The sequence below is a fragment of the Tardiphaga sp. 42S5 genome, from assembly GCF_034044155.1.
GTDB lineage: Bacteria > Pseudomonadota > Alphaproteobacteria > Rhizobiales > Xanthobacteraceae > Tardiphaga > Tardiphaga robiniae.
The window spans coordinates 4,848,580-4,906,250 of the sequence record NZ_CP139027.1 but is presented as its reverse complement, the minus strand read 5'-3'; the positions used below and the strand labels follow the sequence as shown (position 1 = coordinate 4,906,250).

At 61.2% G+C, this 57,671-nt stretch carries 43 protein-coding genes, 1 tRNA gene and 2 pseudogenes (2 of these 46 only partly in view); 30 read left to right on the top strand and 16 right to left on the bottom strand.

Features of this window, described 5'->3' with window-relative positions:
- On the top strand, positions 1-37 hold the 3' portion of the coding sequence (locus tag SFY93_RS22805) for a phosphodiesterase (protein ID WP_320444705.1). It extends 809 nt beyond the left edge of the window; the window shows 37 of its 846 coding nt (coding positions 810-846); the start codon falls outside the window, past its left edge; the stop codon is at positions 35-37.
- 1 nt (position 38) lies between these two features.
- Here the strand turns inward: SFY93_RS22805 and SFY93_RS22800 are convergent, their stop codons facing one another.
- Positions 39-1,517 carry a GH1 family beta-glucosidase gene (locus SFY93_RS22800; RefSeq protein WP_320444704.1) on the bottom strand — a complete coding sequence of 493 codons (1,479 nt, stop codon included), beginning with the start codon at positions 1,515-1,517 and terminating at the stop codon, positions 39-41.
- A gap of 30 nt (positions 1,518-1,547) precedes the next feature.
- Positions 1,548-2,384, bottom strand: coding sequence for a siderophore-interacting protein (locus SFY93_RS22795; protein WP_320444703.1), 837 nt, complete (start codon positions 2,382-2,384; stop codon positions 1,548-1,550).
- A 314-nt stretch (positions 2,385-2,698) separates the two neighbouring features.
- Between SFY93_RS22795 and SFY93_RS22790 the strand changes: the two genes are divergently transcribed.
- The gene (locus SFY93_RS22790; RefSeq protein WP_320444702.1) at positions 2,699-3,520 is read left to right on the top strand and encodes an aspartate dehydrogenase; all 822 of its coding nucleotides are present in this window, start codon (positions 2,699-2,701) and stop codon (positions 3,518-3,520) included.
- 3 nt (positions 3,521-3,523) lie between these two features.
- Here SFY93_RS22790 and SFY93_RS22785 read toward each other — a convergent pair whose 3' ends face one another.
- The 3 genes from SFY93_RS22785 to SFY93_RS22775 form a co-directional block, all read right to left on the bottom strand.
- Positions 3,524-4,198, bottom strand: coding sequence for a peptidoglycan recognition protein family protein (locus SFY93_RS22785; RefSeq protein WP_320444701.1), 675 nt, complete (start codon positions 4,196-4,198; stop codon positions 3,524-3,526).
- A 122-nt stretch (positions 4,199-4,320) separates the two neighbouring features.
- The gene (locus tag SFY93_RS22780) at positions 4,321-5,136 is read right to left on the bottom strand and encodes a MetQ/NlpA family ABC transporter substrate-binding protein (RefSeq protein WP_320444700.1); all 816 of its coding nucleotides are present in this window, start codon (positions 5,134-5,136) and stop codon (positions 4,321-4,323) included.
- Between the two features lie 33 nt (positions 5,137-5,169).
- The gene (locus tag SFY93_RS22775) at positions 5,170-6,078 is read right to left on the bottom strand and encodes an aliphatic sulfonate ABC transporter substrate-binding protein (protein WP_320447827.1); all 909 of its coding nucleotides are present in this window, start codon (positions 6,076-6,078) and stop codon (positions 5,170-5,172) included.
- Between the two features lie 423 nt (positions 6,079-6,501).
- Between SFY93_RS22775 and SFY93_RS22770 the strand changes: the two genes are divergently transcribed.
- From SFY93_RS22770 to SFY93_RS22750, 5 genes are all read left to right on the top strand, one after another.
- On the top strand, positions 6,502-7,464 hold the full coding sequence (locus SFY93_RS22770) for an aliphatic sulfonate ABC transporter substrate-binding protein (protein ID WP_320444699.1): 963 nt from the start codon (positions 6,502-6,504) through the stop codon (positions 7,462-7,464).
- 207 nt (positions 7,465-7,671) lie between these two features.
- Positions 7,672-8,793 carry a methionine ABC transporter ATP-binding protein gene (locus SFY93_RS22765; protein WP_320444698.1) on the top strand — a complete coding sequence of 374 codons (1,122 nt, stop codon included), beginning with the start codon at positions 7,672-7,674 and terminating at the stop codon, positions 8,791-8,793.
- Positions 8,783-9,448: a methionine ABC transporter permease gene (locus SFY93_RS22760; protein ID WP_320444697.1), complete on the top strand. Its 666-nt coding sequence runs from the start codon at positions 8,783-8,785 to the stop codon at positions 9,446-9,448. Before SFY93_RS22765 ends, SFY93_RS22760 begins: the two co-directional genes overlap by 11 nt.
- 47 nt (positions 9,449-9,495) lie before the next feature.
- Positions 9,496-10,290, top strand: a complete 795-nt coding sequence (locus SFY93_RS22755) for a MetQ/NlpA family ABC transporter substrate-binding protein (RefSeq protein ID WP_414716951.1) — start codon at positions 9,496-9,498, stop codon at positions 10,288-10,290.
- A gap of 1,152 nt (positions 10,291-11,442) precedes the next feature.
- Positions 11,443-11,516 (top strand) — tRNA-Gly (locus SFY93_RS22750).
- A gap of 72 nt (positions 11,517-11,588) precedes the next feature.
- On the opposite strand, the gene SFY93_RS22745 is transcribed toward SFY93_RS22750, so the two are convergent.
- Together SFY93_RS22745 and SFY93_RS22740 are read right to left on the bottom strand one after the other, a co-directional pair.
- Complete coding sequence (locus SFY93_RS22745) at positions 11,589-12,833, bottom strand: site-specific integrase (RefSeq protein WP_320444695.1); 1,245 nt, start codon at positions 12,831-12,833, stop codon at positions 11,589-11,591.
- A gap of 917 nt (positions 12,834-13,750) precedes the next feature.
- Positions 13,751-14,380: an IS110 family transposase gene (locus SFY93_RS22740; protein ID WP_320444694.1), complete on the bottom strand. Its 630-nt coding sequence runs from the start codon at positions 14,378-14,380 to the stop codon at positions 13,751-13,753.
- A 212-nt stretch (positions 14,381-14,592) separates the two neighbouring features.
- On the opposite strand from SFY93_RS22740, the gene SFY93_RS22735 reads away from it, so the two are divergent.
- The 14 genes and pseudogenes from SFY93_RS22735 (at position 14,593) to SFY93_RS29700 (ending at position 39,020) form a co-directional block, all read left to right on the top strand.
- Positions 14,593-15,288, top strand: a complete 696-nt coding sequence (locus SFY93_RS22735) for a lytic transglycosylase domain-containing protein (RefSeq protein ID WP_320447826.1) — start codon at positions 14,593-14,595, stop codon at positions 15,286-15,288.
- A gap of 202 nt (positions 15,289-15,490) precedes the next feature.
- Complete coding sequence (locus tag SFY93_RS22730) at positions 15,491-16,555, top strand: IS110 family RNA-guided transposase (RefSeq protein ID WP_320444693.1); 1,065 nt, start codon at positions 15,491-15,493, stop codon at positions 16,553-16,555.
- Positions 16,556-17,181: 626 nt separating this feature from the next.
- Positions 17,182-17,607 (top strand): annotated as a pseudogene (locus SFY93_RS22725) (DUF3363 domain-containing protein); the annotation flags it as partial.
- Between the two features lie 295 nt (positions 17,608-17,902).
- A complete protein-coding gene (locus SFY93_RS22720) occupies positions 17,903-18,484 on the top strand; it encodes an STN domain-containing protein (protein ID WP_320444692.1) in 582 nt (193 codons plus the stop codon).
- On the top strand, positions 18,481-19,032 hold the full coding sequence (locus tag SFY93_RS22715; protein WP_089268293.1) for an RNA polymerase sigma factor: 552 nt from the start codon (positions 18,481-18,483) through the stop codon (positions 19,030-19,032). The genes SFY93_RS22720 and SFY93_RS22715 overlap by 4 nt, the downstream gene beginning before the upstream one ends.
- A 27-nt stretch (positions 19,033-19,059) precedes the next feature.
- A complete protein-coding gene (locus SFY93_RS22710; RefSeq protein WP_320444691.1) occupies positions 19,060-20,040 on the top strand; it encodes a FecR family protein in 981 nt (326 codons plus the stop codon).
- 119 nt (positions 20,041-20,159) lie between these two features.
- On the top strand, positions 20,160-31,223 hold the full coding sequence (locus SFY93_RS22705) for a filamentous hemagglutinin family protein (protein ID WP_320444690.1): 11,064 nt from the start codon (positions 20,160-20,162) through the stop codon (positions 31,221-31,223).
- 154 nt (positions 31,224-31,377) lie between these two features.
- Positions 31,378-31,677 carry a hypothetical protein gene (locus SFY93_RS22700; RefSeq protein ID WP_320444689.1) on the top strand — a complete coding sequence of 100 codons (300 nt, stop codon included), beginning with the start codon at positions 31,378-31,380 and terminating at the stop codon, positions 31,675-31,677.
- Between the two features lie 631 nt (positions 31,678-32,308).
- Positions 32,309-32,947: pseudogene (locus SFY93_RS22695) on the top strand (DUF1403 family protein); the annotation flags it as partial.
- Positions 32,948-33,048: 101 nt separating this feature from the next.
- Positions 33,049-33,249 carry a DUF1403 family protein gene (locus SFY93_RS29625; protein WP_349255059.1) on the top strand — a complete coding sequence of 67 codons (201 nt, stop codon included), beginning with the start codon at positions 33,049-33,051 and terminating at the stop codon, positions 33,247-33,249.
- A 1-nt stretch (position 33,250) separates the two neighbouring features.
- Positions 33,251-33,916: an SMC-Scp complex subunit ScpB gene (gene scpB / locus SFY93_RS22690; RefSeq protein ID WP_320444688.1), complete on the top strand. Its 666-nt coding sequence runs from the start codon at positions 33,251-33,253 to the stop codon at positions 33,914-33,916.
- A 969-nt stretch (positions 33,917-34,885) separates the two neighbouring features.
- The gene (locus SFY93_RS22685) at positions 34,886-36,832 is read left to right on the top strand and encodes a TonB-dependent receptor (protein ID WP_320444687.1); all 1,947 of its coding nucleotides are present in this window, start codon (positions 34,886-34,888) and stop codon (positions 36,830-36,832) included.
- 297 nt (positions 36,833-37,129) lie between these two features.
- Positions 37,130-38,662 carry a PepSY-associated TM helix domain-containing protein gene (locus SFY93_RS22680; RefSeq protein ID WP_320444686.1) on the top strand — a complete coding sequence of 511 codons (1,533 nt, stop codon included), beginning with the start codon at positions 37,130-37,132 and terminating at the stop codon, positions 38,660-38,662.
- A 4-nt stretch (positions 38,663-38,666) separates the two neighbouring features.
- On the top strand, positions 38,667-39,020 hold the full coding sequence (locus SFY93_RS29700; RefSeq protein ID WP_414716949.1) for a DUF3325 domain-containing protein: 354 nt from the start codon (positions 38,667-38,669) through the stop codon (positions 39,018-39,020).
- Positions 39,021-39,391: 371 nt separating this feature from the next.
- On the opposite strand, the gene SFY93_RS22675 is transcribed toward SFY93_RS29700, so the two are convergent.
- Complete coding sequence (locus tag SFY93_RS22675; protein ID WP_320444685.1) at positions 39,392-40,390, bottom strand: LysR family transcriptional regulator; 999 nt, start codon at positions 40,388-40,390, stop codon at positions 39,392-39,394.
- Between the two features lie 212 nt (positions 40,391-40,602).
- On the opposite strand from SFY93_RS22675, the gene SFY93_RS22670 reads away from it, so the two are divergent.
- The 5 genes from SFY93_RS22670 to SFY93_RS22650 all read left to right on the top strand — a co-directional run bounded on the left by SFY93_RS22670 (position 40,603) and on the right by SFY93_RS22650 (position 45,899).
- Positions 40,603-41,637, top strand: a complete 1,035-nt coding sequence (locus SFY93_RS22670) for an NAD(P)H-quinone oxidoreductase (RefSeq protein WP_320444684.1) — start codon at positions 40,603-40,605, stop codon at positions 41,635-41,637.
- The gene (locus SFY93_RS22665; protein WP_320444683.1) at positions 41,634-42,176 is read left to right on the top strand and encodes a hypothetical protein; all 543 of its coding nucleotides are present in this window, start codon (positions 41,634-41,636) and stop codon (positions 42,174-42,176) included. Before SFY93_RS22670 ends, SFY93_RS22665 begins: the two co-directional genes overlap by 4 nt.
- An 839-nt stretch (positions 42,177-43,015) precedes the next feature.
- Positions 43,016-43,390 carry a GrlR family regulatory protein gene (locus tag SFY93_RS22660; protein WP_320444682.1) on the top strand — a complete coding sequence of 125 codons (375 nt, stop codon included), beginning with the start codon at positions 43,016-43,018 and terminating at the stop codon, positions 43,388-43,390.
- Between the two features lie 43 nt (positions 43,391-43,433).
- A protein-coding gene (locus tag SFY93_RS22655; RefSeq protein ID WP_320444660.1) for an IS3 family transposase occupies positions 43,434-44,626 on the top strand; the annotation gives its coding sequence in 2 pieces (ribosomal slippage) (positions 43,434-43,695 and positions 43,695-44,626; 1,194 coding nt in all).
- Between the two features lie 748 nt (positions 44,627-45,374).
- Positions 45,375-45,899 (top strand): carboxymuconolactone decarboxylase family protein, encoded by a 525-nt coding sequence (locus SFY93_RS22650; RefSeq protein WP_320444681.1) that lies wholly within the window; start codon positions 45,375-45,377, stop codon positions 45,897-45,899.
- An 89-nt stretch (positions 45,900-45,988) separates the two neighbouring features.
- Here SFY93_RS22650 and SFY93_RS22645 read toward each other — a convergent pair whose 3' ends face one another.
- Genes SFY93_RS22645 through SFY93_RS22620 form a run of 6 tightly spaced genes read right to left on the bottom strand, consistent with a single transcriptional unit; the run spans position 45,989 to position 51,182 of the window.
- Complete coding sequence (locus tag SFY93_RS22645; RefSeq protein WP_320444680.1) at positions 45,989-47,212, bottom strand: ABC transporter substrate-binding protein; 1,224 nt, start codon at positions 47,210-47,212, stop codon at positions 45,989-45,991.
- Positions 47,213-47,223: 11 nt separating this feature from the next.
- Positions 47,224-48,147, bottom strand: coding sequence for a branched-chain amino acid ABC transporter permease (locus SFY93_RS22640; RefSeq protein WP_320444679.1), 924 nt, complete (start codon positions 48,145-48,147; stop codon positions 47,224-47,226).
- A gap of 5 nt (positions 48,148-48,152) precedes the next feature.
- Positions 48,153-49,013 (bottom strand): branched-chain amino acid ABC transporter permease, encoded by an 861-nt coding sequence (locus tag SFY93_RS22635; protein ID WP_320444678.1) that lies wholly within the window; start codon positions 49,011-49,013, stop codon positions 48,153-48,155.
- A complete protein-coding gene (locus SFY93_RS22630) occupies positions 49,010-49,720 on the bottom strand; it encodes an ABC transporter ATP-binding protein (RefSeq protein WP_320444677.1) in 711 nt (236 codons plus the stop codon). Before SFY93_RS22630 ends, SFY93_RS22635 begins: the two co-directional genes overlap by 4 nt.
- Positions 49,717-50,484 (bottom strand): ABC transporter ATP-binding protein, encoded by a 768-nt coding sequence (locus tag SFY93_RS22625; RefSeq protein ID WP_320444676.1) that lies wholly within the window; start codon positions 50,482-50,484, stop codon positions 49,717-49,719. The genes SFY93_RS22630 and SFY93_RS22625 overlap by 4 nt, the downstream gene beginning before the upstream one ends.
- Complete coding sequence (locus tag SFY93_RS22620; RefSeq protein WP_320444675.1) at positions 50,481-51,182, bottom strand: TetR family transcriptional regulator; 702 nt, start codon at positions 51,180-51,182, stop codon at positions 50,481-50,483. Before SFY93_RS22620 ends, SFY93_RS22625 begins: the two co-directional genes overlap by 4 nt.
- Before the next feature lie 390 nt (positions 51,183-51,572).
- Here SFY93_RS22620 and hutI point away from each other — a divergent pair, with 390 nt between their 5' ends.
- Both hutI and SFY93_RS22610 read left to right on the top strand, forming a co-directional pair.
- Positions 51,573-52,886: an imidazolonepropionase gene (gene hutI / locus SFY93_RS22615; RefSeq protein WP_320444674.1), complete on the top strand. Its 1,314-nt coding sequence runs from the start codon at positions 51,573-51,575 to the stop codon at positions 52,884-52,886.
- A gap of 14 nt (positions 52,887-52,900) precedes the next feature.
- Positions 52,901-53,779: an MBL fold metallo-hydrolase gene (locus tag SFY93_RS22610; protein ID WP_320444673.1), complete on the top strand. Its 879-nt coding sequence runs from the start codon at positions 52,901-52,903 to the stop codon at positions 53,777-53,779.
- A 4-nt stretch (positions 53,780-53,783) separates the two neighbouring features.
- Here SFY93_RS22610 and SFY93_RS22605 read toward each other — a convergent pair whose 3' ends face one another.
- The gene (locus tag SFY93_RS22605; RefSeq protein WP_320444672.1) at positions 53,784-54,677 is read right to left on the bottom strand and encodes a LysR family transcriptional regulator; all 894 of its coding nucleotides are present in this window, start codon (positions 54,675-54,677) and stop codon (positions 53,784-53,786) included.
- An 84-nt stretch (positions 54,678-54,761) separates the two neighbouring features.
- On the opposite strand from SFY93_RS22605, the gene SFY93_RS22600 reads away from it, so the two are divergent.
- Together SFY93_RS22600 and SFY93_RS22595 are read left to right on the top strand one after the other, a co-directional pair.
- On the top strand, positions 54,762-55,931 hold the full coding sequence (locus SFY93_RS22600) for an aminotransferase-like domain-containing protein (RefSeq protein WP_320444671.1): 1,170 nt from the start codon (positions 54,762-54,764) through the stop codon (positions 55,929-55,931).
- Positions 55,928-56,851, top strand: a complete 924-nt coding sequence (locus SFY93_RS22595; RefSeq protein WP_320444670.1) for an AEC family transporter — start codon at positions 55,928-55,930, stop codon at positions 56,849-56,851. Before SFY93_RS22600 ends, SFY93_RS22595 begins: the two co-directional genes overlap by 4 nt.
- A gap of 293 nt (positions 56,852-57,144) precedes the next feature.
- Here SFY93_RS22595 and SFY93_RS22590 read toward each other — a convergent pair whose 3' ends face one another.
- On the bottom strand, positions 57,145-57,671 hold the 3' portion of the coding sequence (locus tag SFY93_RS22590; RefSeq protein WP_320444669.1) for a LysR family transcriptional regulator. The gene runs 421 nt beyond the window's last position; 527 of the gene's 948 nt are visible here — the last part of the coding sequence; its start codon lies off the right edge, out of view; its stop codon occupies positions 57,145-57,147.

The following is a 57,671-nucleotide window of genomic DNA, read 5'->3' as shown; positions in this document are numbered from 1 at the left end:
GCATCCGTTCTTCGGCGCTGATGGGAAGTTGCTCTGAGCTAGACCAGCGCGTTCGCCGCGATCAGGCTGCGATAGAACTCCGCGCTGAGCTTCGGCGTTCGTTTCTGCGTTTCGAAATCGACGTGATACAGCCCGAAGCGCTTTTCATAACCATCCGACCATTCGAAGTTATCCATCAGGCTCCAGTGGAAGTACCCTTTTACGGGGATGCCTTCCGACGTCGCGCGCTGCAGATGCGTGAGATAATTCCTGAGATACATGACGCGGTCGAGATCGTGAATCTTGCCGTCGCCGGCCGGCCGGTCGGCGGCCGATGTGCCGTTCTCGCTGATATAGATCTGCTTGACGTTCCAGACCTTGGCGACATTGCGCGGCGCCCAATACAGCGCTTCCGGCCCGATCCGCAGCCAGTCTGAATCCATGCGCGGGAACGAGGTCGGGAACGGCACCAGTGCGAAGCCGTTTTGATCCCCACTCGCCACCACATAATATTGCGGCATGTAGACGTTGAGACCGACGAAATCGACGGGGGAAGAAATGATCTTCAGTTCTTCGGCGGTGAAGCTCGGCGCATTCCTGCCGGCATAGGCGAGAAACGCATCGGTATATCTGCCTTCGAGAATGACGGTCATGTAGCCGCCATTCATCTCGCGCGTTGCGATTTCGGCTGCGCGGATATTGGCAGGCGTCTCAATGGCCGGAACGCAGGATGCGACATTCTCGGCAACGCCGACCTTGGTGTCGGCGCGTCCATTGGCGCGGATCGCCTGCACAGCCATGCCGTGGCCCAGTGCGACGTGATGGCGAACCTGGTTGAGCTGCGGCTGTGGCAGCTTCAGGCCGGGCGCGAGCTCGACCGGGCCGTGGCCATAGCCGAAATCCACGAAGGTCCCGCATTCATTGATGGTGAAGATGTTCTTGACGCGGTCGGTGATGCGCTGCGCGACATGGCCGGCATAGTCGCCGAATGCCTTCGACGTATCTGATGACGCCCAGCCGCCGACGCGATCCTGCAGCGCCTGCGGCAGATCCCAGTGATACAGCGTGGCGAATGGCTCGATGCCATTGGCCAGCAACTCGTCGATGAGACGATTGTAGAAATCCAGCCCTTGCGGATTGGGCGTGCCCACGCCGGTCGGAAACACGCGCGACCATGAGATGGAGAAGCGATAGGCCTTCGCGCCCAGCGCCTTCATCAGTTGGACATCTTCCTTGTAGCGCTGGAAATGATCCACCGCGCGGTCGCCGTTGCCGCCGCCACGGATCTTGTTCGGCGTGTTCGAATAGCTGTCCCAGATTGAGGGGCCGCGGCCTTCGGCCGCGACGGCACCTTCGATCTGATAGGCCGACGTGGCGGTGCCCCAGACGAAATCCGCAGGAAAACGCCGGTCGTTGGCAAGCATTGCCGGTGTGGCCGAGACTGTTTGAGCTTCGGCCTTCCCAGGCGGGACGGCGAGGCCGGCGGCGAGCGCGCCGGCCGCTCCGGCAAAATCGCGGCGCGTGAAACGATGGGACACCATATCTCCTGCTAGTCCGGGACGCGACGGTCAGTCGTCATGCGGCTCATGATAGTTCTCTGCGCCACCTTTCCAATAGCCTGATGCCTTGACCCATGCCTTGGGATGCTGGCGCTCGTCGACGAGAATCCTGCGGAGGCGCTTGGCGACTTCGGATTCCGCGGCGATGAAGGCGTAGCCGTCGCCAACGGGAAGTTTGAGGCTGCGCAGGGCATCTTCCATCAGGGTGGTCGAACCGGCGCTCTGCTGGCCACGATGCAACCAGTTGATGGTGACGGAGGCCTTGGATGCGAAGATCTGCTCCTCGGCAGCATCGGCGACTTCCGCGATCACGATGGCCCGTGTGGCAGGACGTAGTTCTTCAAGTCGGCGGCCGATGGCGGGCAGGGCAGTTTCGTCGCCGATCAGCAGGTACCAGTCGAAGTCGTCCGGCACCACGAACGAGCCGCGCGGGCCGCCGATACCGACTTTATCGCCTGGCTTGGCTTGGGTGGCCCAGGTCGTGGCAGGCCCCGCATCATGAATGGCGAAATCGATGTCGAGCTCTTTCGCGGCTTCGTCATAGCGCCGCGGCGTGTAGTCCCGCGCGATTGGCCGCGCGCTCTCATCGACCAGCACGCGGCCTTCGCTGAAGGCGGGCATCAGGGGCTCGGCTTCTCCGGGGCGCGGGAAGAACACCTTGACGTGGTTGTCATAGGACGCGCTGACGAAGCCATCGAGGTCGTCGCCCGTGAGGGTGATGCGCTTCATATGCGGCGTCACCGACGTCACGCGCTTGACGGTGAGCAGACGGCGCTTCAGCTCGTGACGAACGCGCGTGATGCGATGAAGGTCGTTGGAAATGGTGTCTGAAGATGTGTCGGTCATGTGGATTCCCGGGGAATCCAGATCGGCCTGTTTGACACGATGTCGCGCAGGTCGAGCCTGGATCAGGTTCGATCGGCGCGTTGGTTCACGTTAACGCTTACGTGCGGCCTCGCCGAGACAGCAATCACCGCAGACGTATCGAAACGTCCTTTTACGTGCAAGCCTGGGATTGTCGCACGTGCCGCACGATGGCGTGAGGCCGGAAGCCTTCTAAACTGGCTGACGTCACCGCATGGACATTGCGGCCTTTCCGGGGGAGAACGGTTGCCGGATGTGGCGGCATGCCCCCGAAATCATTGGACGAGATCGACGTAATGAGCACTGAAGCAAAGTCTGCCACGCGCGTGGCCATTGTTGGCCTTGGCCCGATCGGCCGCAAGGTGGCGGAAGCCCTGGACCGCGGTATCGACGGTCTGGTTCTGGCGGCGGTCGCCGTGCAGAATCCGGAGAAGCATCAGGCGTTCCTGTCCGGTCTCGGCAAGGCGCCGCCGGTGCTGCCCATCGCAGGCCTCGTGGATGTCGCCGATATCGTGATCGAATGTGCGCCGGCCAAGCTGCTGCCCGAAATCGTCAAGCCGTTCGTCAGCAAGGGCAAGACTGCGATCGTGCTGAGCGCTGGAGCGCTGTTGTTCAATGAGGATCTCATCGCGCTGGCCAAGCAGAATGGCGGTCAGATCGTAGTGCCGACTGGCGCCCTGATCGGGCTCGATGCGGTGACCGCAGCGGCCGAAGGCAAGATCAATTTGGTGAGGATGGTGACGCGCAAGCCGGTGAAGGGTCTCGCCGGCGCGCCCTATATCGTCGAGAACAAGATCGACATCGAGAGCATCACCGAGCCGATGAAGATTTTCGAGGGCACGGCGCGCGAAGCCGCCAAGGGCTTTCCCGCCAATCTCAATGTCGCCGTCGCGCTGTCGCTTGCGGGCGCGGGGCCTGATGCCACGACGCTGGAAATCTGGGCCGATCCGGCGCTGACCCGCAACGTCCATCGTGTCGAGGTGGATTCGGATTCCGCACGGTTCTCGATGCAGATTGAAAACATCCCGTCGGAGAACCCGAAGACCGGCCGCATCACCGCGCTGTCGGTGATCGCCTATCTGCGCAAGCAGCGCGCGGCGCTGCGCGTCGGAACGTAAGGCCTACTTGCTGCTCTCGGCTTGATGCGCAGGGGCTATCTGCTGCGCAGTCTCGATTCCCTGGGTCCGGGCGATCCTGGCGAGTTCGCAGCCTTCGCAGTAGCGGCGATCCTTATAGTCGATCCAGTTATGGGCGAAGACGCGCTCATTCGGGATGTCGTAGCGGGCCTGCAACACGCGGACCAGCACGCGCCACGCCGCGATCTGGGCGTCGGTGGGCGGCTTGCGGACATTGGGGTAGTTGCCGACGAACTCGACCCCGATCGATGAGTCATTGTCGATCTGCTGATAGGTCCCGCTGTTGTCGATATACTTGTTGTCGTTGCGGTTGCCGCGGTTGAGATGGTTCGGCACCGCCCATTCGGGCGTCGACCAGTAAACCGTGCCGTCGGTCTCGATCCAGATGGCGACGCCGCGACGATCGGGTTTCTGCATCTGCGCGACCGCGTTACGCCAGGCGGAGCCGACCGCGCCTTCCGACTGATGCACGACGATGTTGCGCCATTCACGGGCGTGGCGGAGATCGGTCCATGGCCTTAGCCAGACCATGTTGAGGCCGGGAATGTCGGGGGTGCCGCGGGAGCGGGCGGCGATCTCGAAGTTTGACAGCGTCTGGGCGGTCGCCGGTGTGGCGATCGCGCACAAAGCCAGCAATACCCCGACGGTCCGATCTCTCATGTCCCTCGTTTCCGAAGGCGCCTCATAACGCCTCCGGAAAGCGTAACCGAGCCGCGCTGGGAGTCAAATCCGCGGCTCGGTATGATCGTCGCGCTAGGGCAGCCTGCGCGCGTAGGTTGCGCTCAGTTGAAGTATTCGGGCAGGGTGAAGCCGGCGTAGAACTTGTCGTTGCGGATCGCGGTCTTGAACGTGTCCGATTGATAGGCCGCAACGATGTCCTTCGCCCACGGCGCCTCGGCATTACCCCGGCGGACGGCCACGACATTGGTGTAGGGCTTAGTCATCTTTTCCAGCGCGAAGGCCTCGGTCAGCTTCAGCCCGCTATAGATCGCGAAATTGCCCTGCACGGCGGCGAAGTCGGCATCACCGAGGGCGCGGGGAGCCTGGGCGTTTTCCAGGGGGACGATCTTGATGCCCTTTGGATTCTTGATCACGTCGAGCTCGGTGACATCGACGGGGTTATTGTCCTTGATCTCGATCCAGCCGAGATCGCGCAGGATCCACAGCGCGCGCTGCAGGTTTACGGGATCATTGGGCACCACCACGGTAGCGCCGGCCTTCACGGCATCGGATGTCTTGTGCTTGGTCGAATAGAGACCCATCGGCGGCGTCGGCACCGTGATAATGCCGGTCAGGTCGGTCTTCTGGCGCTGGTTATAGCTGTCGAGGAACACCGTGTGCTGCATCACATTGGCGTCGATGTCGTTCTTGAACACCGCGGTGTTGGCTTCCAGGCCCGTCGAGAACTCATAATATTTGACGGTGTAGCCCTTCTTTTTCAGCTCGGGCTCGACGCCCTTCTTGAAGCCGTCGATATAGGGGCCGGGCACGAAACCGACCTTCAGTTCAGGCTTGGTGGCGGACTGCGCATTGGCATGCTCGCCAAAGGAGACGAGTGCGAGCATCGCGGCGGCGATGACGGAGAGGGCGGTCTTCATTGTCGTTGTCTTTCAGGGAATGTCAGAATGGGATTATTTCGGCGCCCAGATCTTCACGTCGCTGGCGTCGACCTTCACGGGGATCAGTTTTTCGTTGAAGAAGGCGTCGGCGATGATCTGCTGCTCGGACAGGCCGGCTTTGGTGACGGCGCCGACCTTGTAGGAGCGGTGGCTGTTGGCTTCCTCGACAGTGGCGGCGTCGATGCCCCACAGGCTTGAGAGGAGCTTGGCGGCTTCCTTCGGCTCGGCCTTGGCCCATTTGCCGGTCTCATCGAGCTTCTTGAAAATGACGTTCAGCACGTCGCCGCGCTTGTCCGCATAGGCGGCCGAGGACAGATAGTAGCGCTTGTAGCTCGCGAGGCCATTGCTGCCGTCGGCGAGGACACGGGCATTGGACTGGCGCTGCGCGCTGGTGAGGAACGGGTCCCATGCCACCCAGGCATCGACATTGCCGCCGACAAAGGCAATACGGCCGTCGGCCGGCGGCAGATAGGCCGGCTGGATGTCCTTGAAGGTGAGGCCGGCCTTGCTCAGCGCGGCGAGCAGCAGGAAGTGGCTGCCGGCACCCTTGGTCACCGCGACCTTCTTGCCCTTGAGATCGGCGACCGTCTTGAGCGGCGATTCCGCCGGCACCACAATCGCCTGTGCGGCTGGCGAGGCGGCTTCCTCGGCGATGTAAGCGAGCTTGGCGCCGGCCGCCTGCGCGAATAGCGGCACGGTGTCGGCGACATCGGCGCCGAAGTCGACATTGTTGGTATTGATAGCCTCGAGCAGCGGCAGGCCGCTGGTGAATTCATGCCAGCTGATCTTCACGCCAAGCGGCGCGAGCGCCTTCTCCAATTCGCCATTGGTCTTCAGCACGGCGGTCAGCGTCGACGACTTCTGATAGCCGATGCGCACCGTGTCCGGCGTCTGTGCGCAGGCGAAGGAGACCGACAGCATGGAGGCCACGGCGGCCAGTTGCAGCGCCCGGGTGCGCCGGAACACTAAGCGTTCGATGAAGCGGGCGATGTGGATCGGAAGCATGTTGGGACTGCTTTGCTGATGATGTTTCGTGAGCAGCAAAGGTGCGAGAGCGGCGCGTTTCCGTCAATGAAATGGCCAACTGTAGTTCCGGGCGCGGCGATGCAGGCATGCTGCACAGGCCTTGTTGTGCAGCGGAAACGTTCTCTGTATGCCTTCCGGGTGGCTCAGGAAGAGCAGGTTATTTCCCTGCGGCGGAGATGAAGCTGCTCCCGGAGCGGACCTGAGGATTGCAAAACTTGCAGACTGCCCACGACCTTTGAAAGCACAATCTTCGCAATTGCGCGTAGCGTTTGACCATCACGCCCTTGCATCGCCCGGGCGCAAATGGAGCAACAGCGCATGTCCTATTCCCGACGATCTGTGGTCGCAGGTCTCTCCGCAGCACTGTTGCTGTCCGCCGGGCTGATCGCATCGCCAGCCGCCGCGCAGGAGCTGAAGGAAATCCGCATCGGCTTCCAGAAGGCCGGCATCTTCCCGGCGGTGAAGCAGCGCGCGACGCTGGAGAAGGTGTTCAAGGAAAAGGGCGTCAGCGTCCGATGGGTCGAATTCCAGTTCGGGCCGCCGATCCTCGAAGCGATCAACACCGGCAATGTCGACTTCGGCTATGCCGGCGACGCGCCGCCGATCTTCGCGCAGGCTGCGCGTGCCAATCTCGTCTATATCGCCGCCATTCCGTCGCGGGGCTATAATCAGGGCATCGTCGTTCCCGAGAATTCGCTGATCAAGACGCTCGCCGATCTCAAGGGCAAGAAGGTCGGTTTCGGCAAGGGATCGAGCGCGCATAACACGATTATCGCCGCGCTGGAGAAGGCGGGGCTGACCTATGCGGATATCACGCCGGTCTATCTCGGCCCTGCAGACGCCGTTGCTGCCTTTGCCGGTGGCAATATCGACGCGTGGTCGATCTGGGATCCGTATCTGGCGCTCGCCGAGGGCAAACAGGCGCGGGTGATTGCCTTCTCCAAGGACGTGCAGGATTCCATTTCGTTCTTCCTCGCCAACAAGGATTTCACCACCAGGCATCCGGACATCGTCGCGCTGTTCAACAAGACCTTTGCCGATGAAGGAAAGTGGGCCGAAGCCAATCGTGCCGAAGTCGCGACGCGCCTGCAGGAGGCGACCGGTGTCGACAAGACCGCCACCACGCGCGCCGTCGAACGGTCGAACTACACGGTGGTGCCGATCAATGACCGGATCATTGCCACCCAGCAGGAAACGGCGGATCGTTTCCACAAGCTTGGCCTGATCCCCAAGGCGATCAATGTGAAGGACATCGTCTGGACCTGGACTCCGGGCTCCTGATCTCCCGAAAACTCGCCGGGAGACGATTAGCGCTGTCACCAGCCGTCTCTCGGCACTCTTTTACTCCCGCAGGCCTTTGAAACCGTTGGATTTTCCTCATTTGTGCAGTGCGGTTGAAATGTTGCCCGAAATCAGTAGGTTGCAGCCACGGCGCCCGCGACACGCAGGCCGGCCCCGTGCTTCACAACTGCGCAGAAACGTCATTCAATGAACGCTCCCCTGTCCAAGCCGACCGGAGCGCCCGTGCCAGTTCTCGATCCGCAAGATCCTGGCCAACAAGGGCGTGCCATCATCTCCTTCGATGGTGTCAGCAAGATCTTCCCGTCGCGGAAGGATTCCGCCGAGGTGAAGGCGGTCGACAATATCGACCTCGTAGTACCGGAAGGCGCCATTGTCGGCGTGATCGGCAAGAGCGGCGCCGGCAAGTCGACGCTCATCCGCCTGATCAATGGGCTCGAGCAGCCGACCCATGGCAAAGTCACCGTCGACGGCCTCGACATCGGATCGCTGGACGAGAAGGCGCTGCGTCAGGCGCGCCGCTCGATCGGCATGATCTTCCAGCACTTCAACCTGCTGTCGTCGCGCACCGCCTTTGACAATATCGCACTGCCGCTGGAGATCGCCGGCACGCCGCGCAAAGACATCAAGGGAATCGTCGAGCCGCTGCTCGACATGGTCGGCCTTGCCGACAAGCGCGACCGTTATCCCGCTGAACTCTCCGGGGGCCAGAAGCAGCGCGTCGGCATCGCGCGTGCGCTCGCTACCAAACCCAAGGTGCTGCTGTCGGACGAGGCGACCTCGGCGCTCGATCCCGAGACCACGGCGCAGATCATTGCGCTGCTCAAGCAGATCAATGCCGATCTCAACCTGACCATTCTCTTCATCACTCACGAAATGTCCGTGGTGAAGAAGCTGGCGCAGCGCGTCGCTGTCATGGAAGGCGGCCAGATCATCGAGCAGGGCACGACCTACGAGATCTTCTCGAAGCCGACCCACGCCACGACCAAGCGTTTCGTCGGCGAAGTCACCGGCGGCAATGTGCCGGAATGGCTGCAGGCCAAGCTGCTTGCGGACTATGCGCCCGGCCGTCAGGCCGTCATCCGCATCGCCTTCACCGGCGCCGATGCCGATGAGCCCGTACTCTCGCGGCTAACGCGTGCCTATGGCGTGGACTTCAACATCATGCATGGCCAGATCGAATATGTTGCCGATCATCCGTTCGGTACGCTGATCGCCTCCGTCGCGGCCGAGCCCGAGCTGCAGGCGAAGCTGATCGCCGATCTCACCGCGACCCGCAACACCGTGGAGCATCTCGGCTATGTCGCCTGAACTGATCAACATGATCCTGTGGTCGACGCTGGACACGCTCACCATGGTGGCGCTGGCCGGCATTTTCGGCACGTTGGCCGGATTGCCGCTCGGCATCTTCCTGGCGACCAGCCGCGCCGGTGAACTGTTCCCGGCGCCGAACGTCAACCGCATCGTCGGTCTTGTGGTGAATGCGACGCGCTCGACGCCCTTCATCATTCTCGTCGTCGCCATCGTGCCGCTGACGCGGCTGATCGCCGGCACCTCCATCGGCACCAGCGCCGCCGTGGTGCCGCTGACCATCGCGGCGACGCCGTTCATCGCGCGCGTGATCGAAGGCGCGATCCGCGAAGTCGATCAGGGCCTCGTCGAAGCTGCGCGTGCCTTTGGCGCAAGCCCGTTGCAGATCGTCTGGAAGGTCTTGTTGCCTGAAGCGATGCCGGCGGTGACGCACGCGCTCACGCTCGCGACTGTCAGCCTCATTGGTTATTCGGCCATGGTCGGTGCCGTCGGCGGCGGCGGTCTCGGCGATCTCGGCATCCGCTACGGCTATCAGCGCTTCATGCCGGAAGTCATGGCGACGGTGGTCGCCGTGCTGATCTGTCTCGTGCAGGGCGTGCAGAGCCTTGGCGACTTCATCTCGCGCCGCCTCGACAAGCGCACGCGACACTCTTGAGCGATCTCGCTCGCGTCAGCGGGCCCGCTCACACTCGTTTACTCACAATGGAAAACACAATGTCTCTTCGTCGCTATCTTCTCTCCATCCTCGCTTTCGCCGCGCTCACCGGCGCTGCGTCAGCCGAGACCATCAAGGTCGGCGTGACCCCCGGTCCGCATGCGCAGGTGCTGGAAGCTGCCAAGGCCGTCGCCGCCAAGAAGGGCCTCGACATCCAGATCATCGAATTCTCCGATTACGTGGTGCCGAATGCGGCGCTGGAAGCCGGCGACCTGCAGGCCAATTCGTTCCAGCATCAGCCCTATCTCGACAACCAGGTGGCCGATCGCAAATACAAGATCGTTGCGGTGGGTAACACCATCAACTTCCCGATGGGCATCTATTCGAAGAAGGTGAAGACCTGGGACGAGGTCAAGTCAGGCGCTACGCTGGCGATCCCGAACGATCCGACCAATGGCGGCCGCGTGCTGATCCTGCTGCGCGACAAGGGCATCATCAAGCTGAAGGACGGCGTCGGCTTCAAGCCGACACTGCTCGACATCACCGAGAATCCCAAGAAGCTGAAGATCACCGAGGTCGACGCCGCGCAGCTGCCGCGCACGCTGCCTGACGTCGACGTCGCCGGGATCAACACCAACTACGCGACCCAGGCCGGTCTCGATCCGGTGAAGGACGCGATCCTGCGCGAGGACCCGAAGGGTCCTTACGCCAACATCATCGCCGTGCGTGCGGTGGACAAGGACAAGCCCTGGGTGAAGACGCTGGTGGAAAGCTATCAGTCGCCCGAGGTGAAGGCGTTCATCGACGAGAAGTTCAAGGGCTCGGTGCTCGCGACCTGGTAAAGGCAGCGAGCGCTTCGCCGAGCAGGCGAGGCACGTCCAGCGGGAAGCGGCGGTCACGCTCTTTCCCACGTCATGGCCGGGCTTGACCCGGCCATCCACGCCTTCCTTCGTAAGCAAGACGTGGATACCCGGCATTCGCCGGGCATGACGATTGTGTGTGGGGCGACCTCACCGCGCCATCGCAAATCCAGAATTTCAAACAGCCCCACCGTCCTGAAAACACACGTTCGCATTCTCGCGGCGCCAATGGCGTCCGAGCTATGAGCATTCCTTCGACCCTCTCCGAAAAGAGGGCGTGCGGAACGCCGGGTGCCCGTTGCACCCTTGGGCCTGATGCGAATGCGGTCTTCCGCATGGGGTAATGCATCAGGACTTTCGGAAGCACGAGCGATTGCCCAGCGTTCCGCCTGCGGTGTTTTTTCGGTTGCTTGCACTTTGCCTCGACGAACGCTCCGATCGCGAATTAAAGTCCCAAGGCGATGGGAAGGGAGCCTCAAGCGAGTAGGCCGAACGCGTTTTGACTTTGGTCGTCCGTCACACTGTCCAGGAGTCTTTCCATCCGAAGGTCGGCCGTCTCCTTGCCAGTGGCAGTGCTGGCGCAGATCCGTCCTGCCCGAAGACAGACGTCACCTCCAAACCGCGTAACGCCGCATCTCCGGCGTCCACCGCATCCAGCCCCGCGAACGTGACGATCGCGCTCGCCCCTCTCATCGGGGCCGGACGAAGGGGAATATAATCAAGATAGGGATGATGTCAACAGGAGCTAGGAAAAAATGTTTAGCTGCTGTCTTGCCGCCCCCACCGTCATTCCTCGCCAAACCAATTGGTTTGCCTGAGGGCGGGACCGGCGCCGCAGGCGACGGGACCGAGCCTCAGCCACTCCAATTGGAGCGGCGGGGAATCCCGACATGGGAATCTCGGCAGAGCCAAACATTCCGGGATCCCGGGTTCGCCTGCGTGCGACTTTGTCACTTCGGCGCCCCGGAATGACGAGATGGGCGCTTCGGTATCCGCGGACGAACTACGCCCCGAGCGCCGTGCTCTCTCGCCATCCCCTTGAAATCCATGCACAACTCGCGATGCCACGAGGCAGGGGATGCGACGGCGGATGAGGTTGAGACGCGCCGCATGACGTGTTACCTGATGCCGCGCGCGGGTATAGCTCAATGGTAGAGCAGCAGCCTTCCAAGCTGAATACGAGGGTTCGATTCCCTCTACCCGCTCCAATCTTTTCAATGACTTAGCGCATCAGGAACTTTCCATTCCGACAAGCTCAGCGAGTTCATTCCGACAAACGTTCACTTTTTGGCCGCCTGCTTGCGCCGTTTAATGCGCTTGATCTGAGCTTGCTGCTTGCCTTCGTCGTCGTCGTGCAGGTAGTTCGCCATTGCCGCCACCGACGACCACTGACCCTTGTCCATCAACTGCAACGTGGTCAGTCCCGACGATTTCGATTCGGTGGCCCCGCCGTGCCGACCAAACGATGTGAAGGTTAGCTCAGGTCGCAAGCCCGCAGCGATGATGATCGTTTTCGAGATGCGCTCTACTTGCGTCAGCATCTCGCCCTTGCCGCTCCACGGCAGGCTGCTGCCGTCCCGCCGCAGCATCAGGCCGCCTGTTGGCCGCAGCGCCTTCATGGCATCCAGCTCAGCCATCAGCAGGGGATAGAGCGGCTTGCCCTTCTTATCGAACAGCGGTTCCCATGAGCCGGTGCTAGTTTTGTAGTTGATGACGTAGACGTGGTTCGGGTGGCTGTTCGGGCGATAGTGCTCGGCCATAAACCGGATGAAGATATGCGCTTTGCGCTGGAGCCATTCCCAGCCGATCAGAACGCCGGTTGCCAGCGACGCGAATTCCATTTCGAATGCCTTCGCGCGGAAAGCCATCAGTTCATCGAAGTTCGCGTGCGGGGTCTCGCGCGATGTCGATCGCAGACCCATCTTTTCGAATGGGTTTTTCGGCGGAAACATGTGAGGGTGCGCCCGCGAGATCGTGTTCCATGCACCACGCGCGGTTTTCATGGCGTGATTGACGGTAGTGCGGCGTTCGATCTTCTCGCCATCAACTTTTTTGTAGAGCAGCTTCTCGAACAGATCGTCGGCAAACGCCGTGTCGATGCTCGACACCCGCCGCGTGCCTAGACGCCTGCCATCCTGCAACAGATATTCGCAGATCATCTTGATGCCGGTTTCATGGACGCGGCATTGTCCGGGGCTCAACGGCTGCAAACGCTTCGCAGTTTTCTGCTTCCACGTCCGGCGGTACTCGTGAAACATCCAGTCCAGCGTTCCGATCACCACGCCGATGCCGACCGGATTTGCATCTTCGCCGCCGCTCAGCCAACTATCGAACGCGGGTAGGAGTATTTTTTCGACGCGTTGCACCGCCAGGTCGTAATCGTTACCCAGCGGTTCATTTTTGACCGGGCAACCTCTCTTGCGTGCCCAAGTCGGCGCGTCAAAAAAGTATCCGAGCCCACCCTTCTTGAGGCGTTTGCGCCTCGTGTAGCGCGGCAAGGGCAGGGCAGATCGGCCGATTTTCATAGAAGCCTCCGCGACACCTCCGGATCATCTTCCGGGTCTATCGAACGGTGTTTGTTCTCTTTGACTGTAACCGAAATGCGCCCGTCAGGCCAAATATCAACGCTCGCGACCCTGCCACCGCCATCGATGATGCCTTTCACGGCGCGCCTAATATCGGCTTCTGTGAATTTGGCTTTCGACATTATTGTAGCGCAAAAGATGAAATCTCTACGACCGGTGACTCAGTTTTTGGCTGGCCGTCTGCCGCGTCTTTGCGGATCGCGCCAACCGAAATTCTGAGGTTGAGGCTCGTGCGTTCAAAGAATGCCTCCCGTGTCAAGGAGGTGCTGCACCATCAAATCCGTTGAGTCTGTGTATGGAAAGAGCCCTTATTTCCGTATGCGGCAATTTGCGGTGATCGGGTGTAGATATGTCGATCTGGCGCAAGCAATCGAGCCGATAATCCGTCTACAGCGCTGCGGCTCGATGGCGCGCACCATGTCTTTGGTGACGACCCTGTTGGGAAGCGACCATCTGCGGGCCGCCTTTAAGCACCGTTTTATAAGCCTTCCAAAGATTCTTTGACGTTGCCCAGGCCAACCGAAAAGTAGGCCCGAGTGAGCCGTGGGCAGATGCGAGGAGCGATCTGGACTGTAGTGTAGGTCTTCCAGACGAGGTGCTTTTGGGAGGTTTGCGGTGGAAAGACCCTGACCGGATCGGCGCTCTACTATCCAAACATCGACGTGAGCGATCAGACCTGGCTACGTTCGGCGCTCCTGTACTGGGACAATATCTACACCATCGTGCCGAAGGCCATTCGGAAACCTTACGAGACCCCGGATACGCAAATTTGTGTCACTGAGGGCCACCTTCGGCCGCTTTACTGCGACGACTACCCGACGTCATTAAAAGCTTGGGAAATCGTACGCTGGAGCTCCTTAAGCCTCAAAGGCCCCGCTGCCGTTTTGCTTGGATGTCTGCTCTTGCAAAGAGGTAAGTGCGATCAGCATCGGCTCGATGATCGTAAGCAGAATTGGGTGATCCTGGATGGCCGTCCGGACCAATTGAACGTACCGGAGTTGACTGCCGATCTTGAGCACCACTCCAAAGGTCTTGAGCAACCCGCGGACAGTATTTTTGATCTTCAAAGCCGTGCTGACGAACTGCGCTCGTGCGGTGGTCATGGCACGGACGGCGTGCGTCTGCATACTCTTTACCGGCACTTGCCGATACCAACCGACGCGCACGATTTGAGCAATGCTGTGCGCATCGTTCGCGTCTGTTTTGTTGATCTGCAGCGATACCGCCGCTTTAGCGGGACGCGCATCAATACAAACCACCGGCAGTCCGCAGCTCTTGAGTTCATGGAACAACCAGACCGAACGCATCCCCGTCTCGAGGCCAATGCGAGCGGCGTTCGGCGCATGCTTACTGACAAGCTTCTCAATGTCGTCCGGTGTAGAGGCGCACTTACCGCGCCAGATCGGACGGCCGGATTCGTCGACTACGCAAGCTTTGGTTTCCTCAAGAGAGACATCGAGACCAACATATTGGGCAATCGGTTGCATTTTGCTGCTCCTGTCATTGGGGATCAGAGCGCAAAGACTAGCAATGACGGCGCTCCGCGATAACCCATTTCCCGACCAACAATCGCAAAGCCGCCGCGCGCAGTGGCGGTCCAGGGCGGCCGCAAGGCCGGCGCGAAGAAGCTTCACCCTGGACGGACGCGAGTACGGTGGCATGTTTGCGTCGTTTAGGGACGGTCGCTTGTACCGTCGTAATGGTGTTGTCGTTTGCGATCGTGCCGGTGAATGCAGCACAAGCCGATAACGCATCAACCGGACATCCGGCGAGCGCACGACCTGCCGGACCGTTTGCGAATTTAATCGAAGAGGCCTCACGCCGCTTCGCTATACCGGCGCACTGGATACGCGCCGTGATGACCGTCGAAAGTGCTGGTGACGCGTGGGCCAGATCGCCAAAAGGTGCCATGGGGTTGATGCAGATCATGCCCGAGACCTGGGCAGATCTGCGCACGCGTCATCGCTTCGGTGACAATCCCTACGATCCGCGTGACAACATCCTGGCCGGTGCTGCGTACCTCCACGAACTGCACGACCGCTATGGCTCGCCCGGCTTCCTAGCTGCGTACAATGCGGGACCAGGCCGCTACGAACAATATCTCGGAGGCCGACCGCTGCCGGCCAAGACCCGCGCTTATGTGGCAACCCTTGCTCCTTTCTTCGGTAACGGTGAACTTGCCAATTCGATCTCCGTTGCAGCTGTTCATTCGAAGTCATGGACCGAGGCGCCGCTGTTCATCGGACGACCCGAACGCGCAACCGCTACCGATCGTGTGTCGGCTGAGCAGCGATCGGACCGCGCTCAGGCGGGCGATCCGATGCGCAATATCTCTGCAGTCCTGCCGCAAGCGCGAGGCCTGTTTGTTGCTCGATCCAGTGCGGGAGGCCTGTAATGACGGGATTTGCAGCTTGTCGTGCCATGGCGTGCTCCAGGATAGAACGGCCGGGAAGAGGAGAGCAGCAGGGAGGCACGACAGCGGGACGGCTCTTCAAATCGGGCTCCGAGAAACCGGTGCACGGGGATAAGCGAACCGTGGCGGAATCCGGAGCCTGGTGCAACGACTTAGGCTGTCGTTGGCACAAAGGAGAGCTCCGATGAAACTCTACGTTGGATTGGACGTCGGTCTTGAAGAAACCAGCCTTTGCATCGTCGATAGCGAGGGTCTCACGGTCCGCGAAGTTAAGATCAGCACGGAGCCCGCGGTGATCCGCGCCGCTCTTGAGGGCTGCGCGGATCGCCTCGATCGCGTGGGTGTTGAAGCGTCATCGCTTGGCATATGGCTGTATCGGGAACTGCAGCCCGTTGGGCTGCCGGTCATTGTCGTGGAAGCGCACCACATGCGGGTGTCGTTGTCGACCATGCGCAATAAGACCGATCGGAACGACGCGCGTGGCATCGCACGGATGATGCGGCTGGGCTGGTATCGTGCCGTCCACGTCAAGAATATCGAGATGCAGAAGATGCGCTCGTTATTGGCCAACAAGAAGCTCCTCACGCGCAAACTGATCGACATCGAGAACCATATTCGTGGCACGCTGAGGGCTTATGGCTTGCTGATTGGCGCAGTCGGCCGGGGAGGATACGAGGCTCGGGTCCGGGAGCTGATCGAGCACGGCGACCCGGTATTTTCTCTGATGATTGAGGCCATGCTGGACGTAAGGCGGGCGATCTTCGAGGGGTATGAACGACTTCACCGAGTGGTGCTGCAAGTGGTTCAGCACGATCCGGTCTGCCGCCGCTTGATGACGGTTCCAGGCGTCGGTCCGGTCGCCGCGCTCTCGTTCAAGGTTGGTGTGGATGATCCCTTGCGCTTCACTCGATCGCGAACAGTCGGTGCCCATTTTGGGTTGACGCCCAGGCGACATCAATCCGGCACCTCGATCGACTTTGAGGGGCGCATCACTAAACAAGGCGACGTCAACGTCCGCGAAGCGCTGTGCGAGGCGGCCGCGAGCCTGCTGCTGCGAATTAGAAGGTGGTCTGCGCTACGGGCGTGGGGCCTTCGCATCGCTAAGCGATCAAGCATGTTGTGCGCGATCGTCGCGGTGGCGCGCAAGCTTGCCGGAATCCTGCATCGCATGTGGATCAGCGAGACCGATTTCCACGTCGGCTTCGGCGGCAAGGTTACGCAGCGGCTGCGATTGAAACCTGCGCAGTAACTGCTGCACGGATCGCAAGGAATTAGCGCTGGTGTTGCATCCAGCATGTTGAAGAGGAGCAAAGATTAGAGATCCGCGCGCGCGGTGAGCGTCCCCTGGCGGGGCCGCGAAACGGGGAATGTCCGCTATCTCTTGCCTGCTTCCGTCCATGTGACGAGAGCGTCGGACTGCTTGGACAGCCCTGTTACGAACCTGATGAAGAGCATGCGACAGCCAAGTGCTGAACGCGAAGGAACGCATGGACCCCGCCTGGAGAATGCAGATCGTGCACGTGGTCATAGCGGACTCTGCTCGCCATCAGCGCAGAGAGAAAGGAAATGGTGATATGCGGAAAATCGCGAAAAAGCGTAGTGAAGTGTTGACTTTGCACGCCCGATTAGGAAGGCGAGATAAAAGAGGCTCGCTGGTCGAACCACAAGCCATTGCGATGGCTTGGGTTCTGCCGTGCCGGTCGGTCGGGGCGCGTGCCGCCCCTGATGCTTTCGCCAATGAATTCAAGAACATTTTCGGCACTGCTCCACATTCCGCGTTCGTGGAGCCTTTGCCATGAGCGCAGGCGACAGCGAGTTACGCATCCGGCCTGGCCGCATCCGCGGCACACGAGCGCCAAAGCCGAAGAGCTTTATCAGACCGGCGCCGACCTCGTGATCTCCAGAGATTACATCAGCCGGGGCCTGAGCTCGCGCGCCGAGGAGTTCGCGTCTATCGAGCTTGGTCCAAAGCCCGAGCACGAGAGCCGCAACGCTCTGGAAAAGGAGATTGCGGCCGAACGCTGGACGCGGCTCGACGTTGAGATCCGCATGGCCGCCGATGAGACGGGCGCCATCGACCTGCGCCCCGAAAATCCTGGTGCGGCCGACCCCGAAATCCGCCGCCTGATCGGACGGCTCCAGCACCTGGAGAAGATGGGCCTTGCCGCGCCTGCCGGCCCCGGCGAATGGATGGTCGGGCTGGAGGCCGAGCGCAATCTCCGCGACCTTGGCGTGCGCGGCGACGTCATCAAGACCATGCACCGCGTCTTCACCGACCGCGGGGAGGCCCGTGGCGTCGCAATTCCTGTTCATTGGATTGTCATACTATACCGGTATCACGCCGCCGATTGCCTTTGGCTCGCGGGGGTGACGTGTTGCCGGGCAATCCTGCGCGCAGAAAGGGTGGGGCATGCTTGGCCAAGGCGCTGGCGGCGCGATCGTCGCGCTAAGGGCATGTGTTCTGCTCGCGTCGTCCCTTCTCGTGACATTCCTCGAGCCGGTGCGTGCCGAAACAACGCGGGATTCGTCGTTATCAGGACCGGTAAGTTTCGACATCCCCGCGCAACCGTTGGGAGCCGCACTGGACGCCTATAGTATGACGACGGGGCTGGATGTCTTCTACAACGCTGCCATCGCCGAACGACGTCATTCCAATGCAGCGCACGGAACATTCACGCCGCTTCGCGCTATTCAGATCATACTTGGTGGTTCAGGCCATGTCGCGCATGTTACGGCACCCTGGTCCTTGACGATCGTCCCCGAAAACACTGGAGCGCGCGCAGCGTCCGGGCCCGGCAGGGCGGATGTGCGCTTCGAGCCGTATTTCTCGCTTGTTCAGCAGCAGGTTGAGCAAATTCTCTGCGATCTCCCGGATGAGGCCACCGGCCGTACCGAAGTCTTGCTTCGGATGTGGCTCAAACCATCAGGCGAGGTTGTACGTGCGGATGTGCTCGCCGATGCAAACGGTGCAAGCCGGCCGCTCGCCAGTATCATTAGTCAGGTGAGGTTTGTCGCACCTCCTGCGGACATGCCGCAACCCGTCACATTAGTGATTTTCCCGCCGGTGTCGAAAGCGGACCGGCAATGCTTGGTCGCGCCCCGCAAAGATTCTTCAAACGACGACGTCGGCAAAAAGTCGCCGCGGTCTGCACAACAGCTTGAAGCGGTGCAGCAATGACGCATTCAAACGGGCAAAGTCTTCGCCGGCTGCTGCTCGTCGATTATCCCGAGCTCAAGAAGCAACTTACCCGGCGGATCGGTTCTGCGGAGCGGGCGGAGGATGCCCTGCAGGATGCCTGGATGCGACTCGAAGGCGTGACGCCCGCCGAGCCGGTTCGCCGGCCGTTTTCCTATCTGCTGCGCATTGCGTATTTTCTCGCTCTCAAACGTCTTCATAAGGAGCGCGTTAGCGCGACTATCGATGATGCCCGTTCGGCACTGGACCTGATCGACGAGACGCCGGATCCCGAACGGGTTGCGGTGGCGCGATCCGAGCTGGCTGCGGTGCGTGAAGCGCTTGCGGAGCTGACGCCGCGCCGTCGGCAGATTCTGCTCGCGGCCCGTATTGAGGGATTGCCGATGCGTGCGATTGCCGAGCAACATGGCATTTCGCTACGGATGACCGAACTCGAGCTGAAAGCTGCGATCCGGCATTGCGGCGAGCGGATCGAACGAAAGATCATCCAGCGTTTCGGTCCCAGGGCGGCCGATGCATCCGATACATGAGATACCTAACGCGACGATCGACGAAATATGGACGCGATGGCCAAGGCTGAAGACACATCGAGGCAGACAGACCTTCCGGACCGCGACGCCTATGACTGGGTGGCGCGATTTGCATCGGGCGATGCAAGCCAGAAGGACATCGACGATCTGAAGCGCTGGGCGGCGCGCGATCCCGCGCATGCGGAAGCCTTCGATCGCGCCAGCCGGGCGTGGCAGACGATCGGCACCGCAGCATCGGAGACACCGCATCCGGCTGGTGCGATGCGCGTTGTGCGACCCAGCCGTCGGCTCTTTATTGGCGGTGCGTTGGCGGCGTCGGCTGCGGCAGCGACTGTCGTTGCTGTCCGCCCGCCGCTCGATCTGTGGCCGTCATGGTCGGAACTCGCGGCCGACTACCGGACCGATATCGGCGAGCGCCGGCAGATCAAGCTGTTCGACAATATCGCCGTCGACATGAACACGCGGACAAGCATCGCCATGCTATCCTCGAAGTCTGGCGACGATCGTATCGAATTATTGACTGGCGAGGCTGTGGTTGCGACGCCACTACAAAGCTCGTCAGCACTGACGGTCGTTGCGGGAGGTGGCCACATCGTCGCACGCCGTGCGCGCTTTAATGTGCGGCGCGACCCGGCATCGGTCTGCGTGACATGTATCGATGGTGAGACGACGATCGAGCGCAACTCAGCCAGACAAATCCTGACGGCCGGACAACAGATCGTCTATTCGGATCAAGGAGTCGGCGTCACATCGGCGGCCGATACGGGCACGGTGACCGCATGGCAGGGCGGCCTCATGATCTTCAAGGCAATGCCGGTTGCCGATGTTGTCGTTGAGGTCAATCGCTATCGACGCGGCCGGATCATCCTGACCAATGCGACGCTTGGACGTGAACGTTTCAGTGCCCGGTTCAGGATCGAGAACGTGGACCAAGTCGTGCATCAGATAGAGCACATTTTCAACGCACGTGTGACAGCGCTGCCGGGTGGCATCATTCTGCTCGGTTGAGCGTTCTCAAATAAATTTCATTCGGTCGTTTCGGTTTGCGCCTGCAATCGGGATCAGCATGACGAGAGCATCGCAAACATTCTGTGATGCTTCGCTTTGCCAGATCTGAAAGTGCAGTCATGTCCGAATTCCATGCCAGTGCCCGTCGCTCCTCCCGCATCGTCCGCCGGGCGGTGTTTCTCGCAGGTGCCAGCGCACTGGCTTTGATTGGATCGATGGGCGCCGCCGGTGCCCGCAATCTGAACGGCAGCGCCTCCACGCCGGTGACCACGCAGGCCGCGGTGGCGGCACAGGCTGGCGCCCAGCAGGCCGCCCAAGCGGCGTCGCTGGCGATGCGTCGCGCATCGGCCGCGATGGAGAATATGCGTGGCGTGCAGGCGGCAGCGCGGGCAGCGGCTGCTGCCGCTGCGGCATCGGCGGTGCCGAATGGGCTGGCGCCGGGCGGCCTCGTCGTGGCGCCAGGTGCAGTCCCGGGCACGACTGATGGCGGCGCTGGTCTGTGGCAGGGCGCCAATCTACCCACGCAGACGGCCACGGGCGGACGGACGCAGGTCGAGATCAAGCAGACCGAGGCCAAGGCGATCCTGACCTGGGACAAGTTCAACATTGGTCGCGAGACGGATCTGTATTTCAACCAGACGGCCGGCGGTGCTGACAAGGCCAACTGGATTGCGCTCAACCGCGTCACAGATCCCTCGCTGGCACCGAGCCGGATTCTCGGTACCATCAAGGCGGATGGGCAAGTCTATGTCATCAATCGCAACGGCATCGTGTTCGGCGGAGCGAGCCAGGTCAACGTCCACACGTTCGTGGCGTCCTCGCTCAGCCTGAGCAACGAGCAGTTTCGAGCGGGTATCAACAACACGCTCTCCATCTTTGGGAGCGACGGCTTCGATCACGGTATTCCGACCTTCGGGGACAGTTCGACCGACACGGAGCCGACGAACATCGTTCATTACGGCCGGACGCCAGGAAATGTCGTTGTCGAGGCGGGCGCAATCATCGAAAGCCATAGCGGTGGCAAGGCGATGTTGTTCGCACCACGTGTCGCCAACGCCGGAACGATCCGGACGCCGAACGGCCAGGTGCTTTTCGGAGCGGGCGAAAATGTCTGGCTGGCGGATCCGAAGTTGAATGACGCGAGCACTACCATACGCGGCCTTGACTTTGCCGTGTCGTCGCCGTTGGCGGCTCTGCCGAATTATTTGCTATTGAGCAGGGCGGTCGGCAACCCCAACATAAGCCCGGCTTATGTGGCGGTGATGGCTGAAATGGACGCGCGTGCCGCCAGCGTCGGATATCTCGTGTCGAATACCGGAGCCATCGAAGCTCCCCGCGGCAATATTACGATCAAGGGCCGGGAGATTCAGCAGAGCGGTACGGCGGTCGCATCGACCGCGCTCAACAATCAGGACGGCTCCATCAATATCAGTGCCTGGAGTCAGGGCATCGTGGGAGTTCACACCGACTTCCCGTCCGGTCGTGGCCTCTATTCGTGGGGCAGCGGAAAGCTGAGCCTCGGTTCGGGCAGCCTCACGATGGTCATGCCGGACCTGACCGATACAAGCGTCATCGAGCAGAGCAATGTCGGAACGCGTTATCGCGCGGGTACGATCGATCTGCGCGGCACGTTGATTGACATTCAATCCGGAGCCAGCGTCGTTGCACCTTCTGGCACGATCACGGTAATCGCCAGCAAGCTTCCGCCAACGATTCCCGGCGCCGTGCCTGGCGCGTTGGACAAGACTGACGATGGCAGCCGCATATATATGGATTCCGATGCGTTGATCAGCGTTGGTGGTCTGCGTGACGTGGTGCTCGCGATGGAAACCAATAATGTGACGGCGGAGCTGCGCATCAACGAGTTGCGTGACAGCGTTCTCTATATCGACTCGTGGTTGCGTGGCGCGACGATTCATATCGACAAGCGCATGAATGGGACGTTTGCCGATGGCCCAATGGCGGGCGTGCAGTGGTTCAAGGACAAGAGCGGCGCTTACCAGACCGGACGCTGGGAAGGGACGCCGATCGGCGATGCGAGTGGATGGATCGGAACCGGCAACACGACCCTCGCCGAACTATCGACCGCCGGTGGCAAGATCTCTCTGAGGGCGGGCGGCGAGACGATCATTCGTGCCGGTGCGATGCTCGACGTGTCCGGCGGTTCGGTGCGCTACACCGATGGCTGGATCACCACGACCAAACTGCTGGGCGCCGATGGTCGTATCTACGATATCGGCAACGCAATGCCCGACCAGCAATATGTCGGATTTCCCGGCAGCTTCATGCGTCATCATGAACGCATCAACCTGACGGAGACGTGGCGAACTATATTCGATCGCAACACCGTAAGACGTTTCGAACTGGGCTATATCGAAGGCCGCAATGCCGGCAGCATCCTGATCTATGACGGTGCCGGTCTGGCCATGGAGGGTGAACTCGACGGCCACGTCATCACGGGCCGACGCCAGCTGGCAAATGGCAAGCCCGCCACCGCCGGTATATTGCAATTTGGGGGCGGCAGCGTTCCGGAGGGACCGTGGCTGGGTTCAACATTCGTGATCACGCATGCTGCGCCGACGCTTGGCAGTGGCTTTACCGTCGCCAGCAAATTGCCGAGTACCTTCTACGATCCGCGATTGAACGACGCCGATATGACGCGCGAGCAGCCTGCGCGCGCGAAGACAGTCTACATCGAGGATGGCATCCTCAACCGATCGGGCATGGCCAGGATCGACATCACTTACAACAAGATGTTCAGGCTTGAGGAGGGCGCGCAACTCGATCTGACGCCGGGCGCAACGCTGAACGTCCTCCAGCATGGCGCCCCGAGCGATGCATTACCAGCCACCGCAGAAATCAACGGCAGTATCCGCATCGCTGGCGGCACTATCAGTATTGGGGTCGGAAACAAGATAAGTGTGGGTGCCAAAGCGGTTCTCGACGTCAGTGGAAGCTGGCTCAACGACGCTGCCGATGGCGGGCCGGCGCCGTTTTCGCAGATCAATGGCGGCACGATTGTGTTGGCGGTGGATGCCAATGCGCTGGCGTCAGGGGTCAAAGGCGAGGTCGCCATTGCATCCGGAGCCACCATCGATGTCTCCGGTGGAGCCAGACTGAGTGCGAATGGCGCCAAGACGAAACTAAAATTGGGCGACGCCGGCTCGATCACGCTCACCAACCTCTCCAACAAGAGTCTCGACGGTATCAATCTGCGTGGCTATGCGGCTGGATCCGGCGGCACGCTCAACATCGGCGTGCTGGCTGATGTACAGGTCGGCGGAACAGCGCCGGCAGATGCTGCAACATTCCATCTGCATGACACTTTGTTTGCAGATCGCGGCTTCCGCGCCGTCTCCATCTCCACGATGGGCAACGCCATGGTTCCCGTCGGCACAACGGTCAGTCAGTTGCCGCAGAATGTCGATCTGGCTGGCGTCGACCCATCGTCCTTTGCCACGGGCACGAAGCTGACCGATATCGGCACCGTCCGGGTGCTTGATTTGCAAGAACGTCTGGCGCGTAAGCCGGCGAGCCTGGGCATCACGGCGTTCAATACGGTCACGGTGGGTGCCGGCGCTACTCTGATGACGGATGTTCGGGGAAGCATTGCCCTCTCGCAGCATACTGCGAGCACAATAAAGACGGGGGGCGTCGTTGTTGCCGGCACGATCGTTGCCCCTGCCGGAGCGGTGTCGATCGATGCGAAGACCGTGACGCTGGCTGCCACGGCTCAGATCCTGGCCAGAGGCGAGGCAACGATCTACACGGATCCGCGCACCGGTCTGCGCAGCGGCAATGTTCTCGATGGCGGATCTGTCAGCCTGAAAGGCGGGCTCACGCTCGATCCATCGGCTCTGGTCGATGTGTCCGGTACCAGCGGCGTGATCGACGATCCCCAGCGCGCACGGGACAGCGATGCGACATTACTGCTGACCAGCGACGGCGGCGAGATCACGTTGACGAGCGGAGGCATCGGCGGATCGAAGATCGACGCCAGGCTGATCGCCCGTGCGGGAGGGGCCGGCGGGTCCGGTGGCAGGTTGAACATCGTCGACCCGGGAGTGCCGTCCGGCTCCGTTCAGAACAGCATGGCCGGCACATATATGGGATACTTCCGGCTGGTCGGAACTGGCGGCCAGTATTCCTTCGATGCGGCGACTGGCACATACTATGCGAACGCCGCGTCGGGCACGTACAATTTCATCGGCGGAACGATGGCGGGGTCGCCGATCTCCACGCTTGTCCTCGATCTCGATGTCTATGACGAATACGGGACGGCGGCGTATAAAATTCCCATTGCGATGAAAACTGCGATCAATGCACTGCCGTCGGTCATCGGGCTGACCCCGCGCATTGTGAGCGGCCGTGCGGCGGACGCGCAAGGAGGCGGTGCAGTCGTGCCCTGGGTCATCGATCCGACCATCGACCAGAAGGCCGTTGTTCTCATCAACAAGTATTTCTATCGCGCAACGCGTATAGGCACGACGAGCGTCTACACGCCGGGAGCGAAAATGCGGATCGACGACACCGTCTATGCCGGGATGACGATGTCTGCGGATGCCATCAGTGGCGGTGGCTTCGGCGGTGTCAATCTCCCCGGCATGCTGCGGCTCGACAACGGCGTCGTGCTCAATCTGCAGAATGCGGCAGTTTCGATCGCCGGCAAAATTTCGGCTGCGACGCCGACCGCGAGCGCGGAGATTCACGCAGGCTATCTCGCCCTCGATCTGGCTGTGGCGGATGCGAACACGAGCAGTGGTTCGGGAACGCTGCTGCTCGACGCCGGCCTGATCGACATCACGTCCGGTGTTATCCGCGGCTACGGCAACACCAGGCTCGTGGCCAATGAAATCCGCATGCACGCGTTCGAGGTTGGCGCGACGGCCTTGCTCGATGTCGATGGCGCGCTGACCTTGCAAGCCGGGCAGATCTATCCATCGACGCAAACGACGGCGATGATCAAGGCGCCAGAGAAAATCCTGGTATTGCCCAACGGTGCGCCATCCGCGCCGTTGTCGGCCGGCGGCAACCTCACTCTGTCGTCCAGAGACATCGACATCTATGGCTCCGTGCGCGTGCCGTTCGGCAGTCTGACGCTCAAGGCCACGCGCGAAATCACATTGGGGACGGGCGCCACCGTGTCGGTGTCGGGCGAAGGGCTGACGGTGCCTTACGGCATGCTGTTGAACGGTGAAGACTGGGCGTTGCCGGTGAGCAGCGGTCTGCCGACCGTGATCGCAGCGCCGCCGGAAAAGAAGCTTCTCCTCGATGCACCGGCGGTCAATGTGGCTGTGGGCGCGAAAGTCGATATTCGCGGCGGCGGCGATCTGCGGGCTTCGGAATTCGTCGTTGGCAGCGGTGGCTCGCACGATATTCTGGCGATGAACGGCGTTTACGCAGTTCTTCCCTCGTCACGGTCGGCGACCGCACCGAGAAGCGGCGGTGTTGCAGTGGGCAGCCGCATTTGGCTGGCTGGCGGCGGCGGTCTCGAAGCGGGCTGGTACAATCTGTTGCCAGCGAAATACGCATTGTTGCCCGGCGGCTTCGCCGTCCAGGTCACAGCCGGGAGCACCGGAAACTCTGTCCGGAATGCTGTGAGGATGCTCGACGGGACATGGCTGATGTCCGGCCGTCTCGGCAGCGGTCTCGACGGCTCGGCAGATGTGCGCGCCTCGAATTGGCGTGTGATGGACGGCAGCGTGATCCGTTCCTATTCCGAATATAACGAAGCCGGCGCTAATGACTTCTTTGCTTCGGATACTTTCAAGCTGGTGCAATACCGCAAGCTCGGTCTTGATGTGGTGACGCCCCGGCTGCCGTCGGATGGCGGCGCCATCGTGTTCAGGGCCAGCAACCAGCTCGTATTGGATGGGCAGTTGCTGTCGCAGGCCGCAGCGGGTGGTCGTGCGGGTATCGTCGACATCGCAGCGGCCAATATCGCGGTGGTCGGGGCCGGAGCCGACACCAGTGGCCTTGGCGGCTATCTGATCATCGATGCAAGCCGGCTCAGCAATTTCGGTGCTGCAAGTCTGCTGCTCGGAGGCGTCCGCACGGGAACCAATCTCGGCGTCTCGCTTACGGTACAGGCCGGCAGCATCGTGGTTCGTAACGACGCGAACAGCGCCTTGGCCGGCCCCGAGATGATCCTCGCTGCGAACGGCGACATCACCATCGCTGCCGGCAGCGTGCTACGGGCCGAAGGTGTCTCGACCAGCGATTCCGGGGATATCACGATCGTGCCGCAAGTGGCGTCGCCCGCGCGCGACTACGGCGCGCTGATGCGTCTGTCCAACGGCACTGTCGCCAGCGTTCGTCGCACCGATGTCGATGGTACGGCGCCGGGCACTGTCGATATCGGTGCTGGTGCTGTGGTTGCCGGCGGCAAGGCGCTGCTGATCGACGCTACCCGCAACACTACGCTTGCAAATTCTGCGCAGATCTCCGCTACCGACGTCACGCTGTCCGGCAGCAAGATCGGATTCGGCGGCGGTAGTTCGGGCCTCGTATTCGATGCGGCCGGTCTGGCCCGCTTCAGTCAGGCGCAGAATCTCACGTTGCGCAGTTACTCCACGATCGACTTCCACACTGGAATCGATTTTGGCTCGGCCGATCTCAGGTCGGTCACACTCGATGCGGCCGGAATGGTCGGTTACAGTGCTGGCGCGACGACGGTGACCGGCAACACGATCCTGCTGCGTAACAGCGGTGGTAGTTTCGTTGATCCGTTGGTTACGGCGCAAGGCACGCTTGCGGTCAATGCCGAGCGCATTGTGCTCGGTGCGGGCGCCAAGACGATGCGCGGCTTCAACGCCGTCACGCTGACGGCGGCGAAGGTCATTGCCGGGCAGGGCGATGGCAGTCTGGATGCATCTGGCAATCTCACACTGGTGGCGCCGCTCCTCATGGGCGAGAATGGTGCGGGCCAGTCCATCGTTACCACAGGCCACCTGACGGTCACGGCGCATGACACGACCGCTGCTCGTGACGTCAACAGTCTCGGTTCACGCTGGGCATTGACGGGCGCCGCCGTCGATTTCGGCGGTCGTATCGATGCGCTCGGCGGCAGCGTGTCGCTGACCGCAACCGGGGGCAACGTCAATGTCCTGGGCGGTGCCATTATCGATGTCGGCGGGTTCGGCAAGACGTTCAACGACGTCACGGCCTATGCCAGTGCTGGCAGTATCGAGCTCACATCCGTTGGCGGCAGTGTTGTGGCCCATGCCGGTTCGACGCTGAATCTCTCCGCGGCGTCCGGTGGCGGAGACGCCGGAAAACTGGCAGCCATCGCCTCCGGTGGCGGTAGCGTGACCTTGAATGGTCAGATCGATGCGCATGCTGCATCTGGCAAGGGCGGCGCGTTCGCGCTCGATATCGGTGCGTTGCCCGATTTCGCCGGCTTCTCTCAACAACTGGCAACCGCCGGTTTCTCGCGCTCGCGTACGTTCCGAATCCGCAGCGGTGACATCGTGCTCAATGGCGTGACGCAAGTGGAAAACTTCGATCTCAGCACGGATGCCGGCAAGGTTACGATCACCGGCACCGTCGATGGCAGTGCGGCCTATGGCGGCAATATCGCAATTTCCGCCGGCAACGGTCTGGTGATGACGGGGGCGGCCAATCTGTTCGCGCGGTCCACGACGGCGCTCGGCAGCGGCCGCGTCGCGCTGACTGCGTCCGGCGGGCGCCTCGATGTCCAGGGCGGCATCATCGATGTCTCCGGCGGCAATGGCGGCAAGGTGCGCTTCCGTGCCGAGCAGGTTGCCGGCCCCGATTATGTCGCCGTCGATACTCTGTCGGCCACGATCGTCGGTGCGCGGTCTACGGTGCTCGAGGGCGTGTGGCGTCCAGGAACGACAGTGACTACCGTCGATGCCGCCCTGCGTGACCATGCCACTGCGGTCGCCAACGACTTTGTCGGCCACGGCAACGATATCAAAGCGCGCCTGCATGCCGGCAACGATGTCATCGTTGCATCGGGCATCGAAATCCGCAGCGATACCGATCTCTCACTGAACGTCGATTGGGATCTGTCGGGGCTGACTGCACGCGAAGGCGCTCTCACTTTGCGTGCCGCAGGAAACCTGAACATCAATGGTCATATCAGCGACGGCTTCAGTGACGTCACGCGGAGCGGCGCGCTGCTGGCGCAGGATTCGTGGGACATAAAGCTGGTGGCCGGCGCAGACCTCGGAGCCGCAGATGCCTTATCGGTCAAACCGCTCGCGGCGCTCGCAGCCGGCAAGGGTTCGCTGATCGTCGGCGATGCGACCCATGGCTATCAGATCCGTACCGGGACTGGCGATATCGCTGTGCAAGCCGGCGGTAACATCGAGCTCGCGCACTACGAATCGGTGATCTACACCGCGGGCCGCAACGATACGACGGTTCATTCCGACTTTGTCGCGCCGCCTGGCGCCGAATACGGTATCTTCGGCGGAAACCTCGCCATCGCGGCCAATGGCAATGTCAGCACCAGACTGCCCGTCGATAATTCCGACAACATGCTCTACACCAACTGGCTGAAGAAGGATGGCGTGACTGACGACCAGCTCTTGTTCACCAGTCAGCAGGCGACCTGGTGGATCAACTACGGCCGCTTCACGCAAGGCATCGGCGTTCTCGGCGGCGGCAATATCGATGTGCAGGCGGGTGGTGATCTCGACAATCTGACCGTCGTGCTCGCGACCACGGGGCGTGTTCATGGAGGCACGGTCCAAGGCGCCTCGCGCTCGTTGCAGATCGACAATGGTGGTGCGCTCAACGTTGTCGCCGGCGGTGACATCAAGGCCGGCAACTACTACATTGCGCGCGGTGCTGGTGCGCTCGATGCAGGCACCTTCGCCATTGGGCGAACGGTTCGCGGGCGGTCGTTCGATACAGCCGTAGGTGTCATGACATCTTACGATATCGCGCCTGTGCTGGCACTCGGGGACGCCACCCTGAATGTTCGCACGGCAGGAGACCTGCGGCTGCAGGCCGTACTCGATCCGCTGATGACGTTGGACCCGTCCAAGCCAGTTTCCGACGGTCAGACCTTCATGCTCAGTCAGACCGACGATACGCGGTTAAGTCTGGCATCGACCGGTGGCAACATCACGCTGGTCAATCAGGTTCACTATCTGTCGCAGGACGTAAACACTACCAATTTCTGGCATGAGAACGCGAACGGTACGTTGTTTGTCCAGTTCGCGAATCTGTACGCGAATCTTTATCCGGCACTCACCAACATTGTTGCGCTGAACGGTTCGATTTCCAATCCCGGTCGCATGAACGTGCTTCCCGCCAGTAGTGGCGGATTGACGGTGCTGGCCGGGCAGGACGTCACGCTAGGCAATCTCGTGATGTCGCGTGCCACGCCTGAAATGCTGCCTACGGCTCTCCGGCCGTTCGGGAGTGGCATCAAGCTGAATCCGGGGTCGAGCCAGTCGGAGGCGCACTTCCTCGCGCTGTTGACCAATTCCATCGATCCATATGGCTACTACGCGCTTAGCATGGATTATTTCCGTGAGGTCGCCAATCCATCCGTACTTTTGAATGCCGGGGACAGGGAGCCGAGCCGTATCTATGCGATGACCGGCAGTATCCGCAGCGGCAACGTGACCACCAACGAACAGACGCTGATGTCGGCCAAAACGGATATCCGCGACTTGACGCTCAATCTGCGCAACCTTCACGCCACCGACGTAACATGGCTGAACGCGGGCAACGACATCCTCAACAACAATCTCAATACCGAACGTACCCTTGGCACCGTCATCCAGGGGCCGGGATCGCTGTTGCTGACGGCCGGACGTGACATCCATGCAGCCTCGCAGGTGATCATTAGTCAGGGCAATGAAAGCTATAACGCATCTGGACCGGTCAAGGATGCGCAAGTCAAAGGTCTCTCGGAGGCTGGGGCATCGATCGACATGATTGCCGGCCTGAATGGCCGACAGCCGGATTATGCCGCTGTGTCGAAAACCTATCTCGATCCGTCCATGGTGAGCACGATGCCCAACTATCTGACCACCACGGTCGATGGTCGGATACTGCCGCTCTATCTGGTCAACGAGACCAATGCTCTCGCCGACGGGAGGGGCAAACTGACCCGCACCGGCCTGGTCGCCTTCATCAAGCAGACGACCGGCGAGACTCTGTCACCGCTGCAGGCCTGGGAGACATTCCAGTCGCTTCCCGCGCTCACCCAGCAACGCTTCCTGCGCCAGATCTATATGCAGGAACTCCGGATGGCCGGCCGCGACCAGAACGAGCGCGATGCGGACGGGCGTCCGCTGAACGGGGGCTACCGGCGTGGCTATCAGGCCATCGCGGCGCTGTTCCCGGGCGACACCTGGAAGGGCTCCGTGCTGTCAGCCAATTCGCTAATCCGCACCGAACATGGTGGCGACATCAACATCTTGGTCCCCGGCGGCAGCCTTCAGGTTGCCGCATTGAATCAGGCCGTCAATCCGGGTGATGGTCTCGTTACTCTCGGCTTCGGCCAGGTTAATATCGCGGCCCGCGACGATGTGGTGGTGAACCGTTCGCGCATTCTCACCTTCAGCGGCGGCGACGTGACGATCTGGTCGACGCTCGGCGATATCGATGCCGGCAAGGGCGCCAAGACTACGCGCGTGCCGAAGGCGCCGTTGACGGAAACCGATGTGGATACGGTAACGCTGACCAAGGAGCAAGCCGACATCAGCGGTTCCGGCATCGGCACCATCGTCGGCTTCGCCGGCGTCGAGCCCGGCGATCTCGATATGGTCGCACCGTCCGGCACGGTGGATGCAGGTGATGCCGGCATTCGTGTCGCCGGCAACTTCAACGTCGCTGCGCTCGTTGTGTTGAACACCGACAACATCAAGGTTGGCGGCGAGAGCAAAGGCGTACCGAAGGCACAAGCACCGGTGGTCAATCTGATGGCCGAGACCAAGGACAAGGCGGCTGCTGATGCGGTCAAGGATGCGAGCCAGCAGGGCAATGGCAACGAACGGCCATCGGTGATCATTGTTGAAGTGCTGGGCTATGGCGGCGGAGACGATCAGCGTACAAAAGACGATGAGGATATCCGTAAACGCAGCGACAATCGGCTGCAGGATCCGCGAAGCCGGGTACAGGTGTTAGGCGCAGGCGAGTTTTCCGACAATGAAGCGCAGCGCCTGGCTGACGTGAAGCGTGGATCGCGGGGGGACTAGAGAGCGCAAATTCATGCATCTCGTCAAACTAGCCCGGTCGCCCACATGATGGTTTGTCCGTAAGGGCGTCGCCGACCGTCGTCATGGCCTGTCGTCGACTTGTGTTACTTCCGCCGGTGAACTCATTAGTGAAGGGCATTCACTAAGGGGCACTATGCCGATCCTGACGTTCGTTTGTCATCTGTATCTCCGCCGCCTTTCTCCGCACGAAACTGAGCAGTCTTGCTGCGAGTACGCCAATTATCTCGACGTCGAAATCGGTGTTGCGACGATTGAGCTTTCCGAGCAATGCCATCGTACTGACCCCGATGGATTCCTCGGCAGTTATGCCTCGGCGGCTACCGATATGGTCGTTCGCGGTGTCAAACTGCTCGCAGGCGGCCAGCATGCCAGAGCCTCGATCGCCGATCTCGCGATCCACAAGCCTCGGCAACCGAGAGGGCATCAGACCTAGGTGCTCGCTTCGCATTCGGAAGCCGCCCTGTACTTTCTTGACTTGATCGCGGAAGTTCTGGCGCCACCACTGCAGGCGGCCCGCTGCGCCGGGCTCGAACTAAGCGGCGGTCTGGATTCGTCATGCGTCTCGGCCGCGTTGCCGCGCACCGCGCGTAATGTCGGACGCTCCGCAAGACTTCTGAGCTACGGGCTCGTACACGCGGGTCCCGTCGACTCTCAGCAGATCGCACGTCGAAACGAGATTGTGCGGCTTCTAGCCCTGTCCGACATTGCCGAACCATCGTCTTCATGCTCGCCGTTCTCGTTCACGCCCGCCCGAAGCGGGATGATGGCGTTGAACCGCGAACCCCCGGCGATTGACAACCCCGGTCTCGCGGGGTTGGGAGTCTATTGCAGCTGATGGTCGCAACTTCCCCCGCCCAACGATCAATTAGCCGGAGCCGCACTCTCAGCCGGCACGGAGCCTTCCGAGAGATCGAATTCAGCACTGAGCCCCTCGGGACTCATTTTGATCCCCACGCGAATAACGAACGATAAGGCAACATTATCACTCGTTTTTATTAACCATAACCTGGGACGGTTTGGGCGGATTTTATGGCGCAAAGCGCCGCACCGACTTACGCTGCGGCATGTCTTCCCGCATCCGCCTGATTCCCGCACCGCCCCGCCGCTTCCCGCCGATGCCGGGCTGGGCGCGGCTGCGCGATGTCCCAGGCAGCGCCGACGACGCGCCATTTGTGGCCGGCGCAGCGCTGGCGGCGCTGCATCCGATCGCGCGCGATGAGCATCTGCTCGCCACGTTGTGGCGCCAGCGCCTGGCGCTCACATGCGCAGCTAGGCTGGCCGGGCAGGGCGGCCGCACCGAAGACGAAGCGATGTTGCGTGATCACTGGTATCTGCGCCAGAACCGCGATGATCCGGGCCCCGCCGGCCGACTGCTCGGCGCCTGGCGCCGGCTCGGGACCGGCAAGGCGCTCACGCTGAAGGAGACGTGGCCGACCATGCTGCCGGCGCTGCTGGCTTGCCGCGACGACGAAGCGCTGCAGCAGGCGATCGCATGTGCGCTGGCGCAATGCATCGGCGGCGGCAATCCGGTGCAGGCCGCCGCGGCAACGGCGGCGATGAGCCTGCGGCTGCGACCGGACTGCTGGCCGCTGGCGCTGTGGCTGGCCGATGCCGTGCTCGCCCATCACCTCAGCTGGCCGGCGCCGGTGCCGCTGCTGGCGGCCCATCTCACCGGACATGGTCTGCGCCGGGCGACAAATAACTCCAATGATCAAGGCTGGATGCAGGCCTGCAGCCTGGCTTATGCCTGCGCCGCCGCGGCCGCCTGGATCGCTATGCCGAGCTCGGACACCGCGCCGATCGCTTGCTCGGCGCGGCGCCAAAACTGCGCAGCCGGGATGCCGACACCATGGTGGCGACCTTGCTCAGCGAAGATGCGCAACCGGCGCGGGGAGGGCAGACCGCCAGCGATCGCTCCAGCCGCCGGCTGTTCGAACGTCTGGTGTCGCTCGGCGTCGTCCGCGAACTGACGGGCCGCCCCACGTTCAGACTGTACGGGCTGTAGGATGGGACGCCGCGCCAAAGCCAAGGTCTCGCTGGACACCGCGCTGACGGATCTGCCGACCGCGCTGCGCTGGCGCGAATGGATGGGCCGCGTCGAGGCGGTGATCTTTGCCTCGCGGGAGCCGGTCACCCGCGCCATGCTGGCGAAGGTCGTCGGGCCCGACTGCAATCTCGATCCGCTCATCGACGACATCCAGGCCGAACTGCGCGGCCGGCCTTATGAACTCGTTGCCGTCGCCGGCGGCTGGCAGCACCGCACCCGCAAAAAGTTCGCCGACGCGATCCGCACCGCGACCGGGGCCGGGGAGCCGGGCAGCATGCTGTCGCCAAGCGAGATGCAGGTGCTGCTGTGTGTGGGCTATTTCCAGTCGATCACCCGCGGCGAGCTCGGCAAGTTTTTCGGCAAGGAGATCAGCCGCGACGTCATCGGCCATCTGCGTCGGCTGGACCTCATCGGCTCCGGTCCGCGCGCGCCGCAGCCCGGCGCGCCGTACACCTATGTAACCACCAAGGCGTTCCTGGCGCAGTTCGGGTTCGACACGTTGCGCGACCTGCCCGACATGGACGCCCTCGAGGACGCCGGCCTGCTCAGCAAGGACAGGCTGTTCGCGGGGGACATATCGCTCACGGCTGAAGCGATCGATGGGAACGGCTACGAGGAGGATTAGCGCTCCAGGATCCGAGCATGCCTGGCTCATAACCTGAAGGTAGCGTTTCCAACTTGCATGACTGCGGCACGCACCGCGTCGAAAGTGTCTCGCCAAATTTACATGATTAGAGTGCAACAACTTCGAATGCCAATCTCTGTAAAAGCCTTTGATGCCGATTGGCTGGATAATGACCAAGTCCATTTAGTAGTCGCGCAGCCCAGGCCTTACGACTTGGATGTCATGCGGTCTCAAGGTCCGCGACATGAAATCCTTACGACGCTAATGAAGTTGTTGGCGGGTAGGCGTGCTCTTCGGGATGTGCAGAGGATTGCGAAGCGCATCTCGAAGACCGTGATCATACCTGATATCTAGATTTAGGCTTTGCCTCTGTGTGGGCATTAAGGTGAGGGATGGCAACGCTTCCCACTGAAGCCATGCTTGAAAAGCGCCTTAAAACGTCTTGCTCCATATACTGCAAGGTTTTCTTACGCCCCGTTAAACCCGGCTCCTTGTCGCACTCCGAGTGATGGGTGGGCGGTGCCTTAGTGCGCTTAAACGCATGTCGTGCATTTCTGGATTGAATCTAAGGCTGCCCCATGGGAACTTTTCAATCGTTCCTGTAAGTGAGCTTGGGGGCCTAACAGAAAAGGGCCGATTTACGGGGCAAATTTTCCGATGTTCAGTTTTGATAACACTGCTTGCAGAGTAGCTTTACTGGGGGCGGTCAGCACGGTCGCGTTATCAATAGATGGACAGCGCGGAGCTGCGGCCCAAGCGCCCACTACTTTGCCTGCTGTACGAGTGGATGCCCCTAATCCAAGAACTGTAACTCGCGCAACGCCGCGTCGATCCGCCGCCGTTCGAGCAGCACGGCCCTCTGCACGCGCCGTCGAGCCAGCAAGACCGACTACGCCCTCAACGGGTATGATTGGCGCTCTCCCCAAAGCCTATGCAGGTGGACAAGTTGCTTCTGGGAGTCAACTCGGGATGCTGGGCAACCGAAGTGTAATGGACGCGCCGTTCAATACCACCAGCTTTACCGCACAAACTATACAAGATCAGCAGGCGAAGACGGTACGCGATGTCTTGTTGAACGACCCGTCGGTGCAGTTCACCCGCCCCACCGGGAGCAGCGCAGAGGATGGACTAAACATTCGCGGCTTCCCCGTCTCCACGTCAGATATCAGCTATGGCGGTCTTTACGGAATGCTCCCGTATTGGTCCGTGAGCACAGAGCTTGCCGAGCGCATCGAGATTATAAAGGGGCCGGGAGTGCTTCTGAATGGTATGCCACCGTTCGGGTCAGTTGGAGGGACTATCAATGTCGTACCGAAACGTGCAGGCGACGTTCCGATCGCGCAGTTGACGACAGGTTACGGTTCAAATTCTCAATGGGGGACTCACCTTGACGTCGGAAGGCGTTTTGGCGAGTTCAATGAATTCGGCATCAGATTCAACGGGGCCTACCGCGACGGCGAGACGTCTGTCCAGACCAATAAAGACAAGATGGCTTTAGCTGTCGTGGGGCTTGACTACCGAAATGAACGCATTCGCGTGTCAGCAGATGTTGGCTATCAAGAGCAGAACACCCGAGGTCTTGTGACCTTTGCCAGAATAAACCCAGGCTTTGCTATCCCCGCCGCCCCAGACGCAAGCAAGAATTTCGCGCCCCCATGGACCTACATGGAGCGCAAGGATCATTTTCAGATTTTACGCGGCGAGGCTGATCTCACGGACAACCTCACGGTCTGGGCAGCTGTAGGAAACCACGAACATCAAGCCAAGCCGCTAACGCTGTTCCCTGCGGTTATCAACGCGAATGGCGATTACACCACGTCTGCGTTCAAGAATGATCTGTACGAGAAATATAAGACATTAGATGCCGGCGTAAGAACGCAAGTCCAAACCGGCTTTATACATCACGCAGTCAGCCTACAGGGGGCCATTGTAACTCGCGATGCCGGCTTCGCTAGCGTCAACGCGCCGATACCAGCATCGAATATTTATAACCCGCTGTTCGGACCCGCCCCGTTTCTGGCTGATCCAGTAGCTATAAAGAACTATGACGGCAGCACCTCTAGCGTCGGCATTGCGGACACCATGTCTACGCTCGACAAGCGGGTGCAGCTCACTGTAGGCGTTCGGCAGCAGTATGTTGACGGTAATAATTATGCCGCCACTGGAACCCGTACAAGCGCTTATGCCTCCGATGCCCTCAGCCCATCTGTCAGTTTGGTGCTTAAGCCGCTGGAGAACGTTTCAGTTTATGGCAATTACATTGAAGGCCTCCAGCAAGGGACTATAGTTGGCACCCAATACGCTAACGTCGGTCAGGTATTGCCGCCTTACCAGTCGGTGCAGCGCGAAGTCGGCGTCAAGGTAGACTTCGGGCGTGTAACTGCGACCGTCAGCGCTTTTGAGATCACACAGCCTAGTGCAATTCTAGATGCGCCATCAAACACACTTACAGTTGCTGGCGAGCAGCGTAATCGCGGCGTCGAGGTAAACACGTTTGGCGAGGTCGCTAGCGGTGTCCGCGTTCTTGGCGGCGTAACGTTTCTCGACGCTGTCCTAACAAAGAGTCAGGGGGGCGTTAACGATGGGAAGCGTGCGAATGGCGTTCCAGAAACGCAGATTAACTTTGGCGGAGAATGGGACGCGCCCTTCATACCGGGTCTGACGTTGAACGGTCGTGTTATCTACACAAGCTCTCAACTGTACGACCTTACGGAGCCTCGTCGCAGTATTCCCGATTGGACGCGAGCAGATGTCGGCGCCCGCTATACTTTCGCGGGCCAAAATGGAAAGCCCGTTACGATCCGCTTTAACGTCGAGAACGTATTTGGCGAGAATTATTGGATGTCGGCTTACGGGGGCACTCTAGCCATCGGTGCGCCGCGCACCTTCAGGCTTTCCAGCACGTTCAATTTCTAATGCTAGGGCCGAGGGCGCATATTGCCTGTCGGCTCATCATTGCCGTCTTTGGTGGCTACTTTTTCTCTGCCAACATCGTTGCCCTCATGGCGGCGGCGCTGTCAGCGATGTTGGTCTTGCATCGTTCGGAGTCTGCTGTTCTTGCTTCAATGCTTGGCTTTCCGATCTTTCTCTGCCTGATAATTTGGGCATTTGCGGAAAGCCGATTGACGCGGGTTGGTTTGATTATGACGTTTGGAACTGCTGCTTGCAGCCAGGGAGTGCGCGGGATTCACTCCCTGATGGCTGGAAGCTGAAATGGATTCAACCTTCCGCGCGTCGATGAGCCGGCTCCACACGTGGGCCGGGGTTACCGTCGGTGCGTTACTGTTTGCCATATTCTGGATGGGCACGCTTGCGGTCTTCGATCGCGAAATCGACCGATGGATGATGCCGGAAACTCGTTTGGCCAGTCCTTCCGGTCAGATGTCGCTAGATCGTACAATCGTTCCGTTGCTTGTGACGCTCCCTTCGGTCGGAACTCCAACTAGTTGGCATGTGGTCCTGCCGTCGAATCGCTCGCCATTCATGCAATTTAGATACGACGGGCCGGGAGGGGTTCAGCAGATCTACCTCGTAGATACAAGCGGCAGAGTGTTGAACTCAGGCTCACTAGGCGGGACTGGCTTTATCAATCCGTTTCACTACAGCCTGCATCTAAAAGCAAAAGGTATAGGCTTCTGGATTGTTGGGTTTGCCGGAATGGCAATGCTAGCGCTGCTAGTCTCCGGCGTTATTATTCATCCCCGGATATTTCTTGATTTCTTTACAATGAGGACCATGAAGCCAACCCGTCTATTCCTTGATCTACATAACCTGACCGGGGTTCTTGGTCTGCCGTTTCATATCGCAATAACCCTCTCCGGCCTAATCGCCTTCTTTGCAATCTACTATCCGGCAGCAATCAACGCGACCTATTCCGGCGGCATAAACGCGTTCTATAGCGAAGCATACGGTGATTTTTCGCGACCCGCGGCACACATCGGCGGACCGTTAACTTCGCTGGATCGCATGGCAGATGAAGCTTCGCGCAGATGGGGCGGACGGAAGATCTCAGCAGTGAGTATTCGCCACTATGGTGACACAGAGGCATACGTTCGATTGGCGAGTTCGAGCGAAGGTACCGTGGCAAAGAATTTCGACTCAATCACGTTCGATGGTGCAACTGGTAGCGTTTTGTCGCAGCATGTTGCGCCTCCCATCATGCAATCCCAGCGGTTTATATCGGGCTTTCACTTTATTCAATTCACACACTGGACGCTTCGATGGATCTACTTTCTCTTAGGACTGTCCGGATGCGTCCTTATTGCAACCGGCTTCTCCTTTTGGCTTGAAGCACGCAAAAAGCAGCACGATGGCGGCGATAATGGCTATCGAATTGTGCGGTGCTTGGCTGTTGCCAGCATCACTGGGATAATTATTGCGACAATATCATTCTTTGTAGCGAATCGGCTGCTCCCGACCCCTTTCTCCGCAAAGCATCTTGATCGTTCTGCGCTGGAAGTATGGGTCTTTTATCTTGTGTGGCTTCTTGCACTGGGGGATGCATGGTTGAGACCAGTACAGGTGTGGTCACGACATTGCTGGGCAATTGCCTTGCTTGCTTCTGTCGCCGTTTCATTGAACTGGATTACAACCGGCGACCACATCGCGCGAACTACGCTCGACCGTTCTTTGTGGCCCGTAGCTGGGATGGACCTGATGCTCCTAGTTGGCGCTATCCTGGCGGCCCGCATCGCACAAACGCTTCAGCGGCAAGCTCGCCTCGCGTCAGCGGCTCGGTCGGGGTGACTGCATGAAGAGCATTTTCGAAGCAATCATGCTTTTGATAGTGCTGGGGAGCACGTATTTTGGTTTCGCCTTGTTAGCTCTGAGTCAGAGCCATCACTGGCGTAAGGTCACACGCACCGATTCATTCTCCCATCTCGCGGTGAGCATTTTCCGCACCTTCGGATACTGCTTTCTATGTTTCGGTTTGGCCACAGCGGTAGTCCGGGATGGCGTTAGTTTCGGCGCTGTTCTTTGGCTCACGATTATAAGTGTTAGCGCTGTCTTGGTCGCGGTTACTCTCACTTGGAGGCCCTCGTTACTGCGTGGCTTGGCGCACCTCCTTGCATTTACCTCCGAGATCAACCAGGAATCGAGATGAGATAACTGCGCATGTGCACTGCTGCCGGTTGCGTATGAGGTTCGGCTCCGAACACTCGAAGTCCCACTTGGCCACAGCGCCCTGTCAGTGGGTCGACCGCGTTCCCTTTCCACAGAAGCCGCCGGGAAGTTCCTCAGGCTCGAAGCTGGCCATTGTATTTGCGTTGAGGTTCACCCGGTCACCTTAGGCGAGTCGAGGAAAGAGTTGCTGATAATCGACATCGGCGATGGGCTCATCGTCAATGCGAATACGCCTCCGCTCACTGCGCTCCATCGACATCCAGAAGCCGCCGTTTGAACGACATCAGGAACTCAGGCGATAGCGTTACTTTACTCCAGGAGATCAGAAGCCATATGCAGGGACGCGGTCGTTCAGGAACCTTCGGCAGAGCGGCTTGGTAGCCGAATTTCACCAGCGGCCCGCTCTCCGTATGATCGGTGTCCAGTTTCAGGCGCACTCCAAACGGGCGGTTGGCCGATGCTGCTCTTTAGCGCAGTGATGAATGCCTGGAACGTCGCGGTCGGCTTGGCCAGCGCGCGCAGGACGAAGATGCCGTCTTCTGCCGGTTCGGCAAAGTCGCGCGGTTGCGGGAGTTCGATCAGGCGGCCGGCGGCGAGATCTTCCCACACGACCCACGATGCGAGGCGAACGATGCCCAATCCGCGGCAGGCGGCGTCGCGCAACCCCTCGAAATCGTCACAGCGAAACACCGTCTGCCGACGCACGGCCGGCATCGCGTCGACGCCGACGGCGAAGCGCCAGCCGAGCAGATCGTCGCCATGCAGCTTGTCGATCAATCGATGCTGCTCGACCATCGCGGGGCTGAACGGTGCGCTTGCCTCTTTCAGATAGTCCGGAGAGGCGCACAGGATCATGCGCTGGGTCGCGATCTTGGTGGCGATCAGGCTGCTGTCGGGCAGATGTCCGATGCGGATCACCGCGTCCATGCGATCGACGACGGGATCGGCCAGCCGCTCGGTCAGGTCGATCTCGATCCGTAATCCGGCATGCGCATGCATGAGGTGTTCGATCGCCGGCAGGACGTAGCGTTTGCCGAATGTCGGCAGGCAGGCGATCCGGAACGAGCCGGAGATTGCGCCGTCGAGTGATGCGATCTCGGCGCGAGCATCCGCCAATGCATCGAGAATCGGACCGGCGCGTTTCAGCAAGATCTGCCCGGCAGCGGTCAGCCGGATCATCCGCGTCGACCGTACGAACAGCCTGGAGCCGATCATCTCTTCCAGCGCGTCGATCTGGCGGGTGATCGAGGATGGCTTCGCCGACATCGCGCGCGCGGTGGCCGAGAAGCTGCCGGAACGGACAATATCAACAAAGACCGCGAGATGTTCTGCGAAGCGCGCGTCCTGCATCTTTGCATTTTATGCAAAGGCGTTTCCCGTGGCAACGCCATTCCAAACCACGCGAGCAACTGCCAGATCAGGCGAACCAGCACGCCGACCTCGCGCGCTGCCTTTCGAACAAGCGACAGTCCAATCGTCCAAGAAACATCCGGCGACTTACTGTCTTCTGACGCTCACACAGCGCGCACACCTCGCTGCATTGGTATGGAATGAAACTGCACATGAAGGCCATCCTATTCGATACGTTCGGCGACGAGGGCGTGCTGCGTCTGGGCGAGGCGCCAAAGCCCGAATTGAGGCCCGACGATCTCCTGGTGCGCGTGGCGGCAACGGGCGTCAACCGCGCCGACCTGCTGCAGCGGACCGGCGCCTATGGCCGTCCAAATTTCGGCGACAGCGACGTGATGGGACTGGAGATCGCCGGCACCGTCGTCGAGGTCGGCGAACGGGTTGAGGGCTTCGCGCACGGCGACCGCGTGATGGGGATCGTTGGCGGCGGCGCCTATGCCGAATTCGCGCGGATCGATCACCGGAGCGCAGTGCGCATCCCCGATCATGTCTCCTTCGTCGATGCGGCAGCGATCATGGAATCCTTCGTCACCGCATGCGAGGCGGTGACGCATCTCGCAGACGTGAAGCCGGGTCAGTCGATCCTCGTCCATGCCGCGGCCGGCGGCGTCGGCTCGGCCTGCGTTCAACTGGCGTCGGCGCTCGGCGCTACGGTTTACGCGACAGCTTCGACGGCTCTGGTCGACCGTGTGAAGACGATCGGCGCGGCGCATGTGGTGGATTACCGGCATGGCGATTTCGACGCGGATATTCTGGCGCTGACCGGCGGCGCCGGCGTGGACGCGGTGATCGACTTCATCGGCGGCGACTATCTGGCGCGCAATCTGCGCCTGCTCAAGCCGGGTGGCGTGCTCGTCCAGGTGGGATTGATGAGCGGGCAGGCCGAAACAACGATGCCGCTCAATCTTGTGCTGCACAATCACCTCAGGATCATCGGCACGGTGATGAAGTCGCGAACCGCACAGGAGAAACGCGCGATGACCACGCGTTTCGTGGAGCGGGTGCTGCCGCTGTTCGCGGCCAGCCGGCTGCACCCGCTGATCAGCGCCACCTATCAGCTCGCCGACGCCGCGCAGGCGCATCGCCGCATGAAAGAGGGCGGCGGCTTCGGGAAGATCGTGCTGATTGTCGATCCATCCGTCGTTTCCAATCCACCATCACCGTACCAATCGGAGACCACCCCATGACCAAAGTCATCACTGCTCTGAAACTGTCGGACAGCAGCTACAGCCACGTGCTGGATATCGCAGCCGACAAGATCGACATCGCGGACTGGCTGTTCAACCTGCCGAACGACGAATACAAGCGCTGCTGCCCGCCCGACCATGTCGCCTGCGGCGCCACCTATACCGACGAGGGCAAGCGTATGTCGATCAATGTGGAACGAATCGGCGAGACGCTGATGATCCAGCAATATGTCGGCGAGATCACCGAGAAGCATCACTGCCGGATGGTTTCGATCTCCGACGCCTTCACGCCCAACGGCCGCACCAAGGTGCAGATCATCTGGGATCTCAGCATCAAACCGATCGATGCGGATCATTGCGAATACACAAACAGCGTCATCGCACATCCGACCGAGGAATTCCTCGCGTTCCTGAAAGAGCACAATGTGTCCTTCGAAACCGCCGCGGCGGGCCGTCAGGCCGCCGGTGGGGACCACAATCACCGCGAGACGCCGCTGTTCGCCGAGAGCATGAAGCGCAAGGCACTGGCGCGAAAGTAATTCCCGCGCCCGCCAGTCAGCAAAGCCCGAAGGTGGCGACCTGCGGGCTTTGCGGCGCTAAGAGCCGTTGATTGTCACACGGTAATCACGTCAAAGGAACGCCATATCTCGCGATCGGTCGCTAGGATCGAGGCGCTCATCAAGTTATTAGTCCTACGTCAAAGCCAGTCGGGAATTTGAGTGGCAACTCATGGCGCTGTGCGAGCGCGATAAACTGTATCTAAAGTCAAAAACCGGACTAGATTGAACCTCATTCTGAGAAGTGGCAGTGCTGAAGGAACTGGAGAGGTTGCAATGCGCGAGCGCAATCCATCGGAGGATCAACTTTCGGCGTAGGGGTCTGCGTCTTGATACGAAAGTGGACCAGCCTTTTCTCTGCGGCGATCTGCTCATTCCATAACATTCGATCGACGAATATCCTTGGAAGATCGCGCAGGAACGGCCGAATCTTTGTGCTGTCTGAATCGATGGGAATGAATTGAGTGTGATGGGGCAGAGAGCGGACTAAAAGTACTGTTGTTCTGTGGCTTCGACCGACGTCAAAAGAGAAGTGAAAAATGAGTTTCGTGAATGAGCGTATCCCGGAAGCTAGGAAAGACGATCTAGCCGAGCTAACGACCGTTGCCGGCTTTGGTCGACTGTCATATGGATCAGGATCCATCGGTGTCTCAGGTCACCGATGTCCTTCTACGCTTTTGGTAATTTCTCAACGAAAGCGGGAACGCTCTAATGCATGCCTTAACCGAGATTCGATGTATTTATCTCGTTGTGAGCTCTAAATTTGTCCGCGCGACATTTATATCTGAGCCGACTTAGCCTCGTTCGAACCGGACCTGTCCATGCCAATTGCCAACGGGCTCTATTCGATACGCATCTCGATGGACGGAGAGGATCGACGCCGGGCCTCTGGCATCATCAACTTGCAGGATGGAGCGCTTATCGGAGGCGACAGCTTCTTTTATTACACAGGGATCTTCGATGCCAAGAATGGACGATGGCGCGGCGAGTTGATGACGCGTCAACACACCGATGCGCCCGGGAAGAACCTCTTGTTTGGTGGACGGGAAGTCAGCTGCGGGTTCTCCGGATCTTATGCCGGCAAGATTGCAAAAGTTGAGGGCACGGCCCTTGTCGGCAAAGTCAGCGTGGCTTTCAGAGCTGAGTTACAGCTGCTCGTACCAATGGCCTTCCCCCTGAGAAGTGGTCCGGTTTGAGAGTTAGAGTTTCGGCTATTTTGGGCTTTGAAAGGAGCACGGAATGGCACGGAAACACTACACGGCAGAGCAGATCATCGGGATGTTGCGCGAAGCTGAGGTTCGGCTTTCACAGGGTGAGAAGACCGGTGCGATCTGCCGCAGCCTCGGGATATCGGAGCAGAGTTACTACCGCTGGCGTCGTGAGTATGGCGGTCTGAAGATGACCCAGGCAGCACGGCTGAAAGCGTTGGAGAAGGAGAACGCGCGGCTCAGGAAAGCGGTCTCCAATCTGACGCTGGACGCGCTGATCCTGAAGGAAGTCGTCGAGGGAAAGTACTGAGCCCTTCCCGACGTCGTGCTGGCGTAGCCCATGTCTGTGCGGCGCTCGGTGTGTCCGAGCGTCGTGCATGTCGTGTGACTGGCCAGCACCGCTCGACCCCGCGCCGGCGTTTGCAGCCACGATCCGATGAGAAGCGCCTGACGGCGGATATCGTCCGGCTGGCTTCGAACTATGGTCGCTATGGCTATCGCCGCATCACAGCCCTGCTTCGTCAGGAAGGCTGGACGGTAAATGCCAAGCGGGTGGAGCGCATCTGGCGTCGAGAGGGGCTGAAAGTGCCGCACCGACAGCCGAAACGTGGCCGTCTATGGCTGAACGATGGATCGTGTGTTCGACTGCGTCCACGCTATCGCGGTCACGTCTGGAGCTATGACTTCGTGGCTGACCGCACCCACGACGGCAAGGCCTTCCGCATGCTGACGGTGATCGATGAGTTCAGCCGTGAGTGCTTGGCGATCCACGTCCAGCGTCAGATCCGAAGCGACGACGTGCTGGCGGTGTTGACCGATCTGTTCGCTCGGCATGGTCCGCCGGCGCATATCCGGTCAGACAATGGCGCCGAATTTACCGCCATTACTGTTCGCGAATGGCTGGGCCGCATCGGCGTCAAGACGCTCTACATCGAGCCAGGATCACCTTGGGAGAATGGATACTGCGAGAGCTTCAACGGCAAGCTTCGCGACGAACTGCTCAACGGGGAAATCTTCTACACACTGAAGGAGGCTCAGATCCTGATCGAGAACTGGCGGCAGCACTACAACACGATCAGGCCGCACAGCTCACTCGGCTATGTACCGCCGACACCGCAAGCCATCTTGCCTCGTGCGGCCAGCATCCTCTACGCTCCACCACGCTCAGCCAATCTCGGCGACTACAACCGCCGGAGCTCTAACTTATCCAGCGGACCTCCCTAATGGGGCAGGCCAGCTGCCGCAAAATTTCGGCGCTCTGTTCAACCTGCGTGTGTCGCTGACACATCGCGTGCACGATGCGCATCGGGCCAGTGTCGTTGTCGATACTGCTTCCGACCTCACCCACGAATTGACTGCGTGCATCAGATATTGGTCGCCGGAGGCAATCTGCCACTGGGCCTATCGACATGAAGTGCAGCGATCCTCGCAAGTAAAGACAAGGATCATTCTGTCTGTTCCTGATCCATTGTTGGCGCGAAGTCTGGTGTGGCTCAGTGCATTCTGCCGCAAACGGGCAGACAAGAGCGCGTTTGCATGGGCGATAAGCTATCGTCACAAAGACACCGCAGTGGATCGGGTTCGCTTCCATTGGCAAAATATTCGGGCGCTGAGCCGTGGCTTAAACCCGACGCTCACAGGCCGCGATGAGCGCGGCGAGCTCGCGACCCTTGTAGATCTTCTGCGCATTCCTCGTCGATGGAGGTCGTCGACACCGGTTTTGCCTCAGAGCACATAACGGCCCGGACGAGCAACCGGAGTCCAAAGCGAAATTTCATGCCGCCATGAGTGCCGTTTGCGAAAGAACGTGCTGGAAGATCCCGATTTTTGGCCGTTTCCGCCTTTTACATCAGGGGCCAGGTTGGGTAGGACTTGTTTTGTACCCACCTCAAAGCCCGAAGGCTCCGCTACTGACGGCGGCTCGCGCTGTCCGGTGCCAAATATAGTCCTATTTGCTGTCAGGAGTTCCGCCATGGCCCGCGTTACACTCAAGCGACGGGGCGATTTGCCTGACCACCTCAAGCCGTTGTGGGATCGCATGCTCGTCTATGGACCGTTCGAGGGACAGTCCGGCGCTATGGCCAATCGTCTGCCGATCTTCGAACACGCCTGGCGGATGCTGACCGATCTCGCCGACGAGGGTGTGCTGAAAAAGCGCTATCTTGAGCTCGCGCTGGTGTCGGTGTCGCTGATCAATCAGTGCAATTTTTGCATCGCGCAGCATACGCCGAAGCTTCAGGTCGAAGGCATCTCGCCGGACGGTGCGGCCAGTCTGCTGGAGTGGGAGGACCACACGGAACTGGACGAGGTCGATCGTCTCGTCGTCGAATACTCGATTGCCGTGACCAGCAACTGGCATCGCATCCGGGATGCCATGTTCGAACGTCTGCGCGCGCATTTCAGCGAGGCGCAGATCGTTGAGCTGACCTGGCGCATCTCCCTGTGTGGAGCATTCAACCGTTTCAACGACGTGCTGCAGGTCGAGGTCGTCGACTGAGCGCCGCGGCTACTGTTTGAGCCGCCGATACAAAAGGGCGGTGGGAGATGATCTCCCACCGCCCTTTGCCTTGATCGATCTGATCGCACCTATTCGGCGCTGCTGGTTGTGGTCAGGATCGCGACGTCCTCGCCGCCCTTGATCTCGTACAGCGCGAAGTCGCGGCTCTTTAGCATGCCGTTGGGCAGGAAGTCCGCCGACGAGCTGGCGCCGTCGTAGTTGATCGCCTTGCCTTCGCCGATCAGCTTGGCGCCTTCGGCATAGGTGGTGACGCGCTCGCCGCGGCCGTTGGCGACCTTCATGATGTTGTCGGCGATGGCGCGGCCTTCGGTCGACTTGGCAGCGGTGATGCCGAGTAGCAGCAGGTTGATCTCGTCATAGGCGGCGCAGCCATAGGGGAACTGGATCTGGCCGTTCGGCTTCGAGCCGACGAAACGCAGATAGGCGTCATAGGTGTCCTTGCCGACCGGCGGCACCGGCGAGCCGTGCAGGATGCCGTCAGCGGCCGAGCCGACCGCCTTCTTGAAGTCGGGGCCGACGGCGAAGGACAATGCTAACACCTTGCCGGTGTAACCGCCACGGATCAGTTCGCGATACAGCGCGGTCATGTCGGTGACGTAACCGGCCAGGAACAGCGCCGGCGCCTTGCTGGAGATCAGCTTCTCGGCTTCGGCGCGGTATGACACCTGGGTCGGGTTGTAGTAAAGCGGCTCGCCGACGATCTGGCCGCCGACAGCTGTCAGTGCCTTGCTGAAAGAAGCGCCCATCGAGGCCGCGAAGTCGTTCTTCGGGCCGGCAAACGCGATCTTAAGTAAGCCGCGCTTGACGGCGAGACCGGCCAGCGCGACGCACCAGGCCTTGTTGAGCGGCTGCAGGTTGAAGCAGAGACGCTTCTTGTCACCGTCCGGCAGGTTGTCCGACGAGCCGCTGAACAGCTGAACGACATTGGCTTCCTGGCACAGCGGCTGGATGCCGATGGTTTCGGACGACGCCCAGGTGCCGATGATGGCTGAGACCTGATCGGCGTCGATCATCTTGCGCGCGGCGCGCACGGCCGCTTCAGGGTTGGTCTGCGAATCCTCGGCGATCAGCTCGATCTTGCGGCCGAGCACGCCGCCATTGGCATTGACGAGGTCGACGACGGCACGATGCGCCCTGGCCTTTTCCGGGCCATAGGGCGCGCCGCCGCCGGTCAGCGGCGTCAGGCTGCCGATCTTAATCGGTCCGGTCTGCGCCACGCCGTAGCGGAGCAGAGCGGGCGTGGCGAGCGCGATGGTGGAGCCAGTAACGAACAGTCTGCGGGTGAGTTTCATCGATCCATTCCTTACGAGGTGGTGGTGCGGGAGGCGGCTTCTGCTGGCCGCTGAGAGGTTTCGGGCAGGAGTCCTTCCGGCCGGAAGCGGATCATCAGGATCAAGGCGATGCCGATGATGATGAAACGCAATGCGGAGATCTGCTCGGCGTCCAGCATGGTCAGCCAGGGGCCGATGAAGCGGGTGCCTTCATAGATGAACACGACGGCGAGGGCGCCGAGTACCGAGCCGATCATGTTGCCGGCGCCGCCCACGATCACCGACATCCAGACCAGGATGGCGACCGGCGTGGTGAAGTTGTCCGGCGTGATCGTCTGGACGTAATGGGCATAGAGCGATCCGGCGCCGGCCATGATGGCACTGCCGAGCACGAAGGCCTGCAGGCGATAGACGAAGATGTTCTTGCCGAGCGTGGAGGGGACGAGATCGTCCTCGCGGATAGCGCGTAGCACGCGGCCATAGGGCGTGCGTGCGAGCCGCCACATCAGCAGGAAGACGATGACTGCGGCCACAGAGATGACGCCGAGCACGAACCACGCATTGCCCTGGCGGGAGAGGCCGGCGATCACGGGGCGAGTCAGGATGCTGAAACCGGCCGGGCCGCGGGTCAGCCAGTCTTCATTATTGAAGACGAGGCGGATGGTTTCTGCAAAACCGAGCGTGACGATGGCGAGGAAGTCGCCGGATAACCGCAAAGACAGCAGCGCAACGAAGGCGCCGCCGATCGAGCCGACGATCATCGCGATCGCGAGGCCCGCGACGAACGGCATGTGGAAGGTCTCGGTGGCGATGCCGCTGGCATAGGCGCCGAGGCCGTAGAAGCCGACGACGCCGAAATTGATCAGGCCGGTGAGGCCGAATTGCAGGTTCAAGGCAAGCGCGAGTATCGTGTAGATGCCCGCGACGGTGAGGATGGCGACAAGATAGCTTTCCATGGCGATTACTTCCGGTCCACCTTGTCACCCAAAAGGCCCCGGGGCCGCAGGATCAGAACGAGTGCGATGACCGCGAAGCCGACCGCGCCCTTATAGGTGGGCGAGAGGAACGCGACGGTCAGTTCTTCGGCGGCGCCGATCAGGATCGCGCCGGCGGCAGCGCCGACCGGTGAACCGAGGCCGCCGACGATGGCTGCGGCGATGATCGGGATCGTTACCGCCCAGTTCAGGTTGGGGTCGATCGCGAGATCGACGCCGACCAATGTGCCGGCGAGGCCGAGCATGGCGCCGGCAATGGCAATGCCGAAGGTCTCGACCCGTCCGACGGGCAGGCCGCGCACATTCGCGAGCGACGGATTGTCCGCAACGGCGCGCAGTGCACGACCGAGCGGGGTGAAGATCAGGATGGCGCCGACGGCGAGGATCGCGAGCAGTGAGACCGAGACCACGGCGATGGTTTCACGTGTAATGCGGATGCCGGCAAACACGATCGGGCCGGTCAGCGGCAGGTCGAAGCTCTTGAGCTGCGCGCCATAGATGAAGCGCATGACGTTTTCGAGCACGAAGGACAGAGCGATCGACACCAGCAGTAGCGTGCCGCCGCTGCGTCCGCGTAGCGAGCGGAACACCAGCCGATCGCTGATCGCGAAAGCGATGGCGCAGACGATCATGGCGCCGATGCCGGACAGCCAGATCGGCAGGCCGAGCGGGACGTTGAAGGTCCAGGCCGCAAAGGCGCCGATGGTGACAAAACCGCCGACCGCGAAATTGGCGTAGCGGAACAGCGTGAAGACGAGGGTAAAGGCGACAGCTCCGGGCGCCACGATGGCGGCGCTGGCGAGCGTGTTGATGATCATCTGAATCATGCGGCGTGACCGAAAAAGAGGGCGCCGAAATCAGGTTCGTCGGCAAGGGCGGCGGCAGGGCCCTCACGCACCACGTGGCCGTCTACGAGGACGAGGGCGCGGTCGGCGCGCTGCAAGGCGGCGCGGGCATTCTGCTCGACGATCAGGATGCCGAGATTGGCGGAGGCTGCGAGCTGTCGCAGCGTATCCAGCATGTCGCCGACGAGCAGCGGCGAGAGGCCGGCCGTCGGTTCGTCCACCAGCAGCACGCGGGGACGGGCCATGAGCGCCATGCCGAGGCCGACCATCTGGCGCTGGCCGCCGGACAGGCCGCCGGCGCGCTTGTGCATGTAGTCGCGGATGGTCGGCAGCAGTGCCACCACTTCATCCCGGCGGGCTGCGATGTCGCGATGCCCCCACGCACTGACGGCGAGATTTTCCGAGACCGACAGCGTGCGGAACACGTTGCGCTCCTGCGGCATGAACACCGCGCCGGCCCGCGCACGGTCCGAGGTCTGCAGCGGGATCAGGTTGTTGCCGTCGAGCTCGAGCGTGCCGCCGGTGACATTGGCGACGCCGGCAATGGATTTCAGCAGCGTCGATTTGCCGGCGCCGTTCGGGCCGACCAGCGCGACCATCTCACCGGGCATGAGCGCGAGATTGACGCCGTGGACGATGTCACCGCCGCCATAACCGGAGCGCAGGTCGTTGAGAAGGAGCAGGGTCATGCGGCTTGGCCCAGATAGGAAGCGACGACGGCAGGATCGGCCGCCACATGATCGAAGCTGCCTTCGGCCAGCACCTTGCCCGAGGCCATCACGACCACGCGCGAGGAGAGATTGCGGATGAAACCGACATTGTGCTCGATGATCACGAAAGTCTTGCCGTGGTCGCGGTTGAGACGCTGGATCAGCACGGCGATCTCCTCGACCAGATGTGGCGCCACGCCGGCGGCAATCTCGTCGAGCAGGATGGTGTCGGCTTCCGCCATCAGGCAGCGGGCGAGCTCGAGCAGTTTCTTCTGGCCGCCGGACAATGTCGCGGCGGGCTTCGATTCGTGCGCCGACAGCGACACCAGCGCCAGCACCTCGCGGGCGCGTGTCGTGGTCGCGCGTTCGGCCGCGCGCGCGGCACCCGGCCGGAACAGCGCGCCGGCAAGCGTCTCGCCGGTATTGTCGCGCGCGGCGAGCTGCACGTTTTCCAGCACGGTCAGTTTGTCGAGTTCGCGCGCCAGCTGAAAGGTACGGACGAGGCCGAGGCGCGACAGCCGGTAGGGCGGCAGGCTGGTGGCATCGACGCCGTTGACGGCGAGGCTGCCGGAATCGGGCTTCAGCACGCCTGAGAGCAGGTTGAACAAAGTCGTCTTGCCGGCGCCGTTGGGGCCGATGAGCCCGACGATCTGTCCGGCATCGACGGTGAAGGAGACATTGTCCACCACTGTCGTGCCGGAAAAACTTTTGCTGAGGCCGCTGGCCACGAGGCGAGTGGTCATGGCTTGCGGCTCCTTCTCGTTTTCGCCGGCGGCTTTTTGGCGGCGCGGCGGGCAGGGTTGCGCGCTTCCTTCTGCAGCAGCACCTCGACGGCGTCGGCCAGCGAGGCCAGCACGGCGCGCACCCGCGCTTCGTCCGGCTTGATGTTGTCCTGGATGCGCAGCCCGCGCAGCGTCGAGACGATCAGCGTGATGATGACGCGGATGCGCTCCGGCGGCAGGCCGGACGACTGGAAGGCCTGGATGCCGAGATCTTCGTAGGACGCAAACAGGTCGGTCAGGATGCGGTTGACGGCTTCGCCGATGCGCGTCTCTGAGCGGCCCGACACCATGAGGTCGAGCATCGTGACCAGGGCATTGGCGCGAAATACTTCATCATAGAGTCGGCCGACGAAGGTCGCGACGTCGGTGCGGCCGTGGCTCACATCCTCGGCGAGGCCGGCGACGATGTCACGTGCGCGCTGCCAGAAATGCGCGGCGGTATCGACGATGAGGGCATCGCGGGTCGGATAGTGATGCAGCATCGCGCCGCGCGAAACACCGCAGCGAAGCGCGATCGCCGCAGCCGATGCGGCTTCGACGCCGACTTCAGCGATCAGTTGCTCGGTGGCGGCGCGCAAACGCGCGCGCATCATTGCACCTTTGACCTCGCGGCCATCGGTGGCCTCGGGCTCGTCGTTGAGGGAAGCCGTATTGTTCATGTCCCGGAACTTGGCACGGTGCTCATCAATCTCGGGAGCAAAAAAAGCAGGCGTGCTTGCTTGTTTTTTGACCGATAGCTTTTCTGCAAAGCATTGAGTCCCCACAGGGCGGAGATCACGCGTAGAATAAATCGGCTGCATCTCAGGATATGACAGCAAATTTATGCGCCTAACATTTGTTCATTCGAGTAAAACATCCTACTAATTCTTTGTATGACTGATGAGACGCGTTTGTTATCACTAGTGAATACTAAAGTATTTCCAAACGGATCGCGTTTCAATTCGGATGATGCTGATTTCAACTTGTTTGCGCGTGAGACGGAGCCGGTTGTAAGCAGGGCGCGTCGGCGCGGTCGTCGGCCACGCAACGCTTCTGAACTGGAATCTTCAATGCGCCTCTCGCAAATGAGCATCCGGCCACCGGAGTCATTTGCCGACGCGATGCCTGCCGATCTCATCGTCACGGGCGCGCGTCAGGTTGTTCTCTGCGATCCGACCAAGACTGACGGTATCGGTGTCGTCGATCATGGCGCTGTCGCCGTTCGTGGTGACAGCATCGTTGCAGTCGGCGTGCGGGACGAGGTGGCGGCGCTGCGCGGCAAGGGTACGCGCATGATCGATGCCGGCGGCGGCATCGTGACGCCGGGCCTCGTCGATTGCCATACGCATCTGATCTTCGCCGGTGATCGCTCGCAGGAATACTACAAACGCAGCGAGGGGCTCGACGATCGCGGCCTCACGGAAGCTGGCATCACCTGGGGCGTGCCGTTCTCGAAGGCGCGGAATATCGGCCTTTCCGCCGATGATCTCGTCGCTGCATCCATCGCGCGTGCCCGCACCATGCTGGCCTGCGGCACCACGACGATCGAAACCAAGTCCGGCTATGGCCTCGATCACGCCAGCGACATCGCCTCGCTCGAGGCGGCGCAGCGGATCGCCGAACAGACCGGGCTGGAGATCGTCGGTACCTATCTCGGCGCGCATGCACGACCGGTCGAGCATGTGGATCGCTACCTCGATGCGATGATCCGCGAGACGATCCCGGCCATCGCCGAGAAGAAGCTTGCCGAGTTCTGCGACGTCTATGTCGATCCCGACGTGTTCAACGTGGCCGAATGCGCCCGCGTGCTGGCGGCTGCGGCGGATGTCGGTCTCGGCGCCAAGCTGCATACCGACGCGCGCGTCAATATCGGTGGCGCGCGGCTTGCGGCCGAGATGCGCGCGGCATCGGTCGATCACGGCAACATGCTCAGCGACGATGATCTGCGTGTACTTGCGGACGCGGGCACGGCCGTCGCGTTTTTTCCCGGCTTCGACTGGGCGGTCAATCATCCTCGGCCGCTCGACGGCAAGCGGCTCGTCTGTTCCGGCGTCGATGTCGCGGTTGCGACCGATCTCTGCCCGGTGTGCTGGCATCTCTCGCAGCAGGCCAGCATGGGTTTTGCCTGCCGGCTCTCTGGTTTGACGCCGGAACAGGCACTGCTCGGCGTCACGCTCAACGCCGCCAAGGCGATCCGCCGTGCCGACAGTATCGGCTCGATTGCACCGGGCAAGCAGGCTGACCTCGTCGTGTTCGACGTGCCGGACTATCGGCAGCTCGCGTTCCGGTTCGGGACGAATTCGGCGCGCTGGGTCATCAAGAAAGGACAGGTCCTCGTGGATGATTGCCGCGCGGACGATCGCACTCCAGCAAAAACGGGATGATGATGAAGGACAAAATGGACGAAGGTCTGTGGGCGTGGCGCCAGACCGAGAACCACAATCACATGATCGAGATGCAGGAGAAGCTGCCGGCACCCGCTGCTGACGGCGCGGTCGAGCTCGCATTCTTTGGTGGCTCGGCCTTTCGCATCACCTCGCCATCGGGCCTGACCATGATGATCGATCCGTGGCGCAACCCGCCATGGGGCACCTGGAACTGGTATCTCTACGATTTCCCCAAGGTCGCCGTCGATATCGCGCTCTCGACCCACGCGCATTTCGACCATGACGCCGTGCATGTGCTGACGGCGAATGTCATTCTCGATCGCCTGATCGGCACCTATGAATTTGCCGATGTGAAGATCACCGGCATTGCCGACAAGCATGTCTCCGACAGCAAGCACAACGCCTATGACTGGGCGGAGATGACGCGCCGGCTGACGCCGATGAAGACCAATCCGCCGGACAATTGCCGCTCCTTCGACAACTGCCTGCTGATCATCGAGACCGGCGGTCTGCGCATCCTGCATTGGGGTGACAACCGGCCCAATCCGCCGGACAGTGTCTGGGACAAGATCGGCGACATCGATATCGTGCTGCTGCCGGTGGACGGTTCGTATCACGTGCTGAGCGCCGCGCAGGCCGATGCAGTAGCGGAGCGCTTGCAAGCGAAGCTGATCGTGCCGCACCACTATGGCATCTGGGACGTCACCACGCGCGGCTCGACGCTGCTGCCGCCGGACGAGTGGGTGAACGGTCGCAAGGATTCGATCTGGGCGGATGGCGGATCGGTGAAGCTGACAGCGGACTTCGTCAAGCAGCAGTCGGGCCGCGTGTTCTGCTTCGGCGAACATGTCGCCTTCGACAAGCCGATCGCGCGCGGCACCGGCGCGTAACGCCTTACGCCAACGTACGCTCCGCGGCGGTATGCCAGACGATCTCGGCGGCGTGCGAGGCAAACCCGCCGGCGCGCCGCGCGAGACAGATGCTGCGCGGAAAGCCGGGCGACAGCGGCACCACGGCGACACCAGCATGGGTTTCCGGCACGGCCATCTCGGCGATGATGGAGACGCCCATGCCGGCGCGCACCATCGCGAGGATCGAGGTGATCTGCTGGATTGCGTGATGGATCACGGGTTCATGCCCGCTGCGTGCGAACCAGGCGAGTATCAGCGGCTCGCTGCCGCCTTTCGAGAGGATGAACGGAGGCACCGATAGCGCCTTCGCATCGAGCGTCGCGCGCTGCGCCAACGGATCTCTGGTCCGCACCAGCGCGACGAGGCGATCGCGCGCCAGAGGCATCAGTTCGAGGTCGGGGTCATCATTCTCGACCACGATGGCGAAATCCACCAGACCATCGCGCAGGGCCTGCAGCGCCGGCTGGTCGGTGCGTTCGGTGATCTCGACCAGCACGCCGGAGCGCCGCCGCGCAACCGCGGCGACGAGACCGGGCAGGATATGCGTCGAGGCGGACGCACCGAACGAGGCGATGCGGACGAGGCCGCTGCCATGGGCGCGGCTGTCGTGCAGCCGCCGAACGGTCTGCTGTGCGAGTTCGTCCTGCCTGAGCGCATGTTCGGCGAGGATGCGCCCCTCCGCCGTCAGCATCGCCGGGCGCCGGCCACGGATCACGAGAGCGAGGCCACATACTTCCTCGGCGCGCGCGATTGCCTTGCTGGCGGCGGGCTGGCTCACCTGCAACGCGCGCGCGGCGTCGGAGAAGTTGCCGGACTGGGCAAGCAGCGGCAAAAGCCGCAGCGCCAGCGGCGGTATTCCTTCGAGCGGGGCGCTCACGCGATATAACCTCTGATTATTGGACCATTCCGTTTCATTCTGATTGAGAATTATCCCGTCGTCATCCGAAAACGCGGGATTCCAGTGACCCTTTCGATCAATCCCTTCATCGCTGCCATTCCCACCAATCCGCTGCGCGCGCTGTTTCCCTATGGCGCGCGACCGGGGATGCTGAATCTGGCCAGCGGCCATCCGTCGAAGGATGCCTATGACCTGGACGGCCTCGCGGAAGCCGCGAGCCGCGCTAGCCGCGATTTCTCGGCCTGGACCTACGGCCCCAGCGCCGGCGATCCCGCACTCATCACTGCGCTCACCGAGGCCGTCGCGATGGTGCCGCCGGGCAAGCGCCTGCTCGTCACGTCGGGTGCACAGCAGGGCATCGATCTCGCCACCCGCACCTTCGCGCCGCCCGGAGCCAACGTGCTGGTGCCGGAGCCGGTCTATCCGGCGGTACTGTCGACCTGTGCGGCCATCGGCGTCACTCCGGTCGGCTATCAGATTGCGCCGGGGGACGATGACCTCGCGGACTTCGCGGCGAAGCTGAAGACAGCCGGCGATGTCCGCGCGATCTATGCCCTGCCGACCTTCGGCAATCCGACCGGCGAGACGCTGACCCGAGCGCAGCGTCTCAGGTTGCTCGCGCTATGCGCGGAGCATGATGTCCCGGTGATCGAGGATGCACCCTATAGCGATCTCTGGTTCCGCGCTCCGCCACCACCGAGCCTGCTGGACCTCGCATCGCAGGTCGATGGCGCAACGGTGATTTATCTCGGCAGCCTGTCGAAGATCATGTCGCCCGGCTTGCGCATCGGCTGGCTGATCGCGCCGGAGAGCGTCGCCGCCGCCATGCAGGAAGCGCGGCAGGCGAGCGACCTGCAGCCGAATGCACTGGCCCAGCGCGTGGCCTGGCACTATCTCCAGTCCGGACGCCTCGACGGTCACATCGCCCGCGTTCGCAGCCTCTATGCCGAGCGTCACGACGCGCTGGTCGCGGTGCTGACCAAGGCCGGCTTTACCGTGCCCGCCGTCGAAGGCGGCATGTTCATTTTTCCGTTCCTGCCGAAGGACAAGGGCAATAGCGATCTGTTCGACCGCGCGGTCGCGCAGAACGTGCTGTTTGCGCCGGGGCCTGCATTTCGCGCGGTGGCGGAGAGCGGTCTGTTCGCCGATCGCATGCGGCTCTGCTTCGCGGGCCTCGGCAAGGCGGACATCGTCGTCGCGGCCGAACGGCTGGTCGCGGCGGTGCACGCATGATCGGCACCATTGTCATCGCGCTGATCCCGATCGTTCTGTTGATCGGGCTCGGCTATGCCATGAAGCAGCGGCAGTTTCTCGCCGACAGTTTCTGGCCGCAGGCGGAGCGGCTTAGTTATTTCGTGCTGCTGCCGGCACTGTTCGTGCACGGCCTCGCCACGGCAGACCTCGCCGGCATTCCGATCTGGGGCATGGTCGCGGCGCTGATCGGGTCGACGCTGTTCGCGGCGCTGATCCTGATCGCGCTTCATCGTGTTGTCGCGCTCGACGGCCCCGCTTTCACATCCGTTTTCCAGGGCGGTATTCGTTTCAACAACTATGTCGGCATCACCGCTGCGGTGGGCCTGATCGGTGCCCATGCCGTGCCGCTGGCGGCGGTCGCCAATGCAGCGGTCGTGCCGACGGTCAATGTGCTTTGCGTCATCGTGTTCGCGCAGTTCGGTTCGGCGAAGCCGACCTTGCGCGGTATCCTGCGCGGCATCGCGCTTAATCCGCTGATCATCGGATGCGTTATCGGCATCGTGCTGCAGGTCACACGCATCGGCCTGCCGCCGGGCATCGAGGGCTGCATTAAGGCGCTCGGCCAGGCCTCGCTGCCACTCGGCCTGCTCTGCGTCGGCGCGGCGCTCGACTGGAAGGCGCTGGGCCGGGGTCTGTGGCCGACCATCTGCGCCTCCGCCGCAAAGTTCATCCTGATGCCGCTGGCAACGGCTGTCATCTGCTTCTGGCTCGGGCTCGGCTGTGAAGCGATCAGCGTGGCCGTGTTGTTCCAGTCGCTGCCAACGGCGTCCTCGGCCTATGTGATGGCGCGGCAGCTAGGTGGTGATGCCGAGTTGATGGCAGGTATTGTGGCGTTCCAGACAATCGTCGCGATCGTTGCGGTGCCGGCGGCGCTCCTTCTGCTGGAGAGTCATATCTAGCGCTGATGAACGCACGGATACGGATTCCAAGCCACGTCAATATCGTGACTGGCGAGTCCTGACTGTGAGCGAGAAGACGATCATCGACGGCTGCTCATGGCGGATTGTGTTGAAGAAGTCGGCGGCCCAAATGTTTGGGATGTTGCAAGGAATCTGGGCGCGCGTGAGTTTGTTTGCTCTCTCCTTCGGCTTCAACAGTCGAGTTTTTCAACACAATCGGCGCAAAGCGGATATCCTCGTATCGTCATTAAACGTGTCTCAGGCTGCACGCAGATTCGACCGGCCCGCCACGCTCAGCTCTCTGCTGAGCTTTCGACGGGGACCGGAGCAAGGACTCGTGCGCCAGGCCAGCGCTGGCTGCCGATCAGGTGGTTGACTACCTGTCGGATCACGCGATCAACCTTTTGCACAGATTGGCTCGGCGTCGCTTTTGTTGCCACATAGCTACGCAGTTTTATCGATGGTGCGATTGGCCGAATACGCGAGAGCTCGGTCGGCCGTTCCGCCGCAAGCGCCACTCGCGGCAGTATGGTGTGCCCTCGGCCCTCGCGGGCAAGCGCCTTGAGTTGCTCCACGGAATTGATTTGGGCACCGAATTGGAGTGCGAGCCGCTTAGTCTTTGCGATCTTGTTGAGTAGTGGGCGCACCGGGTGATCGCCGTCAGTTGTGTAGATCGACCAATGCTGCAAAGTCTCGAAGGCAACGCTATCTCCATCGGACCATTGGTCGCCGACATTTCCGAACAGCACGAGTTCGTCTTCCGCAAGTTCGGCGAGCGCCAGGCCATCGGCTTGATCGTTACCGTAGAGAATACCGGTAT

Bases quoted from the DNA above. Each gene is read 5' to 3' on its own strand.
- SFY93_RS22795 (WP_320444703.1), bottom strand. From the start codon at position 2,384: ATGACCGACACATCTTCAGACACCATTTCCAACGACCTTCATCGCATC.
- SFY93_RS22790 (WP_320444702.1), top strand. From the start codon at position 2,699: ATGAGCACTGAAGCAAAGTCTGCCACGCGCGTGGCCATTGTTGGCCTT.
- SFY93_RS22785 (WP_320444701.1), bottom strand. From the start codon at position 4,198: ATGAGAGATCGGACCGTCGGGGTATTGCTGGCTTTGTGCGCGATCGCC.
- SFY93_RS22780 (WP_320444700.1), bottom strand. From the start codon at position 5,136: ATGAAGACCGCCCTCTCCGTCATCGCCGCCGCGATGCTCGCACTCGTC.
- SFY93_RS22775 (WP_320447827.1), bottom strand. From the start codon at position 6,078: ATGCTGTCGGTCTCCTTCGCCTGCGCACAGACGCCGGACACGGTGCGC.
- SFY93_RS22770 (WP_320444699.1), top strand. From the start codon at position 6,502: ATGTCCTATTCCCGACGATCTGTGGTCGCAGGTCTCTCCGCAGCACTG.
- SFY93_RS22765 (WP_320444698.1), top strand. From the start codon at position 7,672: ATGAACGCTCCCCTGTCCAAGCCGACCGGAGCGCCCGTGCCAGTTCTC.
- SFY93_RS22760 (WP_320444697.1), top strand. From the start codon at position 8,783: ATGTCGCCTGAACTGATCAACATGATCCTGTGGTCGACGCTGGACACG.
- SFY93_RS22755 (WP_414716951.1), top strand. From the start codon at position 9,496: ATGGAAAACACAATGTCTCTTCGTCGCTATCTTCTCTCCATCCTCGCT.
- SFY93_RS22745 (WP_320444695.1), bottom strand. From the start codon at position 12,833: ATGAAAATCGGCCGATCTGCCCTGCCCTTGCCGCGCTACACGAGGCGC.
- SFY93_RS22740 (WP_320444694.1), bottom strand. From the start codon at position 14,380: ATGCAACCGATTGCCCAATATGTTGGTCTCGATGTCTCTCTTGAGGAA.
- SFY93_RS22735 (WP_320447826.1), top strand. From the start codon at position 14,593: ATGGTGTTGTCGTTTGCGATCGTGCCGGTGAATGCAGCACAAGCCGAT.
- SFY93_RS22730 (WP_320444693.1), top strand. From the start codon at position 15,491: ATGAAACTCTACGTTGGATTGGACGTCGGTCTTGAAGAAACCAGCCTT.
- SFY93_RS22720 (WP_320444692.1), top strand. From the start codon at position 17,903: ATGACGACGGGGCTGGATGTCTTCTACAACGCTGCCATCGCCGAACGA.
- SFY93_RS22715 (WP_089268293.1), top strand. From the start codon at position 18,481: ATGACGCATTCAAACGGGCAAAGTCTTCGCCGGCTGCTGCTCGTCGAT.
- SFY93_RS22710 (WP_320444691.1), top strand. From the start codon at position 19,060: ATGGACGCGATGGCCAAGGCTGAAGACACATCGAGGCAGACAGACCTT.
- SFY93_RS22705 (WP_320444690.1), top strand. From the start codon at position 20,160: ATGTCCGAATTCCATGCCAGTGCCCGTCGCTCCTCCCGCATCGTCCGC.
- SFY93_RS22700 (WP_320444689.1), top strand. From the start codon at position 31,378: ATGCCGATCCTGACGTTCGTTTGTCATCTGTATCTCCGCCGCCTTTCT.
- scpB (WP_320444688.1), top strand. From the start codon at position 33,251: ATGGGACGCCGCGCCAAAGCCAAGGTCTCGCTGGACACCGCGCTGACG.
- SFY93_RS22685 (WP_320444687.1), top strand. From the start codon at position 34,886: ATGCTGGGCAACCGAAGTGTAATGGACGCGCCGTTCAATACCACCAGC.
- SFY93_RS22680 (WP_320444686.1), top strand. From the start codon at position 37,130: ATGGATTCAACCTTCCGCGCGTCGATGAGCCGGCTCCACACGTGGGCC.
- SFY93_RS29700 (WP_414716949.1), top strand. From the start codon at position 38,667: ATGAAGAGCATTTTCGAAGCAATCATGCTTTTGATAGTGCTGGGGAGC.
- SFY93_RS22675 (WP_320444685.1), bottom strand. From the start codon at position 40,390: ATGCAGGACGCGCGCTTCGCAGAACATCTCGCGGTCTTTGTTGATATT.
- SFY93_RS22670 (WP_320444684.1), top strand. From the start codon at position 40,603: ATGAAGGCCATCCTATTCGATACGTTCGGCGACGAGGGCGTGCTGCGT.
- SFY93_RS22665 (WP_320444683.1), top strand. From the start codon at position 41,634: ATGACCAAAGTCATCACTGCTCTGAAACTGTCGGACAGCAGCTACAGC.
- SFY93_RS22660 (WP_320444682.1), top strand. From the start codon at position 43,016: ATGCCAATTGCCAACGGGCTCTATTCGATACGCATCTCGATGGACGGA.
- SFY93_RS22650 (WP_320444681.1), top strand. From the start codon at position 45,375: ATGGCCCGCGTTACACTCAAGCGACGGGGCGATTTGCCTGACCACCTC.
- SFY93_RS22645 (WP_320444680.1), bottom strand. From the start codon at position 47,212: ATGAAACTCACCCGCAGACTGTTCGTTACTGGCTCCACCATCGCGCTC.
- SFY93_RS22640 (WP_320444679.1), bottom strand. From the start codon at position 48,147: ATGGAAAGCTATCTTGTCGCCATCCTCACCGTCGCGGGCATCTACACG.
- SFY93_RS22635 (WP_320444678.1), bottom strand. From the start codon at position 49,013: ATGATTCAGATGATCATCAACACGCTCGCCAGCGCCGCCATCGTGGCG.
- SFY93_RS22630 (WP_320444677.1), bottom strand. From the start codon at position 49,720: ATGACCCTGCTCCTTCTCAACGACCTGCGCTCCGGTTATGGCGGCGGT.
- SFY93_RS22625 (WP_320444676.1), bottom strand. From the start codon at position 50,484: ATGACCACTCGCCTCGTGGCCAGCGGCCTCAGCAAAAGTTTTTCCGGC.
- SFY93_RS22620 (WP_320444675.1), bottom strand. From the start codon at position 51,182: ATGAACAATACGGCTTCCCTCAACGACGAGCCCGAGGCCACCGATGGC.
- hutI (WP_320444674.1), top strand. From the start codon at position 51,573: ATGCGCCTCTCGCAAATGAGCATCCGGCCACCGGAGTCATTTGCCGAC.
- SFY93_RS22610 (WP_320444673.1), top strand. From the start codon at position 52,901: ATGGACGAAGGTCTGTGGGCGTGGCGCCAGACCGAGAACCACAATCAC.
- SFY93_RS22595 (WP_320444670.1), top strand. From the start codon at position 55,928: ATGATCGGCACCATTGTCATCGCGCTGATCCCGATCGTTCTGTTGATC.